The sequence below is a fragment of the Burkholderia aenigmatica genome (assembly GCF_902499175.1).
In the GTDB taxonomy this organism is placed as follows: domain Bacteria; phylum Pseudomonadota; class Gammaproteobacteria; order Burkholderiales; family Burkholderiaceae; genus Burkholderia; species Burkholderia aenigmatica.
Map to the genome: position 1 here is coordinate 1 of NZ_CABVQC010000074.1, position 44,866 is coordinate 44,866.

39 protein-coding genes, 3 tRNA genes and 1 pseudogene are annotated in these 44,866 nt (G+C 66.4%); 26 read left to right on the top strand and 17 right to left on the bottom strand.

The genetic code is table 11. The annotated features are described in order from the left end of the window. From BDO18943_RS35425 to earP, 4 genes and pseudogenes are all read right to left on the bottom strand, one after another. Positions 1-463 (bottom strand): annotated as a pseudogene (locus BDO18943_RS35425) (IS3 family transposase); the annotation flags it as partial. Between the two features lie 206 nt (positions 464-669). Next, complete coding sequence (locus tag BDO18943_RS35430) at positions 670-2,055, bottom strand: sigma-54-dependent transcriptional regulator (protein ID WP_043182004.1); 1,386 nt, start codon at positions 2,053-2,055, stop codon at positions 670-672. 269 nt (positions 2,056-2,324) lie between these two features. Further along, positions 2,325-2,882 (bottom strand): elongation factor P, encoded by a 558-nt coding sequence (gene efp / locus BDO18943_RS35435; RefSeq protein WP_011351421.1) that lies wholly within the window; start codon positions 2,880-2,882, stop codon positions 2,325-2,327. A 126-nt stretch (positions 2,883-3,008) separates the two neighbouring features. Continuing rightward, positions 3,009-4,202 carry an elongation factor P maturation arginine rhamnosyltransferase EarP gene (earP, locus tag BDO18943_RS35440; RefSeq protein WP_175025887.1) on the bottom strand — a complete coding sequence of 398 codons (1,194 nt, stop codon included), beginning with the start codon at positions 4,200-4,202 and terminating at the stop codon, positions 3,009-3,011. Positions 4,203-4,278: 76 nt separating this feature from the next. On the opposite strand from earP, the gene uvrC reads away from it, so the two are divergent. The 6 genes from uvrC to BDO18943_RS35470 all read left to right on the top strand — a co-directional run bounded on the left by uvrC (position 4,279) and on the right by BDO18943_RS35470 (position 9,094). Further along, entirely contained in the window at positions 4,279-6,312 is a 2,034-nt protein-coding gene (gene uvrC, locus BDO18943_RS35445) for an excinuclease ABC subunit UvrC (protein WP_175025888.1), read from the top strand. A gap of 90 nt (positions 6,313-6,402) precedes the next feature. Next, positions 6,403-6,990 (top strand): CDP-diacylglycerol--glycerol-3-phosphate 3-phosphatidyltransferase, encoded by a 588-nt coding sequence (gene pgsA / locus BDO18943_RS35450; protein WP_011351424.1) that lies wholly within the window; start codon positions 6,403-6,405, stop codon positions 6,988-6,990. Positions 6,991-7,135: 145 nt separating this feature from the next. After that, a tRNA-Gly gene (locus BDO18943_RS35455) sits at positions 7,136-7,211 on the top strand. A gap of 52 nt (positions 7,212-7,263) precedes the next feature. Continuing rightward, positions 7,264-7,339 (top strand) — tRNA-Gly (locus BDO18943_RS35460). A gap of 100 nt (positions 7,340-7,439) precedes the next feature. Continuing rightward, positions 7,440-7,513, top strand: a tRNA-Cys gene (locus BDO18943_RS35465). 330 nt (positions 7,514-7,843) lie between these two features. Continuing rightward, a complete protein-coding gene (locus BDO18943_RS35470; protein ID WP_175025889.1) occupies positions 7,844-9,094 on the top strand; it encodes a DUF1835 domain-containing protein in 1,251 nt (416 codons plus the stop codon). Between the two features lie 346 nt (positions 9,095-9,440). Here the strand turns inward: BDO18943_RS35470 and BDO18943_RS35475 are convergent, their stop codons facing one another. Both BDO18943_RS35475 and BDO18943_RS35480 read right to left on the bottom strand, forming a co-directional pair. Then, positions 9,441-9,989: a GNAT family N-acetyltransferase gene (locus tag BDO18943_RS35475; RefSeq protein ID WP_175025890.1), complete on the bottom strand. Its 549-nt coding sequence runs from the start codon at positions 9,987-9,989 to the stop codon at positions 9,441-9,443. A 58-nt stretch (positions 9,990-10,047) separates the two neighbouring features. Beyond that, positions 10,048-10,671 (bottom strand): helix-turn-helix domain-containing protein, encoded by a 624-nt coding sequence (locus tag BDO18943_RS35480; protein ID WP_175025891.1) that lies wholly within the window; start codon positions 10,669-10,671, stop codon positions 10,048-10,050. Positions 10,672-10,819: 148 nt separating this feature from the next. On the opposite strand from BDO18943_RS35480, the gene BDO18943_RS35485 reads away from it, so the two are divergent. Both BDO18943_RS35485 and map read left to right on the top strand, forming a co-directional pair. Continuing rightward, entirely contained in the window at positions 10,820-11,062 is a 243-nt protein-coding gene (locus BDO18943_RS35485) for a ParD-like family protein (protein WP_175025892.1), read from the top strand. After that, positions 11,062-11,868: a type I methionyl aminopeptidase gene (map, locus tag BDO18943_RS35490; RefSeq protein ID WP_175025893.1), complete on the top strand. Its 807-nt coding sequence runs from the start codon at positions 11,062-11,064 to the stop codon at positions 11,866-11,868. Before BDO18943_RS35485 ends, map begins: the two co-directional genes overlap by 1 nt. A gap of 153 nt (positions 11,869-12,021) precedes the next feature. Here map and BDO18943_RS35495 read toward each other — a convergent pair whose 3' ends face one another. Continuing rightward, positions 12,022-12,525: a GAF domain-containing protein gene (locus BDO18943_RS35495; RefSeq protein ID WP_175025894.1), complete on the bottom strand. Its 504-nt coding sequence runs from the start codon at positions 12,523-12,525 to the stop codon at positions 12,022-12,024. Between the two features lie 102 nt (positions 12,526-12,627). Beyond that, a complete protein-coding gene (locus BDO18943_RS35500; protein WP_175025895.1) occupies positions 12,628-13,545 on the bottom strand; it encodes a LysR family transcriptional regulator in 918 nt (305 codons plus the stop codon). 109 nt (positions 13,546-13,654) lie between these two features. Here BDO18943_RS35500 and BDO18943_RS35505 point away from each other — a divergent pair, with 109 nt between their 5' ends. Next, positions 13,655-14,527 (top strand): pirin family protein, encoded by an 873-nt coding sequence (locus BDO18943_RS35505; protein ID WP_043183104.1) that lies wholly within the window; start codon positions 13,655-13,657, stop codon positions 14,525-14,527. Between the two features lie 131 nt (positions 14,528-14,658). Further along, the gene (locus BDO18943_RS35510; RefSeq protein WP_175025896.1) at positions 14,659-15,150 is read left to right on the top strand and encodes a GNAT family N-acetyltransferase; all 492 of its coding nucleotides are present in this window, start codon (positions 14,659-14,661) and stop codon (positions 15,148-15,150) included. 22 nt (positions 15,151-15,172) lie between these two features. On the opposite strand, the gene BDO18943_RS35515 is transcribed toward BDO18943_RS35510, so the two are convergent. The 3 genes from BDO18943_RS35515 to BDO18943_RS35525 are packed head-to-tail and all read right to left on the bottom strand — an operon-like array spanning position 15,173 to position 17,147. Next, positions 15,173-16,042 carry a cytochrome c oxidase assembly protein gene (locus BDO18943_RS35515; RefSeq protein WP_175025897.1) on the bottom strand — a complete coding sequence of 290 codons (870 nt, stop codon included), beginning with the start codon at positions 16,040-16,042 and terminating at the stop codon, positions 15,173-15,175. A 10-nt stretch (positions 16,043-16,052) separates the two neighbouring features. Next, on the bottom strand, positions 16,053-16,499 hold the full coding sequence (locus BDO18943_RS35520; protein WP_011351435.1) for a copper chaperone PCu(A)C: 447 nt from the start codon (positions 16,497-16,499) through the stop codon (positions 16,053-16,055). A gap of 12 nt (positions 16,500-16,511) precedes the next feature. After that, complete coding sequence (locus BDO18943_RS35525) at positions 16,512-17,147, bottom strand: SCO family protein (protein ID WP_122944865.1); 636 nt, start codon at positions 17,145-17,147, stop codon at positions 16,512-16,514. A 595-nt stretch (positions 17,148-17,742) separates the two neighbouring features. Between BDO18943_RS35525 and otsB the strand changes: the two genes are divergently transcribed. After that, positions 17,743-18,495 (top strand): trehalose-phosphatase, encoded by a 753-nt coding sequence (gene otsB / locus BDO18943_RS35530; protein WP_175025898.1) that lies wholly within the window; start codon positions 17,743-17,745, stop codon positions 18,493-18,495. Next, positions 18,492-19,871, top strand: coding sequence for an alpha,alpha-trehalose-phosphate synthase (UDP-forming) (gene otsA / locus BDO18943_RS35535; RefSeq protein WP_175025899.1), 1,380 nt, complete (start codon positions 18,492-18,494; stop codon positions 19,869-19,871). The genes otsB and otsA overlap by 4 nt, the downstream gene beginning before the upstream one ends. A gap of 77 nt (positions 19,872-19,948) precedes the next feature. Here otsA and BDO18943_RS35540 read toward each other — a convergent pair whose 3' ends face one another. Then, on the bottom strand, positions 19,949-21,778 hold the full coding sequence (locus BDO18943_RS35540) for an ABC transporter ATP-binding protein (RefSeq protein WP_043182035.1): 1,830 nt from the start codon (positions 21,776-21,778) through the stop codon (positions 19,949-19,951). A gap of 563 nt (positions 21,779-22,341) precedes the next feature. Here BDO18943_RS35540 and BDO18943_RS35545 point away from each other — a divergent pair. The 3 genes from BDO18943_RS35545 to BDO18943_RS35555 all read left to right on the top strand — a co-directional run bounded on the left by BDO18943_RS35545 (position 22,342) and on the right by BDO18943_RS35555 (position 24,954). Beyond that, on the top strand, positions 22,342-23,406 hold the full coding sequence (locus BDO18943_RS35545; RefSeq protein WP_043182037.1) for a glycosyltransferase family 4 protein: 1,065 nt from the start codon (positions 22,342-22,344) through the stop codon (positions 23,404-23,406). A gap of 237 nt (positions 23,407-23,643) precedes the next feature. Then, entirely contained in the window at positions 23,644-24,450 is an 807-nt protein-coding gene (locus BDO18943_RS35550; RefSeq protein WP_043182039.1) for a hypothetical protein, read from the top strand. Positions 24,451-24,489: 39 nt separating this feature from the next. After that, positions 24,490-24,954 carry a DUF2214 family protein gene (locus BDO18943_RS35555; protein ID WP_122944870.1) on the top strand — a complete coding sequence of 155 codons (465 nt, stop codon included), beginning with the start codon at positions 24,490-24,492 and terminating at the stop codon, positions 24,952-24,954. A gap of 202 nt (positions 24,955-25,156) precedes the next feature. On the opposite strand, the gene gudD is transcribed toward BDO18943_RS35555, so the two are convergent. Next, positions 25,157-26,509 carry a glucarate dehydratase gene (gene gudD, locus BDO18943_RS35560; protein ID WP_175025900.1) on the bottom strand — a complete coding sequence of 451 codons (1,353 nt, stop codon included), beginning with the start codon at positions 26,507-26,509 and terminating at the stop codon, positions 25,157-25,159. A gap of 358 nt (positions 26,510-26,867) precedes the next feature. On the opposite strand from gudD, the gene BDO18943_RS35565 reads away from it, so the two are divergent. After that, positions 26,868-27,629: a FadR/GntR family transcriptional regulator gene (locus tag BDO18943_RS35565; RefSeq protein ID WP_175025901.1), complete on the top strand. Its 762-nt coding sequence runs from the start codon at positions 26,868-26,870 to the stop codon at positions 27,627-27,629. A gap of 138 nt (positions 27,630-27,767) precedes the next feature. Here the strand turns inward: BDO18943_RS35565 and BDO18943_RS35570 are convergent, their stop codons facing one another. From BDO18943_RS35570 to pdxY, 3 genes are all read right to left on the bottom strand, one after another. Further along, entirely contained in the window at positions 27,768-28,916 is a 1,149-nt protein-coding gene (locus BDO18943_RS35570) for a branched-chain amino acid ABC transporter substrate-binding protein (RefSeq protein WP_175025902.1), read from the bottom strand. Between the two features lie 378 nt (positions 28,917-29,294). Next, positions 29,295-31,439, bottom strand: coding sequence for a phosphocholine-specific phospholipase C (locus tag BDO18943_RS35575; protein WP_175025903.1), 2,145 nt, complete (start codon positions 31,437-31,439; stop codon positions 29,295-29,297). Between the two features lie 280 nt (positions 31,440-31,719). Continuing rightward, a complete protein-coding gene (gene pdxY, locus BDO18943_RS35580; RefSeq protein ID WP_042977705.1) occupies positions 31,720-32,580 on the bottom strand; it encodes a pyridoxal kinase PdxY in 861 nt (286 codons plus the stop codon). Positions 32,581-32,753: 173 nt separating this feature from the next. Here pdxY and BDO18943_RS35585 point away from each other — a divergent pair, with 173 nt between their 5' ends. Then, positions 32,754-33,815: an alpha/beta fold hydrolase gene (locus BDO18943_RS35585; RefSeq protein WP_175025904.1), complete on the top strand. Its 1,062-nt coding sequence runs from the start codon at positions 32,754-32,756 to the stop codon at positions 33,813-33,815. Positions 33,816-33,836: 21 nt separating this feature from the next. On the opposite strand, the gene BDO18943_RS35590 is transcribed toward BDO18943_RS35585, so the two are convergent. Then, positions 33,837-34,835: an LLM class flavin-dependent oxidoreductase gene (locus BDO18943_RS35590; protein ID WP_043182049.1), complete on the bottom strand. Its 999-nt coding sequence runs from the start codon at positions 34,833-34,835 to the stop codon at positions 33,837-33,839. A gap of 639 nt (positions 34,836-35,474) precedes the next feature. On the opposite strand from BDO18943_RS35590, the gene hpnI reads away from it, so the two are divergent. The 9 genes from hpnI (at position 35,475) to BDO18943_RS35635 (ending at position 44,360) form a co-directional block, all read left to right on the top strand. Next, positions 35,475-36,650: a bacteriohopanetetrol glucosamine biosynthesis glycosyltransferase HpnI gene (hpnI, locus tag BDO18943_RS35595; RefSeq protein WP_043182050.1), complete on the top strand. Its 1,176-nt coding sequence runs from the start codon at positions 35,475-35,477 to the stop codon at positions 36,648-36,650. A 158-nt stretch (positions 36,651-36,808) separates the two neighbouring features. Next, on the top strand, positions 36,809-38,230 hold the full coding sequence (hpnJ, locus tag BDO18943_RS35600) for a hopanoid biosynthesis associated radical SAM protein HpnJ (RefSeq protein WP_043182051.1): 1,422 nt from the start codon (positions 36,809-36,811) through the stop codon (positions 38,228-38,230). A 3-nt stretch (positions 38,231-38,233) separates the two neighbouring features. Then, on the top strand, positions 38,234-39,118 hold the full coding sequence (hpnK, locus tag BDO18943_RS35605) for a hopanoid biosynthesis-associated protein HpnK (RefSeq protein ID WP_175025905.1): 885 nt from the start codon (positions 38,234-38,236) through the stop codon (positions 39,116-39,118). After that, on the top strand, positions 39,115-40,158 hold the full coding sequence (locus BDO18943_RS35610; protein ID WP_175025906.1) for a lysylphosphatidylglycerol synthase domain-containing protein: 1,044 nt from the start codon (positions 39,115-39,117) through the stop codon (positions 40,156-40,158). Before hpnK ends, BDO18943_RS35610 begins: the two co-directional genes overlap by 4 nt. 87 nt (positions 40,159-40,245) lie before the next feature. Then, a complete protein-coding gene (locus BDO18943_RS35615) occupies positions 40,246-40,803 on the top strand; it encodes a lipoprotein (protein ID WP_043182057.1) in 558 nt (185 codons plus the stop codon). Between the two features lie 270 nt (positions 40,804-41,073). Next, positions 41,074-41,763, top strand: coding sequence for an ABC transporter permease (locus BDO18943_RS35620; RefSeq protein ID WP_043182060.1), 690 nt, complete (start codon positions 41,074-41,076; stop codon positions 41,761-41,763). Continuing rightward, complete coding sequence (locus tag BDO18943_RS35625; protein ID WP_043182061.1) at positions 41,760-42,473, top strand: ABC transporter permease; 714 nt, start codon at positions 41,760-41,762, stop codon at positions 42,471-42,473. The genes BDO18943_RS35620 and BDO18943_RS35625 overlap by 4 nt, the downstream gene beginning before the upstream one ends. 20 nt (positions 42,474-42,493) lie before the next feature. Beyond that, on the top strand, positions 42,494-43,294 hold the full coding sequence (locus tag BDO18943_RS35630; RefSeq protein ID WP_043182063.1) for an ABC transporter ATP-binding protein: 801 nt from the start codon (positions 42,494-42,496) through the stop codon (positions 43,292-43,294). Between the two features lie 22 nt (positions 43,295-43,316). Next, positions 43,317-44,360: a GlxA family transcriptional regulator gene (locus BDO18943_RS35635; protein ID WP_043182066.1), complete on the top strand. Its 1,044-nt coding sequence runs from the start codon at positions 43,317-43,319 to the stop codon at positions 44,358-44,360. Positions 44,361-44,866 lie beyond the last annotated feature (506 nt).

Consider the following 44,866-nt stretch of genomic DNA (forward strand, 5'->3'; position numbering starts at 1 on the left):
CTTCGACAACGCTTGTAATACGCTTGGCGGCTGATGCCCATGTAGCGGCAGGCTCGCTCGACGCTCAGCTTTTCGATCCGCTTTTGCGCGACGACCTGCCCGAAGGCTTTTTTACGGTGATCCCGTAGTCCTTGCGCATCACGTCGATCACCGCCTCGAACAGCGCGGCTTTCTCCTGCGCTTCTCGCAACTGCGTCTCCAACTCTTTGATGCGCTGCTCCGGTGTGAGTGGCTTTGAGTCTGGCTTTGGCATGGTGGAACCCGATCGCGCACGGCCGGATGGATCGGCCCAATCCTGCAAGCCGTGCTTACGTAACCATACCAGCACGGTCGAGCGCCCCTGGATGCCGTAGCGCTGCTGCGCCTCTCTGTACGTCAGTTCGCCTTTTTCGACCTGCGCCACCACCGACAGCTTAAAAGCCAGGCTGTAGTCCCGCTGCGTTCGTTTGATCCCTTGTTGCACTTGGCACCTCTTCGCTTCGGCGAAAAAGTGTCAACCTATTTCAGGACGGGTCACACCGAAACAAAAGGCCGCGCAATAGCGCGGCTTTTTTATGGATTACTGCCGGCGTGAACCAGGCAGCTTCGGGAATCAGGCCGGTCGGTGACGTGAATTAACACGCAACTAACGGTCTGCTCCTGTCAGCGCCTGTCTGCATCGCCGCCCGCTCAGTTCACCTTCATCCGCTGCAGCTTGTTGTACAGCGTCTTCGGGCTGATGCCGAGCAGCGTTGCCGCGCGGTGGCGCGTGCCGCCGACTGCGTCGAGCGTCGCGCGGATCAACAGATCCTCGACGTCGGACAGCGGCGTGCCGACCTTGATCTGTACGCTGCTGCCGTTCAGCGCGGCGCCGGCCGAGAAGCTCGGTTCGCCCGCGCGCAGCGTCTCGATGAAATCGCCCGATGCGTCGTACGCGAAGCGCACGCGTTCCTGCAGCTCGCGCACGTTGCCCGGCCATTCGTAAGACAGGCATTCGCGCACGAAGCCCGGCGCCGCGCGCTTGTCGGTCGTGCTGCGGCCGGTTGCGCGCGCTTCGCGGTTCAGTTCGTCGATCAGCGCGTCCGCGATCGCGAGCGCGTCGCCGTCGCGCTCGCGCAGCGGTGGCATCGTGATCGACGCCGCATCGAGGCGCAGCCACAGATCCTCGCGCAGCGTGCCGTTCGCGACTGCTTCGCGCGCCGGGCGGCGCGTGGTCGCGATCAGCCGGAAATCGCTCGTGATCGAGCTCGTGCCGCCGATCCGCATGAAGTTCTGCGAATCGAGCGCATGCAGCAGTGCTTCCTGCAGCACGAGCGGCAGCGCGGTGATTTCGTCGAGGAACAGCGTGCCGCCGCCGGCCTGTTCGAACAGGCCCGATTCGCGGCGCTCGGCGCCATCGAACGCGCCGCGCTCATGGCCGAACAGCACGCTGTCGAGCGATGCGCCGTGGCGGCCGGCCTGCGCGATGGTCCGGCAGTCGAACGACACGAACGGCCCCTTGCGGCGCCGGCTCAGGTCGTGCAGCGTGCGCGCGGCCAGCTTCTTGCCGGTACCGGCTTCGCCCGAGAACAGCACGGCTGTTTCGGTGCGCGCGTTGTGCTCGATCATGTCGTACACGTGCTGCATCGCGTCGCTGCGGCCGACCAGCGCGCCGAAGCGGCCGAGATGGCGCAGCGAGGCGCGCAACGACTGCACTTCGTCGATCAGTTCGTACGGGCGCGGGATCCGCGCGAGCAGGCTGCGCAGGCGCGGAATGTTGATCGGCTTCAGCAGGTAGTCCCAGATACCGTGACGCAGGCCCTCGATGGCGCTTTCGACCGTCGCATTGCCCGTCAGCACGATGACGGGCAGCGAGCCGTTCGGCTGTTGCTGCGGCAGGTGCTGGAGCAGGTCGAACCCGCTGCCGTCCGGCAGGTTCAGGTCGACGAGCACGACGTCGGGAATGGAGCGGCCGAGCGCCGTGCGCGCTTCGGCGAGCGACGTGGCCGTGTCGACCGAGAAGCCGTCCGCGGCGAGCAGCGCGGTGAGGCCGGACAGACTGTTGGGATCGTCTTCGACAATCAGGGCGTGTGGCATGGTGGACGCGAGTCGAGTCAAGAGAGGCGGGCTGTCGGCCAACGGGGCCGCAACCGCATGTCAGATTAAAAACTGATTTTATGCCCCGCTGAACGCGTAACGAGCATTATTTCTCCGGCGCTATAAAACAGTTACCGATGATACAAATTGAATATCTTTACCGGTGGATTTTGTGCTTTACATGAGCCTGACGCCCGCCCGGTTGTTGGCGCCGGACAAACAAAAAGCGCCCCGAAGGGCGCTTTGTTCGATGCGGGTATCGCTGGCGATTACGCGCGGCTGCGGTATTCGTTCGTACGCGTATCGATTTCGATCTTGTCGCCGGTATTGCAGAACAGCGGCACTTGCAGTTCGAAGCCCGTTGCGAGCTTGGCGTTCTTCAGCACCTTGCCCGACGACGTGTCGCCCTTGACTGCCGGTTCCGTGTAGGTGATCTCGCGAACGAGGACCGTCGGCAGTTCGACCGAGATGGCCTTCTCGTTGTAGAACACGACTTCGCAAGCCATGCCGTCTTCGAGGTAGTTCAGCGCTTCGCCCATCATTTCCGCTTCGACTTCGAACTGGTTGTAGTCGGCGTCCATGAACACGTACATCGGATCGGCGAAGTACGAGTACGTCACTTCCTTGCGGTCGAGCACGACGACGTCGAACTTGTCGTCAGCCTTGTAAACCGCTTCCTGGCCTGCGTTCGTCAGCAGGTTCTTCATCTTCATCTTGACGACGGCGGAGTTACGGCCCGACTTGTTGTATTCGGCCTTGGCGATGACCCATGCGTCGCTGCCGATCTGCACGACGTTGCCTACGCGGAGTTCCTGTGCGGTTTTCATAAAAAACTGTCCTGATCAAATCAAATAAATAGGTGCCTGAGCGTTGCGCAACGGCTGACGGTGCAAGCGTGCGTTCCGGTGGACGCCAAAAGCGAGCGCTTGCCTGGTCAGCCGTCGGATAACCGCTTATTTTAACTGAGATTTTGCATATTCCGCCAGCTTTCCAGCGAGATCGCCGACGGCCGCGAGCGCATCGGCCCAGCGGGCCGCGTTGGCGTCCAGTACGGCACGGTGCTGCCAGAAATCGGCCCAGTCGGGCGTGCCGACGCCGTTCCAGGCATGCCAGAACCGCTCGAGTGCCGCGCGCGGCGCGTCGGCGAGGTCGGCCGACAGGTGCGCCAGCGCGGCATCGAGCTTCGGCAGGTGCACGTCGTCGGCCTGCGGGTAGATGTGCCACACGAACGGCTTGCGTGCCCACTGCGCCCGGACGAACGAATCCTCGCCGCGCACGAAATTGATGTCGGCCACCCACAGCAACGGATCGTAGTCGGCCTGGGGGACGAACGCGAGCCCGTGAGCCGTGAGGTTACCGCTGTTCGCATGCGTGCCCGCGCCGAACGACTCGACCCCGAAAAAGCGCGCGACGGCAGGCGACACGCGGCCGGCCGGCACGAGTGCGACGACCGGCGACGGGCCGTCGCGCCACTGCGCGAGCAGCGCGTCGACGGCCGGATTCTCGTAGGCGAACAGGCTGACGACCGTGGTGCCGGGGGCCGGCAGCGGGCCGCCAGTCGCGCGCCGCCACCAGGCGTCTTGCGCCGCGGCGTCGGTTTCGAAGGCCGTGCGGCGCGTATCGAGATCGTGCTCCTTCAGGACGCCGCCGGTGCCGGCCGACAGGCCGGGGAAGAAAAACGTCTTCAGCAGCGGGTAGCGCGGATGCGGCGACGGCCGCAGATGGAAATCGGCGACCCAGTCCTCGGCGCTCAGGTATTCGAGGTTGATCCACACGGGGCGACGGGCGCGGCGCGCCATCGCCGCGAGATACGCGCCGGGCAGCTCGCACGCGAACGCTTCGATCACGACATCGGCGATCTCCAGCGCGTCGCCGACTTCCGCATGCCAGTGCTCGACCACGATCGCGTCGACCGTCTGCCGCCCCGCGTCGGGATCGACCCCGGGCAGCAGGCGCGCGAACGTGCGCAGGTCGTCGACGAACAGGCGAACCTGCCAGCCGTGCTCGTGCGCGAGCTGGCGCGCGACGCGCCAGCAGACGCCGATGTCGCCGAAATTGTCGACCACCGTACAGAAGAGGTCGCAGGCGATCGGTTCGCCCGACGGGAGCGGTGCGGCGGGCAGGGGGGCAGCGGTGGTGCGTGGCATCGAAGCGGGGCGGTGAATGCTCTAAACTGGCGATTCTAATAGACCCGTTCCGCGTTACAAGGCGCCCGGATCACGCATGACATCCCCTGAAGCTTCCGATACCCCGTTCGAACCGAAGAAGATCCTGGCGCAGTTGCCGCACATGCCCGGCGTCTATCGCTATTACGACACGGCGGGCGCCGTGCTCTATGTCGGCAAGGCACGCGATCTGAAGAAGCGCGTATCGAGTTATTTCACGAAGACGCAGCTGTCGCCGCGCATCGCGATGATGGTCACGCGCATCGCGCGCATCGAGACGACCGTCACGCGTTCGGAGGCCGAGGCGCTGCTGCTCGAGAACAATTTGATCAAGGCGCTCGCGCCGCGCTACAACATCCTGTTTCGCGACGACAAGTCGTATCCGTACCTGAAGCTCACCGCGCACCGATTTCCGCGGATGGCCTACTACCGCGGCTCGGTCGACAAGCAGAACCAGTATTTCGGGCCGTTCCCGAGCGCTTGGGCCGTGCGCGAGAGCATCCAGATCCTGCAGCGCGTGTTCCAGTTGCGTACCTGCGAGGATTCGGTCTTCAACAACCGCACGCGGCCGTGCCTGCTGCACCAGATCGGGCGCTGCACGGCGCCGTGCGTCGGCGCGATCTCCGACGAGGATTACGCGATCGACGTGTCGAACGCCGCGCGCTTCCTGCTCGGCCGGCAGTCCGAAGTGATGAAGGAGCTCGAGCAGAAGATGCACGTGTTCGCGGCCGAGCTGAAATTCGAGCAGGCGGCGGCCGTGCGCAACCAGATGAGCTCGCTCGCGACGGTGCTGCACCAGCAGGCGATCGAGGTCGGCAGCGACAGCGACGTCGACATCCTGGCCGTGGTCGCGCAGGGTGGGCGCGTGTGCGTGAACCTCGCGATGGTGCGTGGCGGCCGGCATCTCGGCGACAAGGCGTATTTCCCGACGCACGTCGAAAGCGCGCTGACACTCGCCGAGGGCGGTATCGGCGACGAGTCCGAGCTGGCGGAGGCGGCCGCCGCGGCCGTCGACGTATTGCCCGACCTGCCCGCGGAAGAACCCGGCCGCACGCGCGCCGACGCGGCGGCGTCGGTCGAGGCCGAGGTGCTCGACGCGTTCATCGCGCAGCACTATCTCGGCAATCGCGTGCCGCCGGTGCTCGTCGTGAGCCATGCGCCCGCGAGCCGCGACCTGCTCGAGTTGCTGTCCGAGCAGGCCGGCCACAAGGTGTCGCTGGTGCGGCAGCCGCAGGGGCAGCGGCGCGCGTGGCTGTCGATGGCCGAACAGAATGCGCAGATCGCGCTCATGCGGCTGCTGTCGGAGCAAGGCTCGCAGCAAGCGCGCACGCGTGCGCTCGCGGAGACGCTCAGCTACGAATGCGACGATCTCGCGACGCTGCGGATCGAATGCTTCGACATCAGTCATACGATGGGCGAGGCGACGCAGGCGTCGTGCGTGGTCTACCACCATCACAAGATGCAGTCGGGCGAGTACCGCCGCTACAACATCACCGGAATCACGCCGGGCGACGACTACGCGGCGATGCGGCAGGTGCTCACGCGCCGCTACGAGAAGATGGTCGAGCAGGCCGCGCAGGCGGCTGCCGCCGACGATGCGGCCGGGATCGACGGCGAGTCGACGCGTCAGGCCGAGGCGTCGAGCCTGCTGCCGAACATCGTGCTGATCGACGGCGGCAAGGGTCAGGTCGAAATCGCGCGCCAGGTGTTCACCGAGCTCGGCCTCGACACGTCGATGCTGGTCGGCGTCGCGAAAGGCGAGGGGCGCAAGGTCGGCCTCGAGACGCTCGTGTTCGCGGACGGCCGCACGCCGCTCGAACTCGGCAAGGAGAGCGCGGCGCTGATGCTCGTCGCACAGATCCGCGACGAGGCGCACCGCTTCGCGATCACCGGCATGCGCGCGAAACGCGCGAAGGCGCGCCAGACGTCGCGGCTCGAGGAGCTCGAGGGCGTCGGCGCGAAGCGCCGGCAGCGACTGCTCGCGCGGTTCGGCGGGTTGCGCGGCGTGGTTGCCGCGAGCGTCGAGGAGCTCGCGAGCGTCGAGGGCATCTCGCACGCGCTCGCCGAGCAGATCTACAAGCAGCTTCACTGACGCGGCCGTGCGGCCGGCCGCGTTGCCAGCGTTCTTGTGGCAGGCCGGTCGACACGGCACAATTGCGAATCCTTTACTGTCCCGCATGCCATGCCGTTCAATTTCCCGATTTTCCTGACGTGGGTACGGATCGTGCTGATTCCGCTCGTCGTCGGCGTGTTCTATCTGCCGGACACGGTGATGGGCGGCGCGCACCGCAATCTCGCGGCGGCGGCGATCTTCATACTCGCGGCGCTGACCGACTGGTTCGACGGCTATCTCGCCCGCAAGTGGAACCAGACGTCGTCGTTCGGCGCATTTCTCGATCCGGTGGCGGACAAGCTGATGGTGACGGCCGCGCTGCTGATCCTCGTGCAGATTTCGCGGGTCGACGCGGCGATCGCACTCGTGATCGTCGGCCGCGAGATCGCGATTTCGGCGCTGCGCGAGTGGATGGCACAGATCGGCGCGTCGAAGAGCGTCGCGGTGAACCAGCTCGGCAAGTTCAAGACCGCCTGCCAGATGGTCGCGATTCCGATGCTGCTGTTTTACGGGCCGCTGCCGCTTGGCGTCGCGACGATCGACACGCGCGTGTGGGGCGAATGGCTGATGTATCTCGCCGCGGTGCTGACGATCTGGTCGATGCTGTACTACATGAAGCTCGCATGGCCGCAAATTCGCGAGCGCGGGGGCGCGTGACCTGCACCGCGGATTCGGCGGAGCAGGTTTTTTGGAAAAAGGGCTGGAAAAGCTCTTGACACACGAATGTGCCTTCGACATAATCTCGCTTCTCCGCTGCACGACGAAGTAAGTGTGTGACGGGGAAGCAGTAGCGCAGCAATACGCGGGAGTAGCTCAGTTGGTAGAGCGCAACCTTGCCAAGGTTGAGGTCGCGAGTTCGAGACTCGTCTCCCGCTCCAGATTTTATCTGGCAGCGTGTTGTACGGCGAAGCGCTGCAGATGCAGGACAATGCGGGAGTAGCTCAGTTGGTAGAGCGCAACCTTGCCAAGGTTGAGGTCGCGAGTTCGAGACTCGTCTCCCGCTCCAAGTAATGGGGAAGCCACGCTTCCCTTTTTATTTGATGGACTGATGGTCCTCGAATAAAAAATCTGTCGCTTGCCTCACGGCATCCGGACAGTCCGCTTTTGGCGCGATAGCAAAGCGGTTATGCAGCGGCCTGCAAAGCCGTTTAGGCCGGTTCGACTCCGGCTCGCGCCTCCAGGTAGAACGAGATAAAGCCCCGCTTCGGCGGGGCTTTTCTTTTTTCTGCGTCACTTTCGTTCCACCCGGAAAGTCGCCGAGGCGGATCGCTTGCGCATGACGTTCGCCTTTTCTCCACGACGTAAAAATCAGTGATGTCCGGATGGACGCGGCGCGTGCAGTCGACTGGCCGCCGATGCGGTCAATTTTTTGGCGCGTGTGGTACAGTCGGCAGCGGCGTAACACCACGCCTCCATTCCGCGGAAAGGGTTCATACCCAGGTCGAGCATTTCACCGCATGTTCATGCGACTCCCAGCCGATAAGCGGATACGGCTGCCTCTGGAGATCGTATGCGTCAAGATCCTCGCGCCACGGCGCAAAACGGTCATATCGACCTCGTTCGGCAGCGCAAGCGTGCCAAGCAACTTCTCAAGCAACTCCAGGCGGGAACTCCAGTTGCCGGACCGGGCGAGAACCTGCGCCGTGCGGCGTCCCCCGTGCTTGCCGATGCCCAATGGCTGATCGCTCGCGAACTGGGATTTGCCAGCTGGCCGAAACTCAAGTCGCATGTGGACGCCGTCGAGTTCGCCGCACGGCATCCGGAATTTGCCGCCGATGACACGGCAGATACCCAACATTGGCGTTGTGGAAACGACATCGCGCATAGTCTGGACGTAGCCGGATTTCGTGGGGAATTCCACATGTTCGCCGATCCGTACTGCATGGGCCCGGTTCCCAGGCTGGAGCCGGAGGCGTTCATCGACACGCGTTGCGAATTCATCAGCCAGTGTTTCGACATCCCGCTGCCGGCGGTTCGACAGCGCGCGGCGACCGAGTATGGCGCGTTGTCGAAGCTGTCGCGGGCCAGGCATGCCGTACTGTGGTGCGAAGCGGATGCGTACGATCAGCTCTTCCTGATCGCCGTTCTTGCAAACATGACGCGACGGCCGGAATCGTTGGAACTGGTCGAGATCGACAGCGTGCCGGGCGTCGATCGTTTCGTCGGCCTGGGGCAACTGGCGCCGCAGGTGCTCGCATGGCTTTGGCCGCGTCGGCGTGAGCTGACCGACGACGCGTTCTCGCTTGCACGCGAGGCCTGGGACGCCTATCGCGATGCGACTCCGCTTGCTTGGGCGGCGCTTTGCAAGGAGGCGAGTCCCAGCCTTCCGCTGCTGGCCCCGGCACTGAGGCGCCAGTTGCAGGAGTTGCCGTCGGTGCGTGATGGCCTCGGTCTGACGGAAAGACTCGCGCTGGAGATCGTTCGCGACGGTGACGGACTTGCCTGGTCGCAGGTGTTTGCCGAGTTGAACCTGCGTCGCGATCCGCTGCCGTTCCTGGGTGACGCGATGTTCTACGCGATGATGCGCCCGTTGGTCGAAGGCGCCTGTCCGCTGATCAAGGTGCATGACGAACTGCCCGAGCGAGAAAAGTGCATCGTTGGCCTGACCCCGCTTGGCGAGCAGGTGCTGCAAGGAAAGGCATATTGGCAGGATCACTGCGACGTGCCGCGCTGGGTGGGCGGCACGCAAATACTGCCGCGTAGCACCCATTGGGCCTTGGATGACAACTTCACACCTGTGCTGCGCCATCGTTTTGACTGAGCAGGGGCAATCGACTGATCGCGGTTCGCGATAGCCATGTCCGACCGGTTGCAATCACCTCATCACGGATGCGGAAGTTTTTGTCCGGGTGAGCGCGAGTGGCGTTGATCGAGTTGCGTCGGTGCATATGTTCGGCGTCGCGAGCCATGAAGCGGTGTCGGCCTGCAAGGCCTTGTGCGGGTGGGCGCTTCCAACTCGCGCTCCCGAAAAAAAGCCCCGCTTCGGCGGGGCTTTTTCGTCTCACGCGTCGGCCCTGACACGGGCAGGTTCGGAAGGACGTGCAATTCTCCTGAATGCTTGTTCCGCCATGGGGTGGGCCGATGCCGGAAGCGCGCGACGATGCCGCTCAACCATCCACCGGCTGCGCCGGCGTTTCGAGCGTCAACTGATAGAACGCCGCGTCGAGCCACCGGCCGAACTTGAATCCCGCCTGCGTGACCGTGCCCGAGTGCACGAATCCCAGCTTCGTATGCAGTGCGACGCTCCCCGCATTGGTTGCATCGATGCAGCCGACCACCACGTGCACCTGCGCTTCGCGCGCGCGCCGGACCACTTCGCGCAGCAGCACCTCGCCAAGCCCGCGACCGCGCTGGTCGCGATGAACGTACACGCTGTGTTCGACCGTGTATTTGAAGGCGGGAAACGCGCGGAACGTGCCCCAGCTTGCGAAGCCAAGCAGCGTGCCCGACGCGTCGACCGCGCCGATGACCGGGAAGCCGCCCGCACGCTTCGCCGCGAACCACGCGACCATTGCTTCCGGCGGACGCGGCTTGTAGTCGTACAGCGCGGTCGAGGTCGCGATCGCGTCGTTCAGGATCTCGAGGATGGCCAGCGCATGCTCGGCCTCGCTGCAATCGATCAGGCGCACGTCGTCGCGCTGTTTCGGGGAATTCATAGAGGCTCCTGTGGGCAGTAATGGAGTCGCGCGCACGGCGGCTGCGACGACGCGTTCATCAGGGATTCCGCACGCCGGCGGCGGCAGTCGCATCGCAGATCACGACGACATAGCGCGCGGCCTGCGACGACGGATTGCTGAAAATCAGCGGCTGGTCGAGCCGCATGGCCAGACAGTCGCCTTCGTGGAGTTCGTGAAGCGCGTCGCCGAACGTGACGTCGACGCGGCCGCTGACGACCCATACCTGCTGATGCAGCGCGCTTTCGCGCCCGCCGCTGTCGTACGCGACGCGCGCACCGGGCGGGAAGTCCACCTCGACGAGCTGGATCGGTGACGGCCAGCCGGCCGGGGAGAGGTTGCGTCGCACATAGCCGGACGCCGGATCCCGCCATTCGGCCTGTTGCGCACGGCGTACCAGCGGTTGCGCGGGCGTGTCGTGCTGATCGCCGCCGAACAGCCCGGCCAGCGACACGCCGAGCCCGGCCGCGAGCTTGTCGAGCACGACAGCCGTCGGGCTGGCCGATGCGCGTTCGATGAGCGAGATCATCGAACGGCTGACGCCGGAGCGCGCGGCCAGCGCATCGAGCGTGTAGCCTCGCACGGTGCGCAGGTCGCGCACGCGCCGGGCGATTCGTTCGTTGATGCCGGTATCGTCGGCAACGGTGGCGGCTGATTCTTTCATGATGGATTTATTTTCCAGCAAACTGGAATTTGCTGTCAACGGGGTGGATGGTTGCCGGCCGACGTCTCGACGGAGTCCGAATGGCTTGCCCGGCAGTCGGGCTAGGCGTAATATACGATTCGACTACGTTTCGTTTAATTGGGGATATATGGGTATCATCAAGATTTCCGAGCACATGCACGAGCGGCTGCGCTCGACCAGCACGGCGCTGAGCCGCTCGATCAACGCGCAAGCCGAGCACTGGCTTCGCGTCGGGATGCTCTCGGAACTCAATCCGGCGCTGTCTTATGGCGACATCTGCCGGATGCTGATCGAGGCCGAGGCCGAGGCGCGGGGCGGCGAGGCGGGGCCGGCGGAACCGGTCGAGCACGGCATCGAGCAGGTGGCGTAATGGCGAAGCGAGAAATCCCGATCCGCGGCGCCGCGGAAATCGCCAAGTCGCGCGAAGCCGCGAAGCTCGCGTCGCAGGTGCTGGAGATGCTTACCGAGCATGTGAAGCCGGGCGTCACGACCGACGATCTCGACGTGCTGTGCCGAAACTACATCGTCGACGTGCTCGGCGCGATCCCGGCCAACATCGGCTATCACGGCTATCCGAAAACTGTGTGCGCGTCGGTCAACCACGTCGTGTGCCACGGCATCCCGTCGTCGCGGCCGCTGCGCGACGGCGACATCGTGAACCTCGACATCGCGGTGATCAAGGACGGCTGGTTCGGCGATACGAGCCGCATGTATTTCGTCGGCGAACCGAACGAGCTCGCGCGGCGGCTCGTTGCGACGACCTATGAGGCGATGCACGCGGGCATTCGCGCGGTGCGTCCGGGCGCAACGCTTGGCGACGTCGGCTACGCGATCCAGCAGGTCGCGCATCGCGAAGGATTCAGCGTGGTTCGCGAGTATTGCGGGCACGGCATCGGCGATGTCTATCACGACGAACCGCAGGTGCTTCACTACGGCCGCCCGGGCACTGGCGTACCGCTCCGGCCGGGGATGATCTTCACGATCGAGCCGATGCTCAACGCGGGCAAGCGCGACACGCGCATGCTGGCGGACGGCTGGACGGTCGTCACGAAGGACCACTCGCTGTCGGCGCAATGGGAGCACATGGTCGTCGTGACGGAAACGGGCTTCGAGGTGCTGACCGAGGACGCGAAGCCGCAGGCGTTCCCGGCGCTGTCCGGCACGCACGCCGCCTGACGCCGGCCGGGCGCCGCGCAGCGCGGTGCAGCGGCTCAGCGAAACGGGCCCCTTTGCGGGGCCCGTTTCGTTTTCGTTCGAGGTCGCGCGGCGCGATTCACGCGCGAACGCGGCGACCGGCTGCTCGGTGGAGGGGGGCGGCCTGGCCGCCGCTCAACCGCGCGCCTTTTGCCATGCGGATTCGACGAACACGCGGCACAGTGCTTCCATCCCCTGGCGGTCTTCATCGTCGAAGCGCGCGGCGACCGGGCTGTCGACGTCCCACACACCGATCAGCGTGCCGTCGCCGGCCACCAGTGGCACGACGATTTCCGATTCCGATGCGGCGTCGCATGCGATATGGCCGGGGAAGTCATGCACGTCGCGCACGACCTGCGTTTCGCGCGTCTGCGCGGCCGTGCCGCACACACCCTTGCCGAGTGCGATCCGCACGCAGGCGGGCTTGCCCTGGAATGGCCCGACCACGAGTTCCGTTCCGTCGAAGAAGTAGAAGCCGGCCCAGTTGAGACGGTCGAGCGAGTGGTAAACGAGTGCGGCGAAGTTGGCCGCATTCGCGGTCAGGTCGCGTTCGGACTCGACGAGCGCGCGCGCCTGCTCGACGAGCGTCGCGTATTGATCTGCCTTGGAGGCGTGGGTGTCGTTGGACAGCGTGAACATGGCGGGAAGGCGGTCAGGGTTGTGGAATGCGCGATGCGCGTACCGCAGTCTACGGCACGCGCGTCCGGTTTGCAGCGCCTGGTCACGCGTGACGCGGCGCGCTCAATCGGGTTCGAGTTCGGCAAACCGTTCCGCCAGAAAGTCGAGCAGCGCGCGCACCGCGGGCAGCAACCCCCGGCGCGACGCGAACACCGCATGGACGATCTCGCGGCGTGGCGCCCAGTCAGGCAGCATGGTCGTCAGCTCGCCGCGCGCGACCTCATCGCGCACCATCATCGTCGGCAATTGCACGATGCCGACGCCCGCGACGGCCGCCGCGCGCAACGCGAGCATGCCGCCCGTCACGAAGCGCGGCTGGTGATGGATTTCCGCGTGAGCGCCGTCCGGCCCGCGCAGCCGCCACACGTGCGCGGACTGCGGGATGCCGTGATCGAGGCTGGGCAGCCGTGCGAGATCGGCGGGAACGGCCGGTGCACCATGCTCACGCAGCAGCGCGGGGCTCGCGACGAGGCACTGGCCGCGCTCGGCCAGCACGCGCAGCGCGAGATCGCTGTCTTCGAGCGGCGGCGGGCGTACGCGGATCGCGACGTCGATCCCTTCGCCGACCACGTCGACGCGCCGGTTGGTCGCTTCCAGATGAATTTCGACGCGCGGGCACGCGATCATGAACGCGGCGATCATCGTGCCGACCAGCGAATCGAGCAGCACGACCGGGCAACTGACGCGCACGATGCCGCGCGGCTCCTCATGCAGCAGCGCGATCGCCTCGTCGGCCGCATCGGCCTCGACGAGCATCGCGCGGCAATGTGCGTAGTAGGTCTGGCCGACGTCAGTGACCGTGAAGCGGCGCGTCGAGCGCTGGATCAGCCGCATCCCGAGCCGCGCCTCGAGCAGCCCGATGCGGCGGCTCAGCTTCGATTTCGGCATGTCCAGCGCCCGCCCGGCCGGTGCGAAGCCGCCGTGTTCGACGACCTGCACGAAGTAATAGAGATCGTTCAGATCCCGCGCTTTATCGTTCATGAAATGGAACGCTGAGTGCGATTTTGGCAGTCTACCGGATCGATCGTTCCACCACTATATTTCTACCCAGGATGCGAAACACGTGTTTCGCCGCAATTCGGAGAAGGCAATGAAGAAGATCCAGGGTGTGTACAGTGCGCCGCGCGGCCATTGGGTCGGCGACGGTTTCCCGGTGCGTTCGATGTTCAGCTACCAGTCTCACGGCGCGCACCTGAGCCCGTTCCTGCTGCTCGATTACGCCGGCCCGGCCACGTTCGAGCCGGGTTCGCCCTCGACGCCGCGCGGTGTCGGCCAGCACCCGCACCGCGGGTTCGAGACCGTGACGATCGTCTATGACGGCGAGGTCGCGCATCGCGACTCGACCGGCGCCGGCGGCGTGATCGGCCCGGGCGACGTGCAGTGGATGACGGCCGCGAGCGGGATCCTGCACGAGGAATTCCACTCGGAAGGGTTCACGAAGAGCGGCGGCCCGCTCGAAATGGTGCAGCTGTGGGTGAACCTGCCCGCCGCGGACAAGATGGGGGCGCCCGGCTACCAGACGCTGCTGAACGCCGACATCCCCGTGGTCGAGCTGCCGGACGGCGCGGGGCATGCGCGGATCATCGCGGGTGAACTCGACGGGCGGCGCGGCCCGGCCCGCACGCATACGCCGATCGACGTGTGGGACGTGCGGCTCGTGGGCGGCGGCCATGCGCGGTTCCCGGTCGCCGAAGGGCGCACGCTCGCGGTGGTCGTGCTGAGCGGTACCTTGCAGGTGAACGGCGAGACGGTTGCCCGCGAAGCGCAGTTCGTGCAACTCGGCCGCGACGGTAGCGACGTCGAGATCGAAGCGAACGGCGACGCGAAGCTGCTGATCCTGAGCGGCGAACCGATCGACGAACCCGTCGTCGGTTACGGGCCGTTCGTGATGAACTCGCAAGCGGAGATCCGCACCGCGATCGAGGATTTCAACAGCGGCCGTTTCGGCCAGATGCCGGCATGACGGACAGGCCCCGCGCAATGCGGGGCCTTTTTTTCGCGCGCGGGTAGTCGGTCGCGCGGTGAGTGCGCTTCGAGTCATAATCGACGATTGCCGCGCGCCGGCCGGCGCGCCCGAATCAAAAAGAACCGACCATGAACGCATCTGCATCCGCTGCATCCCCAAGCGCCGCCGATCTCGACTGGCGCTGGAAATCCTTCGACGCACTGACGGCGCGCGAAGTCTATTCGATCCTCGAAGCACGCAGCGCGGTGTTCGTCGTCGAGCAGAACTGCGTGTATCGCGACATCGACGACGCGGACCAGGCCGCATGGCACCTGGCCGCCTTCGATCCGGCCGGTCGCCTGGCCGGCTATCTGCGTGTGCTGCTGCCCGATGCGCAGAACACCGACGTACGCATCGGTCGCGTGCTGACGACCGCCGCCTTTCGCGGCGCGGGCCTCGGCAACGGGCTGCTGGCGTGCGCGCTCGAACATATCCGCGCGCAGTGGCCGGATACGCCGGTGAGCCTGCATGCGCAGGCCCACTTGCAGCGTTTTTACGGGGCATTCGGCTTCACGCCGAGTTCGGACGTGCACGACGAGGACGGCATCCCGCACGTGTGGATGAGCAGCGCGCGCGCGTAATGCGCGATGCGCCGCGCAGCTGTCAGCGCGCGGCGTGTGCGACCGACGGCCGGTCCGTGCGCTGCGCGGCCCGTTCGCCGATCAGGCGGCCGCGGGCGGACAGCCGCAGCCAGTGCCGCAGCGCGATCAGCGCGCCGATCACGCTCATCATCGAGCCGGGAATCCACAGCAGCAGGCCGCCGATCTGCTGATCGCGCAGCGGGCTCAGCCACGTGAACGCGCGGCCGCAGATCGAATAGATTGGATACAGCTCGTGCGGCGTGAAAAAGATCAGCGCACCGAGCGCGATCTGCGGCGGGATCGCCGCGACGACGATCAGGATCCGGCGGCCCGGCGACAGCCGTGCGGGCGGCGCGGGACGCGGATCGACGACGAGCCACCAGAACAGCAGCCCGTCGATCACCATGCTCCAGTTCATCACGCGATAGAGACGCCAGTCGAGCATCGCGATGAAGTGGATCGGCGACAGCAGCCAGAAATAGATCAACCCGACGAACAGCACGACCGCGACGACGGGATGGAACACCACGTCGAGCGTCGCACGGACGGGCGCCCACGCGAGCGCGGGGCGCACGAAACGCTGCCGCCAGCGAAACGGGATGCCCGCGCGAATCGCCGCGCCCGGATAGGACAGCGCGATGAAGAACGGCCCGAGGTGGTGCAGCACGAGGTGCTGCGCGCGGTGCAGGAAGAACTCGTGCTCGAAGAAATAGTCGAGCCGCGTATGCAGCGCGATGTAGAGCGCCGTCAGCCCGAACCAGAACGAGAACTGCCGCAGCGGCGACACCTTCGCCTTCTTCACGCCGCGCGCGAACAGCACGGCAGCGGTCAGCACCGCGATCACCACGGTGGGCGACGGTTCCCACGGATCGAGCCAGTACAGGACGTTCATCGCGCGCGCATCACTTTGCCTGGGCCGGCGACTTCACGGCGAACGGCGCATCGACCGTTTCGCCGTCGGAGAATTTCAGGCGCAGGTGCACGGTGTCGCCCGGCTTGATCGCGTGCTTCGGCTCCTCCAGCATGAAGTGGTAGCCGCCCGGTGCGATGTCGACCTTGCCGCGCGCGGGGATCGTCAGCTTGTCGACCATTTCCATCTTCTGCGTCGAGCCGTTCGAGACGGTCTGGTGCAGCATCGCCATGCCGTAGTCGGGGCTGTCGACGTCGACGAGATCGACGGGCTTGTCGCTCGTGTTCACGAGCGTCACGTAGCCGCCGGCGGGCAGCTTGTTCGGCAGCCAGCGTACCCATGCGTTCTGCGCGGTGATCGCGCCGGCGGCATACGCGTGGGCGCCTGCGCACAGCGCGGCGAGGAGGGCGAGCGTCTTGAGTGTCGTTTTCGTTTTCATGTCTGGAGGAATTCAGGTCGTGGAGGCGGTGTCGATGATCCGGCGCACATCGGCGGCGATGGCGTCGGGCGAGTCGCGGTCGGTCGCAAGCAGGCGCGCGCGGCCGCTCGCGTCGAAGATGTAGACGGCCGAGCTGTGCGTGACTTCGTAGCCGCCTGACGGATCGCGTTTTTCCATCTGATACGCGACGCGATAGCGCTTCGCGAGCGATTCGATCTGGCGGTCGGTGCCGGTCAGGCCGCGCGCATGCGCGGCGTCGAACGCGGCGACATACGATTGCATTGCCTGCGGCGTGTCGCGAGCAGGGTCGACCGATACGAACAGGATGCGCACGTCGTTTGCCTGCGGGCCGAGCTTCGCCAGCACTTCCATCAGCCGCGCCATCGTTTCGGGGCAGACATCGGGGCAGTGCGTATAGCCGAAGTAGACGAGCGCGACCTGGCCGTGGAACGCATCGGCGTCGACGGGATGGCCGTCGCCGCCCGTCAGCGTGAACGACAGGTCGGGCAGGTGGCCGGTGACGTTGGTCAGGTTCCAGCGCGGCTCGTCGTGCGTGCACGCGGCGAGTGCCACGGCGGCGGCGAGGGCCGCGGCCGTGCGGATGAAGCGGGAGAAGCGCCGGTGCGGCGCAGTGCGGGCAGACGACATCTTAGGGACTGTTTCCATATGGAACGCGCATGCGTTGCCACGAGAACGGCCGCTCGCCGCGTTGCGCTCCTCGCGAATACGTCAGTATTCGCAGCGTCGCGCGCCTCGCGAGCGGCCGTTCTCGTGGCAACCCCAAATTTAAAAAAATCATGTCACGGGAATGCCCGAAATCGCCCGTATGGCGGCGTCGCTCGTCGCTTGTCCCCCAAGGGGACTTCCTTCGGGGCGTTTGGCAAGGCGCAAACGGCGCTCCTCGCTCCTTGCCCTCCGAGCGATTTCGGGCATTCGCATGTGCGTTCCATTTGGAAACAGTCCCTAAGGCTCGATCGGACGAAATGGTGGCCGGCCGGCGCGGCGCCATGCGTCGCGCGGCAGGCGGTTGCGACTGTAGCGCAATTCGCGCGCCCGCGTCCTTTCGAAACCCGTAAGCTGCAGGCGAGCGGGGCAATATGTCGCAGTTGACGCGGGCGGCGGCGCGAGGCCGGCGATGCACCGGTTTCGCCCATCTCGATGCGCAGGCGCGGTAAGATGCGCACAATTCCATTCGCGCAGTGGCGGCCCGCGTTTGCCGGCCGGCCCTCAGACTATCGAATCGATGCAATCCGTTCCGGCTTCCCTGTCCCTGACCGATACCGCGTTCTTCTTCGACTTCGACGGCACGCTCGTCGAACTGGCGCCGACGCCCGACAGCATTCATGTTCCGCCGTCGCTGCTGACGATGCTCGACGAGCTGCGGCGTCGCTCGCACGGTGCGGTCGCGATCGTGTCCGGGCGCGGCATCGACAACCTCGACACGTTCCTGAAGATGCCCGGCCTGCCGATCGCCGGCCTGCACGGTGCGGAGCGCCGCGATGCGAACGGCGACACGCAGCGCATCGGCTTCAACGACGAACGCCTGCTGCGCATCGAGCGCGAGCTGGCGGCCGTCGTCGACCGTCATCCGGGCATGCTGCTCGAAATCAAGGGCGCGGCCGTCGCGCTGCACTACCGCAACGCGCCCGAGCGCGAGGCGGCCGCGCGCGCGGCCACCGAGCGCCTCGTCGCCGACTATGCCGATGCGTATGTCCTGCAGCCCGGCAAGATGGTGTTCGAGATCAAGCCGAAGGGCGTCGACAAGGGGCGCGCGCTCGCCGCGTTCCTCGACGAGCCGCCGTTCGCGGGCCGCTTGCCGCTGTTCGCGGGCGACGACCTGACCGACGAGAAGGGCTTCGCGGTGGTCAATGCGCGCGGCGGCCTGTCGATCAAGGTCGGCGCGGGCGAGACGTCCGCCCGCACGCGGCTCGATTCGGTCGACGCGCTGCATGAGCAGATCGCGCGCTGGCTCGGTGCGGGGCAGCCGGACGCATGAGTCGCCTCATCATCGTTTCAAACCGCGTCGCGCCGATTTCGGAAGGCGAACCGGCGGCGGGCGGTCTCGCGATCGGTGTCTACGATGCGCTGAAGGAGACAGGCGGCATGTGGTTCGGCTGGAGCGGCGAAGTCGTCGCTGCCGGCGCGCCGCAGATTCATGTCGAGGAACACGGGCCGGTCACGTTTGCGACCATCGGCCTGTCGCGGCGCGATTACGACCAGTATTACCGCGGCTTCTCGAACGCGACGCTGTGGCCCGCGTTTCACTACCGCACCGACCTGATCCAGTACGACCGTCACGAGTTCGAGGGCTATAGCCGCGTGAACGTGTGGCTCGCCCAGCAGCTCGTGCCGCTGCTGCAGGACGACGACGTGATCTGGGTGCACGACTATCACCTGATCCCGTTCGCGCGCGCCCTGCGCGCGGCCGGCGTGAAGAACCGCATCGGCTTCTTCCTGCACATCCCGTTTCCCGCCGCGCAGGTGCTCGTCAACGTGCCGCCGCACCGGGAGCTCGTCGAGTCGCTGTGCGCGTTCGACCTGCTCGGCTTCCAGACCGCCCCCGACCTGCGCGCGTTCTGCGACTACGTCGAATCCGAAGCCGACGGCGTGATCGAGCGCGACGGTCGCCTGGCGACGGTGCGCGCATTCGGCCGGACGCTGCGCGCGGCCGCCTATCCGATCGGCGTGCATCCGGACGAGATCGCGTCGCTCGCGAAGGCCGGCGAGCACGGCAAGGCGGTGCGCACGCTCGCGGCGTCGCTGCGCGGTCGCAAGCTGATCATGAGCGTCGACCGGCTCGATTACTCGAAGGGGCTCGTCGAGCGCTTCCGCGCGTTCGAGAAGCTGCTCGAGCACGAGCCGTCGCATCGCAATCGCGTGTCATTCCTGCAGATCGCGCCGTCGACCCGCGCGGAACTGCGCGCGTACCAGGACATCCGCCTGCAGCTCGAAGGGGAGTCGGGGCGCATCAACGGGCGCTTCGCCGAGCTCGACTGGGCACCGATCCTCTATATCCATCGCCAGTACGACCGCCAGCTGCTCGCGGCGCTGTACCGGCTCGCGCGGGTCGGCTACGTGACGCCGCTGCGCGACGGGATGAACCTCGTCGCGAAGGAGTATGTATCCGCACAGGATCCGGACGATCCGGGCGTGCTCGTGCTGTCGCGCTTCGCGGGCGCCGCGCGCGAGCTGACGGGGGCGCTGATCGTCAATCCGATCGATATCGACGGGATGGCCGATGCGTTGTCACAGGCGCTGACGATGCCGCTCGCCGAGCGGCGCGCGCGTTATACGGACATGATCGCGCAGCTTCGCGAGAACAACGTGTCGGTGTGGCGCGACAACTTCCTGCGCGATCTGCAGCACGTGTAACCGGCGGGTCCCCGTGCAATGAAAAAAGCCGCAGTGCGCGAAGCACTGCGGCTTTTTTGTCGGCCATGGCCGGTGCGTCAGGCCACGCGTTCGCCGGGCGGCGTGCTGCCGTCGGGGGCGTGATGGCGGCCGTGCTGTTTCGCGAGCAGGTCGCGGTACAGGCCCGGGCGGTTGCGCAGCACGTCGGGCGGGCCGTCGTCGATCACCTTGCCGTTGTTCATCACGATGATCCGGTCGAAGTTGCGCAGCGTCGACAGGCGGTGCGCGATCGCGATCACCGTGCGGCCGACCATCAGGCGGTCGAGCGCGCTCTGGATCGCTTCCTCGGAGGCGCTGTCGAGCGCGGACGTCGCTTCGTCGAGCAGCAGGATCGGGGCGTTCTTCAGGATCGCGCGCGCGATCGCGATGCGCTGGCGCTGGCCGCCCGACAGCTTGACGCCGCGGTCGCCGACGATCGTGTCATAGCCTTCCGGCATCGCTTCGATGAATTCCGCACAGCGCGCGTCGCGCGCGGCCGCGAGCACTTCGTCGCGGGTCGCCTCGGGGCGGCCGTACGCGATGTTGTCGTAGATCGTCCGGTGGAGCAGCGAGATGTCCTGCGGCACGAGCGCGATCGCGTGGCGCAGGCTGTCCTGCGTGATCGTCTTCACGTCCTGGCCGTCGACCTGCACGACGCCGTCCTGCGTGTCGTAGAAGCGCTGCAGCAGCGCGAGCACGGTCGACTTGCCGGCGCCCGACTTGCCGATCAGGCCGACGCGCTGGCCCGGCTCGATATGGAGGTCGAAGTGGTCGAGGATCGCGCGGCGGTGCGGATACGCGAACGTCACGCGTTCGAAGTCGACGCGGCCGCCCTTGGCCGACAGCGGCTGCGCATCGGAGCGGTCCGGCATCCCGTGCGGCTCGAGCAGCGTCTTGACGGCTTCCGACAGGCGCGCGACGTGCTGCGTGACGTCGACCAGCGCGACCGCGAGATCGCGCGTGCCGTGCAGGATCGTGAAGCCGAGCGAGCTGACGAGCACGATGTCGCCCGACGTCGCGCGGCCCTGGTCCCACAGCCACAGCGCCCAGCCGAGCAGGCCGGCGGACAGCATCGCGGTGATCACCGCGTGCAGCAGGCGCAGCTTTTCGAGATAGAGCAGGCTCTGCTGGCGCGCATCCATCTCGGCCTTGACCGTTGCGCCGAAGCGTTTCTGTTCGCGCAGCGTCATCCCGAACGCACGCACGAGGCCCATGTTGCCGATCACGTCGACGAGCTCGCCGTCGACCGCCGCGGCCTTCGCCGCGAACGCATGGTGGCGGGCCGAGCCGCGCCCGGCGAGCTTGAACAGGATGACGGAAAGCACGGCCGAACAGCCGAGCAGGCCGGCGGCCATCAGCGGATTGACGACGATGATCATCAGGATCGCGCCCATCACCGCGATGCACGGCGGCAGCACGTTCCACGCCATCGTGTTCTCCGACGTGTAGACCGCGTTCGACGTGGCCGTGATGCGGCTCGCGAGCGTACCCGGCTGCTTTTCGGAGTAGTAGGTCGGCGAATGGCCGATCAGGTACTGGAACAGGTCGCGCCGCAGGTCGCCGGTAACCGCGACGAACGTATGCGCGGCGACCCAGCCGCCGACGCGCCACAGCAGGTTGTCGGCCGCGATCAGCCCGACAAGCAGCGCGAATGCACTCCACAGCGGGCCGGGGTGATGACGCCCGGTTGCCAGCACGTCGATCAGGTGCTTGATCGCGTACTGCGAGCCGAGCGCGCAGCCGACGGCGGCCAGCACGCTGCAGAGCACGATGAGGTGGGCGACGGGATGAAGGCGAATGTAGCGGAACAGGAACGCGATCGGCCGGTGCGCGTAGCTCGACAGCTTCGCGTTGTGGGCGTTGCGCTGGGCAGGGGTGAGAGATTCCAAAATATGCGTGCGGTGATTCGGTGAGTGAGCGTGGCGGCTGGATCGCAGGCCGGCGTTCGCCCGGACTGAATAATCCGGCATTGTAAACAAGGCCGCGTGTCGCGCTGCGCGAATCTTGCCTTGGCCAGGGGCTCGCGATCGATTTTGAGATAAAATCCGGCATCCCGTCCTGCCTCATGTGCCGGAATCACGCTGCCGGCAGTCACGGGGGCAAGGAGCGCCAAAAGGGCCTTCCACTCTAGAACGGACACCCAAGTCCGCGGGTTGCAAAGTGTTGCACCTTTGTAACAAAGTAAAGTGTTTGAAATGTTGTGCGCCGTATCAGGATTAACCCTAGATAATCGGCTCCGGGTTCGATTCCAGGTTTTTTACGAACCCCTGTCAACGGGTCTTCGTTTCAAACGTTCTATGCCTGTCGCGTCGCCGACGCTCCTTGAGCAGCGCGGGTTCGACGCCCCCGGCAGGCTGATTCGTCCGATCTTCGGACGAAATGCATCCAGCCCGGACCGCCGGCAGGTTGCCGACCCATACCTGGTTTTTAGCCGATTTTTTAGGAGTTACGCATGCGAATCGCCCAAATCGCTCCGTTGCACGAAGCGGTGCCCCCGAAACTGTACGGTGGTACCGAGCGAGTGGTGTCCTACCTCACCGAAGCACTCGTCGAGATGGGGCATGACGTCACGCTGTTCGCGAGCGGCGATTCGCAAACTTCCGCGAAGCTCGAAGCGTGCTGGCCGCAGGCGCTGCGCCTCGACCCGACGATCCGCGACGTGATGGCCCCGCACATGCTGCTCCTCGAGCAGGTGCGCCGCCGTGCGGAAGAGTTCGATGTCCTGCACTGCCACATCGACTATTACCCGTTCTCGCTGTTCTCGCGCCAGCCGGTCCCGCATCTGACGACGATGCACGGCCGTCTCGACCTGCCGGAACTGCAGCCGATCTTCAACGCGTTCAGCGACGTGCCGGTCGTGTCGATCTCCGACAACCAGCGCATCCCGCTGCAGCAGGCGAACTGGCTGTCGACCGTCTATCACGGCCTGCCGGAAAACCTGCTGACGCCGATCCCGAACGTGAAGCCGAGCTATCTCGCGTTCCTGGGCCGCATCTCGCCGGAGAAGCGCGTCGACACGGCGATCCGCATCGCCGAGCAGGCTGGCCTGCCGATCAAGATCGCCGCGAAGCTCGACAAGGCTGACCGCGCGTACTACGAAGAGAAGATCAAGCCGCTGTTCGCGCTGCCGCACGTCGAGTACATCGGCGAAATCAGCGAGTCCGAAAAGACCGAATTCCTGGGCAACGCGCATGCGCTGCTGTTCCCGATCGACTGGCCGGAGCCCTTCGGCCTGGTGATGATCGAGGCGATGGCCTGCGGTACGCCGGTGATCGCGTTCAAGCGCGGCTCGGTGCCGGAAGTGATCGACAACGGCGTGTCGGGCTTCGTCGTCGAAGACGAACTGTCGGCCGTCGCGGCACTCAAGCGCCTCGATACGCTGCCGCGCGAGAAGGTTCGCGCTGCGTTCGAAGCCCGCTTCTCGTCGAAGGTGATGGCGCAGAACTACGTGAAGGGCTACGAGGAACTGCTGCGCCAGAAGCGCCGCACGGTGCTGCGCGAAGTCAACGCAGGCTGATTGCGGGCCGCCGCCGCGCTGCGGCGCGCGGCTTGCCATCGACGCCCCGTCCGGGTTCCCGGCGGGGCGTTGTCACATCCGCGGCGCGGATCTGTTGTATTCTCGCCGCGCCCGACGCCGCGAACGGCCCCCGAAGCAGCCCGGCATGCCATCCGTCCGTCTGTCCAGACGGTAATGTCCCTATAATGGCCGTGCCGTGAAATCCGGCCCCGCACGAATATCCAGAGGAGAGCAGTCTTGGCGAGAACGAAATCCACGCGCGCAGCGCCGGCCCCCGGCGCCGGTGTGATCTTCGCGTTGCGTGCGATCGGTCTCGTGCTGCTCGCGCGCTGGCTGTTCTCGATGTCCCAGATGGGCTATCGCTCGTCGCTGTCGGCGATGGTGTCGTCGCCCTGGGCGTTCGTCTACCTCCTGCTGATCTTCCTGCTGCTCGCGCTGCCGGGCGCCGTCGCGCGCGCCGAACGGCCGTTTCATCCGCTGCCGCAGTGGCTGCGCCAGGCGCTGCGCGTGTTCGCGCTGATCGGTTTCCTGTTTGCCGTCTGGTCGATCGGCATGTTCGTCTGGATGGACGGCTGGCGCCTCGCGCTGCATGCGGTGACGGCAACCAACGGCTGGCTCGTCGCCGCACCGGCGCTTTATGCGGCGATCGTCTGGATCTGCCGCCCGCGGCCGCTGTGGCGGACCAACGTGGCCGCCCGCCGCTTCGCGGTCGGCCGTTATGCGATTTCGCTCGACGTGCTGACGCGTACCACGATCGTCTGGATGGAAAGCCGCAAGGTCGGCCAGTACGATGCGCGCGAACTGACGGTGCGCTGGCCCGGCCGGGCGGCGCCTCCCGCAGGCGAGGGTGCAACGGACGGGCAACCGGCCGTCGTGCCGCCGCGCCGCGGCAGCCTGTTCAATCGACCGAAGGTCGAACTGCTGTGGGATTCGCCGGCGGCCGTCGGCCATAACCGGCAGATCGTCATGCGCGCGCCGCTTGCGACCGAAGGCGACCGCGTCGCGGTGCTCGCGCTCGACGCCGCGCTCAAGCAGATCGTCTGACAAGTCCCGCGCACGGCGTGCGGGCGACAAGGAGGCGTGATGATCGTCCGTTGGTTGCTGGCAGCCGTTCACCTGAGTGCGTTCGGCGTCGCGTTTGCCGCGATCGCGGGGCGCAACCGCGCGTTGCGCCGGCTCATCGCGTCGGCGCAGGCGGCCGACTTGCCCGGTGTATTCAAGGCCGATGCTGCGTGGGGACTGTCGGCGCTGGTGTTGATCGTGACGGGCCTGATGCGCGCGTTCGGCGGTTTCGAGAAAGGCACTGCGTACTACCTGCACGAACCACTCTTTCACCTGAAGATGACCGCGCTCGTGCTGATCCTGCTGCTCGAGGTCGTGCCGATGCTCGGGTTGATCCGGTGGCGCGTCGCCGCGCGGCAGCAGCAGATGCCCGATCTCGGCCGTGCGCGCACCTATGTGCGGATCGGCCATTGGCAGGCGGTGCTCGTGATCGTCATCGTGTTCGCCGCGTCGGGGATGGCGCGGGGGATTGGGGCGGCCGGCTAGGCCTGGCCGGGTAGGTGCGGCCAGGCAGGTATGGCCTGGGCGAAGCCGACCAGGCCCGCCATCGCTACTGCCACCCTCATCCGGATCCCGTTCGACGCGCGCAGCGTCTTCCTCCAGACACTTACCAGCCCGGCCGCAGGCCGCATCGCTTCTCTCGCTTCCGACTCGACCGGGCGATCCTGCCGCCCGGTCCGCCCCGCGCTCAGCGCGCGAGGCAGGGGCGCTTGTTGTTGAAGGTCCACCCCGGAATCAGGTATTGCATCGCTGCCGCGTCGTCGCGGGCACCGAGCCCGTGCTGCTGGTACAGCTCGTGCGCGACCGCGACGGCATCCATGTCGATTTCGATGCCGAGCCCCGGCCGCTTCGGCACGTCCACCATCCCGTTCTCGATTTTCAGCGGTTCGCGCGTCAGCCGCTCGCCGTCCTGCCAGATCCAGTGCGTGTCGATCGCGGTGACCTGACCCGGCGCGGCGGCCGCGACATGCGTGAACATCGCGAGCGACACGTCGAAGTGGTTGTTCGAATGCGAGCCCCAGGTGAGGCCCCAGTCGCGGCACATCTGCGCGACACGCACCGAACCCTGCATCGTCCAGAAGTGCGGATCGGCGAGCGGGATGTCGACCGCCTGCAACTGCACCGCGTGACCCATCTGCCGCCAGTCGGTCGCAATCATGTTGGTGGCCGTCGGCAGCCCCGTCGCACGGCGGAATTCGGCCATCACCTCGCGGCCCGAATAGCCGTTCTCCGCGCCGCATGGATCTTCCGCGTACGCGAGCACGTGATGCTGATCGCGGCACAGCCGCACGGCCTCGTCGAGCGACCACGCGCCGTTCGGATCGAGCGTCACGCGCGCGTCGGGGAAGCGCTCGGCGAGCGCCGTCACCGCCTCGATCTCGCTCGCGCCTTCGAATACGCCGCCCTTCAGCTTGAAGTCGTTGAAGCCGTAGCGCGCATGCGCGGCCTCGGCGAGCCGCACGACCGCCTCGGGCGTCAGCGCGGCTTCGTCGCGCACGCGCGTCCAGTCGTCGGTCGCGCCGCGGCCGTCGCGATAGGGGAGCGCGGTCTTCGTGCGGTCGCCGATGTAGAACAGATAGCCGAGCATTTCGACGCGCTCGCGCTGCTGGCCTTCGCCGAGCAGCGCGGCGACCGGCACGCCGAGATGCTGGCCGAGCAGGTCGAGCAGCGCCGCTTCGAGCGCGGTGACCGCGTGGATCGTCGTGCGCAGGTCGAAGGTCTGCAGCCCGCGGCCGCTCGCGTCGCGGTCGGCGAACGTGCGCCGCACGTCGTTGAGCACCGCGTGGTAATTGCCGACCGGCTGGCCGACGACGAGCGCACGCGCATCGTCGAGCGTGCGGCGGATGCTTTCGCCGCCGGGTACTTCGCCGACGCCGGTCCGGCCCGCGCTGTCCTTCAGGATCACGAGGTTGCGAGTGAAGAACGGGCCATGTGCACCGCTCAGGTTGAGCAGCATGCTGTCGCGGCCGGCGACCGGAATCGCTTGCAGGTCGACGATGCGCGGCGTGTCGTGGGAGGGCGAGGCAGTGACGGCGTTCATGGGCGGCGATGGCAAAAGGGTGGGCAATGCCGTGCGGCAAAAGCTTTGCCGCGCGCGGCGGGAGGTGCGATCATTCGACAACCGACGTGCGTGGCGTGCAAGGCCCGCAAGTCGACGCAACCCGGAACGGGGTGGGAGCGACAACCGAGCCAGTGCAGCGCAGAACGCGAACGCTGGCCGATCGTAAAGCATGGGACCGGGTGGCGCTGGAATGCGCGCTTGAGTCGACAGGAGATCCGTGCTTCGATCATCAGTCGTCGGATGACTTGTGACGCAGTATAATGAATCATCGGCTTTCGCTCAAACCCCGCGTAAACCCTCGGCTCACATTACGATCATTCAAAAAGGAACCGGCCTCATGTCCGTGCCTACGCTTCCCGCCGCGCCGCGCCGTCGCGCACGCAGCCTCGCACAAGATGTCGTCGACGCGCTGACCGCGCAGATCGAAAACGGCACGCTGCGTCCTGGCGACAAGCTGCCGACCGAAACCGAAGTCATGGCGGCGCAGGGCGTGAGCCGCACGGTCGTGCGCGAGGCAATCTCGCGGATGCAGGCAAGCGGCCTCGTCGAGACGCGCCACGGCATCGGCAGCTTCGTGCTGGAGCCGTCGCGCCGCCAGACGCTCGGCATCGACCCGGCGACGATCACGACGCTGCGCGACGTGCTCGCGGTGCTGGAGCTGCGCATCAGCCTCGAGAGCGAATGCGCGAGCCTCGCCGCGCAGCGCGCCAACGATACCGACCTCGCCGCGCTGCGGCGCGCGCTCGACGCGATCGCGACGGGGGCGGGCGGTGGCCGCGACACGGCGCAGCTCGATTTCCAGTTCCACCTGCAGATCGCGCAATCCACCGGCAACCGCTATTTCGTCGACATCATGACGCAGCTCGGCACGTCGATCATCCCGCGCACGCGCGTGAATTCGGCCCGCTTTGCCGGCGACGATCTCGAACGGTATGTCGGCCGGCTGAACCACGAGCACGAGGATATCTACGAGGCCATCGCGCGCCACGACCCGGAGGCGGCCCGCGCCGCGATGCGCACGCACCTCACCAACAGCCGCGAGCGGCTGCGCCGCGCGCACGAGGCGGCCGAAGCCGAGCGCGACCCGCAGGCCAGCTGACGCGCCGGGCAGTGCGGCTCGCGTTGCCGCCGGCCCGGTCGAATTGCGTCAACATCAGTTGTCATACGAGATCGGATCTCGCTTCATCGATTGCCGGAGCCGGCCGGCGTTTCCGCCGCCGGCCGCCGGCACCGCCGATCAGCCTCCCTTCGTCGTGATCGTCTTCCACGCGCCGCTCTTCACCTGGTACAGCGTCGACATCCCGCTCTTCAGCGAGCCGTCGCTCGCGAACGAGATGCGGCCGGTGACGCCTTCGAAGTCGACCTTCTTCAGCGCCGGGCGATAGACCTTCGGGTCGGTCGAGCCGGCCGCCTGCATCGCCTTGATCGCCGCCCAGGCCGCGTCGTAGCCGAACTGCGCGTACGACAGCACGTCGACGCCGAAGCGCTTCTTGAAGCGTTGTTCGAAATCCTTCCCTTGCGGCAGCTCGTCGAGCGGCCGGCCGTATTCCCACGCCATCGCGCCTTCGGCGGCCGGGCCCGCGATCTTGATGAACTCGTTGTCCTTCACGCCGCCGCCGCCGACGAACTGCGCATTCAGCCCGAGCTGGCGCATCTGCTTGATGAAGTTCGCTGCGAGCGAATCGAGGCCGCCGAAGAAGATCAGATCGGGGTTCTTGCCCTTCAGGCTCGTGATCTGCGCGCGGAAGTCGACCGCCTGGTTGCTGGTGAACTCGCGGCCGATGATGTTCCCGCCGGCGGCCTTCACCGCCTTCTCGAACTCGTCGGCCTCGCCCTGGCCGAACGCGGTGCGGTCGTCGATGATCGCGATGCGCTTCGCCTTCGTCACGTCGACCGCGTACTTGCCCGCGTTGCCGGCGTTCTGGCCATCGGTCGCGATCACCATGAACATGTTCGCGAGCCCGCGCGCGGTGAGCGTCGGGTTGGTCGCGGCCGGATCGATCACCGGGATGCCGGCCTTGTCGTAGACGACCGAGGCCGGAATCGTCGTCCCCGAGTTGAAGTGGCCGACCACGACCGATACGTTCTGGTCGACGAGCGCCTGCGCGGCCTGCACGCCGATGCGCGGGTCGGCCTGGTCGTCCTGCACGACGAGGCTGAAGTGCGCGGGCTTGCCGGCGATCTGCACCTTCTGTGCGGCGGCATCGTCGAGCGCGAGCTGCACGCCGTTCTGCAGATCCTTGCCGTAGCCGGCGTTCACGCCCGTGAGCGGCGCGGCGAAACCGACCTTCACGTCGGTCGTATCGGCGGCCTGGGCGGCCTGTTGCGAGAGGAGGACAAGCGCGGATGCAATCGACACCGACAGCAGGGAATGACGGAATTTCATGTTGTTCCTCTTGTTCGACACCTGCGAGTGAGTACCGCACGCGCCCGGGCGGGCCGAACGTGTGCGACGGGCGGGCGGTTCAACCGCTTCTCGGAATCGGGCGGGGAGGTCGGCATCGTGATCCTCGGAAGCATCTCCCGTCAGGCTCCGCGAAGAGCCCCGATCGCCTCGATATATAGGTCGCCGATATGCCCGGGTCTTGGCAATTTGCCGCGCATTCGGTGCGGATTTGCGCATAGCTTCCGCGCGTGCCGGGGCAGCCGGTATCGGGAGTTTCCCGTCGCGAACGGAGCGGGCGGAGAGGAGGGGGAGCGGAGGAAGGGCGAGGGGCACGGAGGCGGCGCGGCCCGCCGGGGCCGCGCCGCGCACGGGACGCCGTCAGTCGGACAGTGCGTCCGATGCGGCTTCGGCATCGTCGTGCGATGCGTGCGTGCGGATCAGCGGATCGCTGGCGCTCGGGCGGCCCGTCTCGACGTGGCCCGCGAAGCGGCGCAGGAAGCCGAGCAGCCGGCCGTCGCTGACGGTCAGGTCGTACCAGCCGTGGCTGCCGCGCAGATCCCAGTAGTCGTCGATCTGCTGGCCCGGCGCGAGGTCGAACGTGCGCGCGTGGCCGTGGCCATACGCGTTCGTGACCTTGAGCCGCACGGCCTTGTGGCCGCGGTTCATCAGGCGCAGCGTGATGTTGCCGTTCGCGACGTCATAGCCGTAGATCACCTCGGGGTTCACGCTCGCGTTGCCGATGCCGGTCGCGAACGGGCCGCGGAAGTGGCAGTAGAAGCCGTTCGGGCCATACACGTCGAGGTCGTACAGGCCGAGCGACGCGGCGGCGCTCCAGGTGTCGGCGACGCGCTTGCCGGCTTCGACCGTGTACGCCCACGGGCCGTCGAGTCGGTTGCGCGACTGGACCTGGAACGCGGCGCCCGCCTGGCCGGTGTTCGCGAAGGTCAGCCGGAACGGGCCGTTGGGCGCGTCGATGCGGCCATGCACGAACAGCTCGTACGGCAGCGCGCGCGCCGGCCGCAGCCCGGCCTCCTGCTTCGGCAGCTTCTGCAGTACCGGCGGCACGGGGATGTAGTCGGGATGGCGCAGGCGGTCGGGCGGCGCGTAGCCGCTCGTGTCCGGCAGCGTCGGCCAGCCGGCGTCGGCCGTCGCGAAATCGAACGCGGCGGTCAGGTCGCCGCACACCGTGCGGCGCCACGGCGACACGTTGCCGGCCTTGACCGGATACTGCGCGCCGAAACGTGCCTCGATGAATTGCAGCAGCGACGTGTGATCGAAGGTCTGCGAGCAGACCCAGCCGCCCTTCGTCCACGGCGACACGACCAGCATCGGCACGCGCGGCCCGAGTCCGTACGGGCCGGCCATGTGCGATGCGTCGCCGGGGAACACCTCGTTGGTCGTCGCGACCGTCGACAGCCCGTTGTCGCGCGACTGCGGCGCGAACGGCGGCGGCACGTGGTCGAAGAAGCCGTCGTTCTCGTCGTAGGTGATGAACAGCGCGGTCTTGCTCCACACGTCCGGATTCGACACGAGCGCCTTCAGTACCTGCTCGATGTACCACGCGCCGTAGTTCGCGGGCCAGTTCGGATGCTCGGAATACGCTTCCGGCGCGCAGATCCACGACACCTGCGGCAGCGTGCCGTTCTTCACGTCCTGCTGCAGGATGTCGAACAGCGTGCCGCTGGCGCTGATGTTGGTGCCGGTGCGCGCCTTGTCGTACAGCGGCGTGCCGGGCAGCGCGCTGCGGTACTGGTTGAAGTAGAGCAGCGAGTTGTCGCCGTAGTTGCCGATGTACGGGTTCTGCGTCCAGCCCCACGAGCCGTTCGCGTCGAGCCCGGTGCCGACGTCCTGGTAGATCTTCCACGACACGCCGGCCTGTTCGAGCACTTCCGGATAGGTCGTCCAGGCGTAGCCCTTTTCCTCGTTGCCGAGCACCGGGCCGCCGCCCGTGCCGTCGTTGCCGACGTAGCCCGTCCACATGTAGTAGCGGTTCGGATCGGTCGAGCTCGGGATTGCGCAGTGGTACGCGTCGCAGATCGTGAACGCATCGGCGAGCTGGTAGTGGAACGGGATGTCGTCGCGCTTCAGGTACGCCATCGTCGTGGTGCCCTTGTTCGGCACCCACTGGTCGTAGCGGCCTTTGTTCCACGCGGCGTGCATGTCCTGCCAGCCGTGCGGCAGGTCCTGCAGGAACTGCAGGCCGAGCTTGTCCGCGCCCGGATGGAACGGCAGCAGTTCGGCCGGGCCGACCGGCTGGTGGAACACCGACTTGCCGTTCGCGAGGCGCAGCGGGCGCGGGTCACCGAAGCCGCGGACACCGCGCATCGTGCCGAAGTAGTGGTCGAACGAGCGGTTCTCCTGCATCAGGATCACGATGTGTTCGATATCGCGGAGGGTGCCGGTGCGGCGGTTCGCGGGAATCGCAAGCGCATCGCGAATCACGGGCGGAAACAGGTTCAGCGCGGCGGCGCCGGCGGTGCCGGCAGCGACGCGCAGGAAGTCACGACGGTTCGATCGAGTCATGGTCGTTATCGTGCGGTAAAGGAGGGAGCCGATTGGCGGGACCTGCTGGAACGGCGCGCCCGGGTCGCAGGATGCGGCTGCGCCGGGTTGTGCCGCCGCGAGCATAGCGAGGAATCGGTGTCATTCATGTGAAGTCCGAAAACGTTTGCATCCGCACGGAAACGATATCGAAGCAGCGTCGGCGCGCCAGTTGCCAGCGGTCGTGGCGAGGCAGGGGCAGGGCGGGAAAGCGGCGCGACGCGGGACGCGCGCCGGTGAAGCGGAGGGCGATGCCGGCGCGTCAGGCGTCCGTCACCCACGCGCCGAACCATTCGCTCGGGCGCGCGATTTCGTCCTGCGCGGCGACGAGTTCGAGCTCGTAGCGGCGCGCATCGTAGGTGGCCTTCACGACCGCGTGCACGGCGGCGAGCGTGTGCTCGAACGCGGCGCGCACGGAGTCGCCGCGCAGCCGGCAGGCAACGAAGATCGCGCTGGTCAGGTCGCCGACACCGACCGGATGGCGCGGAAACGCGTACAGCGGGCGCTGGCCGATCCACGCTTCGGTTTCGGTGACGGCGAGCATGTTGAAACGGTCGGCCGGGCTGTTGCGGTCGTGCAGGTGCTTGACGAGGATGATCTGCGGGCCGCGGCGGATCAGCGCGCGGCAGGCTTCGACGGCTTCGGCGACGGTCTCGATGCGCCGCCCGGCGAGCTTCTGCAGTTCGGTGTGGTTCGGCGACATGCCGTCCGCGAGCGCCGGCATCTCCTGGACCATGAATTCCTCGACACCGGGCTCGGGCCGGATGCCGCCCGTCTGGCCCATCGCCGGATCGCAGAAGTACCACGCGTTCGGGTTCATCGCCTTCACCGAGCGGACGATCTCGACGGCCGCCCGCGCCTGCGGCGGCGAGCCGAGGAAGCCGGACAGCACGGCGTCGCAGCGCTTGAGCGCGCCGATCGCGGCGATGCCGTCGACGAGCTGCTCCATCTTGGCGGCATCGATCGCGCTGCCGGCCCAGTGGCCGTACTGCATGTGATTCGACAACTGGACGGTATTGAGCGGCCAGACGTTGACGCCGAGGCGCTGCATCGGGAACACGGCCGCACTGTTGCCGGCATGGCCGTAGATGACGTGCGACTGAATGCTGAGGACGTTTTTCATGGGAATCGCCTGCACGCGTTTCAGGGTCACGTCACACGATACCCGAGTTCGTCGCGCGCGCGGAAGTCGCACAGCCCCGGAGTGTTGCGCGCCGTCGTCAGCACGACCGCGTAGAATCGCGGGGCGCGAGGCGGCCCGGCTGCCCGCGTGCGTCTCCAATCACCGTGATCGCCATGCTTTCGATTCGCAAGATGTTGTTTGCCGCGCGCGCCACCGCGCTCGGTGCTGGCGTCGCCGCCGCGTGTGCCATGCCTGCGGCGGCGATGGCCGTATCGCCCGCCGGCAACGACGGGCCCGTGTACGGCCCGCGCCTGGAAGGGTTCACTTATCCGGCGCCCGTGCATCTGTACACGTTCGTGTCGCAGCGCGACACCCTCGAGATGGCCTACCTCGACGTCCAGCCGGCGCACCCGAACGGCCGCACCGTCGTGCTGCTGCACGGGAAGAACTTCTGCGCGGCGACCTGGGAGGACACGATCGGCGTGCTGAGCCACGCGGGCTATCGCGTGATCGCGCCGGACCAGATCGGCTTCTGCAAGTCGTCGAAGCCCGATCGCTACCAGTACAGCTTCCAGCAGCTGGCGCACAACACGCACGCGCTGCTCGAATCGTTGGGCGTGAAGTCGGCGACGATCGTCGGCCACTCGACGGGCGGGATGCTCGCGATGCGCTACGCGCTGATGTATCCGAAGGCGACCGACCAGCTCGTGCTCGTGAACCCGATCGGCCTCGAGGACTGGAAGGCGCTCGGCGTGCCGCCGCTGTCGGTCGACTACTGGTATGCGCGCGAGCAGAAGACCACGGCCGACGGTATCCGCCGCTACGAGCAGGGCACGTACTACGCGGGCAAGTGGTCGCCGTCGTACGAGCGCTGGGTGCAGATGCTGGCCGGGATGTACCGTGGCGCCGGTCGCGACGCGGTCGCATGGAACTCCGCGCTGATCTACGACATGATTTTCACGCAGCCGGTGGTCTACGAACTCGGCGCGATCCGCGTGCCGACGCTGCTGATGATCGGCGACAAGGACACGACCGCGATCGGCAAGGACGTCGCGCCGCCCGACGTGCATGCGAAGCTCGGCCACTATCCGGAACTCGCGAAACGCACGCAGGCCGCGATCCCCGGCGCGCAGCTCGTCGAATTCCCGGCGCTCGGGCACGCGCCGCAGATCCAGGACCCGGACGCGTTCCACAAGGCGCTGCTCGACGGGCTGGAGGCCGTGCACCCGCAGTGATGCGGGGCCGGCCGCGGGCCGTCAGCGCGTGTCGCTCGCGAGCTCGTCGCGGATCTGCGCGGTCAGTTCGAACGAGCGCAGCCGTGCGGCGTGATCGTAGATCTGGGCGGTGACGATCAGCTCGTCGGCGCCTGTCTGCGCGATGCGGTCGCGCAGCTTGTCGCGCACCGTGTCGCGCGAGCCCACTGCCGCGAACGACAGCGAATGCGCGACGGTCGCGAGCTCGAGCTCATTCGCCTCGAGCACGTCGACCGGCGGCGGCAGCTTGCCCGGCGTGCCGCGCCGCAGGTTGATGAACTGCTGCTGCAGCGACGTGAACAGGCGCCGCGCCTCGTCGTCGGTATCGGCGACAAACACGTTGACGCCGACCATCGCATGCGGCTTCGGCCACGCGGCCGACGGCCGGTACTGCGCGCGATAGATCTCGAGTGCGCGCATCAGGTAATCCGGCGCGAAGTGCGACGCGAACGCGAACGGCAGCCCGAGCATCGCGGCGAGCTGGGCGCTGAACAGGCTCGAGCCGAGCAGCCACACGGGCACGTCGAGCCCTGCACCGGGCACCGCGCGCACGCGCTGGCCGGGCACCGGCTCCGCGAAGTAGCGCTGCAGCTCGGCGACATCATCCGGAAACGAGTCGGCGCTGCCGATCAGGTCGCGGCGCAGTGCGCGCGACGTGGTCTGGTCGGTGCCGGGCGCGCGGCCGAGGCCGAGATCGATGCGCCCCGGATACAGCGACGCAAGCGTACCGAACTGCTCGGCGATCACGAGCGGCGCGTGGTTCGGCAGCATGATGCCGCCCGACCCGACCCGGATCGTCTGCGTGGCGCCCGCGACATGGCCGATGACGACGGCGGTCGCCGCGCTCGCGATGCCGGGCATGTTGTGATGCTCGGCGAGCCAGTAGCGCTGGTAACCCCAGCGTTCCGCATGCTGCGCGAGATCAACGGTGTTGCGGAAAGCCTGGGAGGCGTCGGCGCCGGCCGGAATGGGGGCGAGATCGAGTACGGAAAACGGAGTCATCGGTTGGCCTTCGAACGGGGGAGCAGGGTGATGCGCTTACGCAACAAATGCCAAGGATTTTGCCAAAGGGTTCCGGAACGTGCTGGGGGCGGCCCGATACCCATGCGCCTTTCAGGGATGCAGGGTCGAATTCGGCCATCGTTGCAAAAATCAATCTAATCGCTGATTAATTACCAATCTTTACGGCGATTGGATGTGAATCCGCATCGACGTACAAATTTGCACGAAATGTTTGATTTTCAAGACTGCAATACGCTTGCAAACCGCTTACGCTAACGTGAACGCGGGTGCGCCGAAATGGTTCGTCGTCTGCACAGCTTTGCCAGAATTGCACCAGTGCGTTTCTCGTAGTGCCGAGCGCGGGGTGCCGCAGGCTGCTAAAATCCGGCGCCTGCCCATGTTGTGCCGAAGGTAGCCATACGAGTCTTCCCGCATCCCGTCCGGGCGTCGTGCGGAGATGCACCACGCGAAGCCGGGCATGGCCAGACCTGAAGGATGGGTCGAGCCTCCCTCATATACAGACGCTGCTGGAACAAGGAGTCGGGTCGTGCCCGCGTTCGTCGTTGTCGGAATACCGAATCACGTGCAATCACGCTCACGCGTTCTCCATGGCGTTCAGGTCGCCGGGAGGCGTCGCGCATGACGGCAACCGTAACGATGCTCGACTGGCTCCTGATCGTGTTTACGCTGGCCGCGGCCGGGTATGCGCTCGTTGCCGCGTTCGCGCCGCGGCCGCGCACGCCGCACACGGCCGTGCGCGACGGCTTCGAGCCGATCAGCGTGCTCAAGCCGCTGTGCGGTGCGGAGCCGCACCTGTACGAAAACCTCGCGACGTTCTGCGAGCAGCGCCATCCGCGTTATGAAGTGCTGTTCGGCGTCGCGTCGGCGGTCGATCCGGCCATCGCCGTGGTCGAACGGCTGCGTGCCGATTATCCCGAGTGCGACATCACGCTCGTGGTCGACGCGCGCGTGCACGGCAAGAACCTGAAGGTCAGCAACCTGATCAACCTCGCCGAACGCGCGAAGTACGGCCGCATCGTGATCGCGGACAGCGACATCGCGGTGAAGCCCGACTATCTGGAGCGCGTGACGGCGCCGCTCGCCGATGTGTCGGTCGGTGTCGTCACGTGCCTGTATCATGCGCGCAGCGTCGGCGGGTTCTGGACGCGGATCGGCGCGCAGTTCGTCGACGCATGGTTCGCGCCGTCGGTCCGGATCACGCACCTCGGCCGCTCGAGCCGCTTCGGCTTCGGCGCGACGCTCGCGCTGACGCGCGACACGCTCGACCGGATCGGCGGCTTTCCCGCGCTGAAGGACGAGCTGGCCGACGATTTCTGGCTGGCCGAGCTGCCGCGCCGCCTCGGGCGGCGCACCGTGCTGTCGGAAGTCGAGGTCGCGACCGACGTGATCGAGCCGTCGTTCGGGCCGCTGTGGCACCGCGAGACACGCTGGCTGCGCACGATCCGGTCGCTGAACCCGGCCGGTTTCGCGTTCCTGTTCATTACGTTCACCGTGCCGTGGCTCGCGATCGGCGCGGCGCTCGCGCTGCGCCTTGACGGAACCTTCGCCGGTTCGCTGGCAGGCGCGGCGGTCGTGGTGGGCGCGTTCGGGCGGCTCGTGCTGCACGCACGCGGCGAGGATGGCTGGCGCGCATTCTGGCGCGACCTGCCGCTCGTCGCGGTGCGCGACACGCTGCTCGCGCTCGAGTGGCTCGCGGCCGTGTTCGGCACGCACGTCGTGTGGCGCGGCGCGAGGATGACGGTTGTCGGCGGCGAACGCGCGACGGCGGCAGTGGAAGGCGTGGACGGCCGCTAGGGCCGTTCCGATCGAATCCGGCCCAAGGGCCGAGACGCGTTGCGCGGCGAGGCCGCGCGGCGCGACATGACAAAGAGGCGGGCGCCGGCAGGGCGGCCCGCGGTTTTTTTGACTGAATCGTTGTGACGAATCGAACTATGCAGGCTACCGGAGCACTCATGAAAACGCTGTTCTTGCAGGCCCCTTCGTATGACGGCTTCGACGGCGGAGCCGGCTCGCGCTATCAGGCGAAGCGCGAAATCCGTTCCTTCTGGTATCCGACGTGGCTCGCGCAGCCGGCCGCGCTCGTGCCGGGCAGCCGCGTCGTCGACGCGCCGGCCGACGGCCTGTCGGTCGAGGAAACGCTGAAGATCGCCAACGACTACGACCTCGTGATCATCCACACGAGCACGCCGTCGTTCCCGACCGACGCGATGTTCGCGCAGGATCTGAAGAAGATGAAGCCGTCGCTGCTGGTCGGCATGGTCGGCGCGAAGGTGATGGTCGATCCGCACAACTCGCTCACGGCGAGCGAGGCAATCGACTTCGTGTGCCGCGAGGAATTCGACTACACCTGCAAGGAAATCGCCGAAGGCAAGCCGTTCCCGCAGATCAAGGGCTTGAGCTGGCGCGCGAAGGACGGCTCGATCGAGCACAACGAAGCGCGTCCGATCCTCGAGAACATGGACGAACTGCCGTTCGTCGCGCCCGTCTACAAGCGCGACCTGAAGATCGACAACTACTTCATCGGCTACCTGAACTATCCGTACGTATCGATCTACACGGGCCGCGGCTGCAAGTCGCGCTGTACGTTCTGCCTGTGGCCGCAGACGGTCAGCGGCCATCGCTATCGCACCCGCTCGGTCGAGAACGTGCTCGCGGAAGCGAAGTGGATCCGCGACAACATGCCGGAAGTGAAGGAACTGATGTTCGACGACGACACCTTCACCGACGACCTGCCGCGCGCGGAAGCCATCGCCATCGGCCTGGGCAAGCTCGGCATGACGTGGTCGTGCAACGCGAAGGCGAACGTGCCGTACAAGTCGCTGAAGGTCATGAAGGAAAACGGCCTGCGCCTGCTGCTGGTCGGCTTCGAATCCGGCGACGACCAGATCCTCGTGAACATCAAGAAGGGCGTGCGCACCGATTTCGCGCGCCGCTTCAGCGCGGACTGCAAGAAGCTCGGCATCAAGATCCACGGTACCTTCATCCTCGGCCTGCCGGGCGAGACGCAGGAAACCATCAAGAAGACGATCGAGTACGCGAAGGAAATCAATCCGCACACGATCCAGGTGTCGCTCGCCGCGCCGTATCCGGGCACGACGCTCTACAAGCAGGCCGTCGAGAACGGCTGGATGGAAGAGAACAAGACCATCAACCTGGTCAGCAAGGAAGGCGTGCAGCTCGCTGCGATCGGCTATGCGCACCTGTCGCGCGACGAGATCTATCACCATCTCGAGCAGTTCTATCGCCAGTTCTACTTCCGTCCGTCGAAGATTTGGGAAATCGTCCGCGAGATGCTGACGAGCTGGGACATGATGAAGCGCCGTCTGCGCGAAGGTGTCGAGTTCTTCCGCTTCCTGCGCGCACACGAGGCCTGATTCGTGACGACGCAGCGGGCGGCGCGGGCGCTGATCTTCACCGCGGACGACTTCGGGCTGCACCCGCGCGTCAACGCGGCGGTCGAGCGCGCGCACCGCGACGGCGTGCTGAACGCCGCCAGCCTGATGGTCGGAGCGCCCGCGGCGCAGGATGCGATCGAACGCGCGCGGCGGCTACCGTCGCTCGCGGTCGGCCTGCATCTGGTGCTCGCGGACGGGCCGGCCACGCTGCCCGCGCGTGAGATTCCCGCGCTCGTCGGCCCCGACGGGCGGTTCGGCGACGCGATGGCGAAGGACGGCTGTCGCTTCTTCTTCCTGCCGCACGTGCGTGCCCAACTGCGCCGCGAGATTCGCGCGCAGTTCGACGCGTTCGCGGCGAGCGGCCTGCCGCTCGATCACGTGAACGCGCACAAGCATTTCCACCTGCATCCGACCGTGCTGTCGATGATCATCGAGATCGGCCGCGACTACGGGCTGCGCGCGGTGCGGCTGCCTTACGAGACGAGCGCGCCCGCGCTGCTCAAGCCGTGGATTGCGCTCGTGCGCGCACGGCTCGACCGCGCGGGGCTCGCACACAACGACTACGTGGTCGGGATCGAGCATACGGGCGCGATGGACGAGGCCGTGCTGCTCGACGCGCTGGCCAAGCTGCCGCCGGGCGTTGGCGAGATCTACTGCCATCCGGCCGAGGCCGGCGACGGCCCGATCACGCCGACGATGTCCGGCTACCGTCCGGTGGACGAACTCGATGCGCTGCTGTCGCCGCGCGTCGCGGCCGCGCTGAAGGCGGCGGGCGTCGCGACCGGCGGCTTTGCCGACGTGTTCGGCCAGCCCGCGGCACGGCGCGGCGCGCCGGCGTCGCGCGCACCGGGGGCGCAGCCGTCATGACCAAGTGGATCAAATGGCTCGGCTGGCCGCTCGGCATTGGCATCCTGCTGGCGCTGGGGCTGCATGAAGGCATCGGCGACGTGTCGCAGATGCTCGCGCGCGCCGGTTATGCGCTGCTGTGGCTGGTGCCGTTCCATGCGCTGCCGCTGCTGCTCGACGCCTACGCGTGGCACCTGCTGCTCGACAAGCGCTCGTCGCTGCCGTTCCTGTGGTGGATCGCAACCGTGCGCGAAGCGGTGAACCGGCTGTTGCCCGTGGTCGGGATCGGCGGCGAGCTGGTCGGGATCCGGCTCGCGCGCTGGCAGGTGCCGGACGCGAGCCGCGTGACGGCGTCGGTGATCGTCGAGGTGCTCGTGACGATCGTCGTCCAGTATGCGTTCGCCGCGCTCGGCCTCGTGCTGCTGCTCGCGACGACGGACAACATGGGCGGCGGCACGATCGGGCTCGTGCTGCTGCTCACGCTGCCGCTGCCGGTACTCGGCGTCGTGCTGATGCGCCGCGGCGGGATTTTCCATGCAATCGAGCGTTTCGCGGGCCGCCTGCTCGGCGATTCGCACCGGCTGCTGCAGGGCGTCGACGGCAAGCGGCTCGATGCCGACATCGATGGGCTGATGTCGCGTACGGGCCTGTTGTTCAGCGCATTCTTCTGGCAGCTGGCCGGCTACACGCTCGGCGCGCTCGAGATCTACTGGGCGCTCGCGCTGCTCGGCCATCCGGTGTCGATCGGCGGCGCGATCGCGATCGAGGCGATGACGCAGGCCGTGCGCCATGCGGCGTTCATGGTGCCGGGCGGCCTCGGCGTGCAGGAGGCGACCGTCGTGCTGCTCGCGCAGATGTTCGGCGTCGATCGCGAGACGGCGCTGTCGCTCGCGCTGGTCAAGCGTGGCCGCGAGGTGCTGTTCGGTTGCCTGGCGCTCGGTTCGTGGCAGCTTGCCGAGCTCGTGCGCACGCGGCGCCGCATCGGTGTGCCGCCGGCCGTGCCGCGTGCGCCGCACGCGACGAGCCGCGTGGCCGAAACTGAAACCGAAACGATGCATTGAACATGAGACGGGCTGCGGGCCCGTCTCGCGCTTTTGGCGTCGCGCGGGTATCCTTGCCGCGTGTTTTCTCGACGCGTATTTCTTCCGATGAATTTCCGTTTCCGGCTGCTTCCCGTGACGATGCTGGCCGCCGCGCTGGCGCTGACCGGCTGCGACGACAAGCAAGGCAACCTCGACGTGCAACGTATCAGGGACTTCTTCAACGCGATCAAGCCCGCGCCGCTGCTGCTGAAGGGGCTGAAGGTCGGCGAATCGACCGAAGCCGACGTGCGCGGCACGATGGGCAAGCCCGAGACCGAGCGTGACTTCACCGACGGCTCGAAGCGCCTCGAATACCCGCGCGGCCCGATGGGCAACCAGACGTGGTTCGTCGACCTCGATGCGAACGGCCGCTACACGGGCGCGACGCAGGTGCTGACCGCCGAGAATTTCGCGAAGGTGCGCCCGGGGATGAACGAGGACGAGGTGCGGCGCCTGCTCGGCAAGCCCGGCGACATCGCGCAGTATCCGCTCAAGCCCGAGACGGTCTGGAGCTGGCGCTGGCTCGAGGACGGCGTCAACACCGACGCATTCTTCAACGTGCATTTCGGCCCGGACGGGCTTGTCTATACGACTTCGCGCTCCGACATCCTGAAGGGACGGTAAGCGCAGCCGCCTTCGGCGCTATATCGAAAAAGCGACCGGAAAATTGCAAAAAGTCCGCTTCCCTGCCCGTTATCCGGTTGTCAGGGAGCGGCTTTTTTCCTTTTGAAACAGGGGTGTAGGCCTTGGTTGCAAATGGTGGGGCGGATTGTTGCGACGCAGCAATCCCATGCAAGGTGATTTGAGACAATCAATTTCGCTTGCGACTATCCGCGTCAGCCCGGCGCGGGACAGGCATACGCGTCGGCATCCATTCCAACTCTGGAGACGCGCGTGTTCCTTTACGGCTTTGGTCCTGTCCTCTGGGCCGGCACCGTGCAGACCATCGAGCTGTCGGTGCTGTCGCTCGCCACTGCGGTGGCGCTGGGGCTGATCGGCGCGGTGGCGAAGCTGTCGCATAACCGGGTGCTGCGAGCGATCGCGACCGGTTATACGACGCTGATCCGCTCGGTGCCCGATCTTGTCCTGATGCTGCTGTTGTTCTACAGCATCCAGATCTGGCTGAACCAGTTCACCGACTTCGTCGGCTGGGACCAGATCGACATCGACCCGTTCGTGGCCGGCGTGCTGACGCTCGGCTTCATCTATGGCGCGTACTTCACCGAGACGTTCCGCGGGGCGTTCCTGTCGGTGCCGCGCGGCCAGCTCGAAGCCGGTGCGGCTTACGGGATGAGCGGCGCGCGCGTGTTCGCCCGGATCATGTTTCCGCAGATGATGCGCTTCGCGCTGCCGGGCATCGGCAACAACTGGCAGGTGCTCGTGAAGGCCACCGCGCTGGTGTCGATCATCGGGCTTGCGGACGTCGTGAAGGCCGCGCAGGACGCCGGCAAGAGCACGTTCAACATGTTCTTCTTCATCCTCGTCGCGGCGCTGATCTATCTCGCGATCACGACCGTTTCCAACCTCGTGCTGATCCAGCTCGAGAAGCGTTATTCCATGGGCGTGCGGCACGCAGAACTATGATCGAGATCCTCCAGGAATTCGGCCAGGCGTTCCTTTACTGGGACGGTCAGCGCCTCTCCGGCCTCGCGGTAACGCTGTGGCTGCTCGTCGCGTCGATCTCGCTTGGCTTCGTGTGCGCGGTGCCGCTTGCGGTCGCGCGCGTGTCGAGGAACAAGTGGGTGTCGACGCCGGTGCGGTTCTACACGTACGTGTTCCGCGGCACGCCGCTCTACGTGCAGTTGCTGCTGCTGTACACCGGCATGTACAGCCTCGAGTTCGTGCGTTCGCACTCGCTGCTCGACGCGTTCTTCCGCAGCGGCTTCAACTGCGCGATCCTCGCGTTCGCGCTGAACACCTGCGCGTACACGACCGAGATCTTCGCGGGAGCGATCCGCGCGATTCCGCACGGCGAGGTCGAGGCTGCGCGGGCCTACGGGATGTCGCCGTTCACGATGTACCGCCGCGTGATCCTGCCGTCGGCGCTGCGCCGCGCGCTGCCGCTGTACAGCAACGAGGTGATCCTGATGCTGCACGCGACCACCGTCGCGTTCACGGCGACCGTGCCGGACATCTTGAAGGTTGCACGCGACGCGAATTCCGCGACCTACATGGCGTTCCAGTCGTTCGGAATCGCCGCGCTGATCTATCTTGCGGTATCGTTCGCACTCGTCGCGGCGTTTCGCCGCGCGGAGCGCCACTGGCTTGCGTATCTCGCGGCCGCCCGTCATTGAATCACTTCGAGGAGAGCCAGTTGGCCGAGATCACTCAAACGAGCGCTGCCGCTTCCACCAAGCTTGCCGCGGTCGACATTCACAAGCGCTACGGCGACAACGAAGTGCTCAAGGGCGTATCGCTGAACGCGAAGGCCGGTGACGTCATCAGCATCATCGGCGCGAGCGGCTCGGGCAAGAGCACGTTCCTGCGCTGCATCAATTTTCTCGAGCGGCCCAATGCGGGGCAGATCGTCGTCGACGGCGAGGCCGTACGCACGAAGGCCGACCGCGCCGGTGCGCTCGAAGTCGCCGATCACAAGCAGCTGCAGCGCATCCGCACGAAGCTCGCGATGGTGTTCCAGCACTTCAACCTGTGGGCGCACATGAACGTGCTCGAGAACGTGATGGAAGCCCCCGTGCACGTGCTCGGCATTTCGAAGAAGGAAGCCGAGGAGCGGGCGCGCGAGTATCTGGAGAAGGTCGGCTTGCCGCCGCGCGTCGAGAAGCAGTATCCGTCGCACCTGTCGGGCGGCCAGCAGCAGCGCGTGGCGATTGCGCGTGCGCTGGCGATGCATCCGGACGTGATGCTGTTCGACGAGCCGACGTCCGCGCTCGACCCGGAGCTGGTGGGCGAAGTGCTGAAGGTGATGCAGAAGCTGGCCGAGGAAGGCCGCACGATGATCGTCGTCACGCACGAGATGGGTTTCGCACGCAACGTATCGAACCACGTGATGTTCCTGCATCAGGGGCGGACCGAGGAAGAGGGCGATCCGAAGGAAGTGCTGGTGCGCCCGCAGAGCGAGCGGCTCAAGCAGTTCCTGTCGGGCAGTCTCAAGTAACGCGACAGGGCAGGTTTCAACCGTGGTACCGGTGTCTCGTCCCGCAGGCGCCACCCGCACGACGCAGGTGGCGATCGTTGCATTGCCGCCCGTGTCGATGTCGGGCGTGGGTCCGATCGTCGATGCGCTGAACCTTGCGAACGAGATCGACGGGCGGCTGCTGTATCGGTGGCAGGTGTGTTCGTGGGACGGGCGGCCGGTGCCGCTCGCCGGCGGCGCGCAGTGGCATGCCGATGCGGCGTTCAACGATGCGATCGCGTGCGACTGGGTCATCGTCGTGTCGGAGCGGTTTCAGCAGTTTGCCGACTATCGGTTGTTTCTCGCGAGTCTCGCGAGGGTGGGGCAGCGGACACCTATCGTCACTGGCATTCACCACGGCGTGTGGTGGCTCGCGATGGCCGGGCAGCTTTCCGGGTATCGCGTGAGCGTGAACTGGGAGACGTATCAGCAGTTCGCCGAACAGTTCGAGCGCTCGATCGTCACGCAGCAGATCTTCGAGATCGATCGGGATCGGGCCACCTGTGCCGGTGGGCAGGCTACGGTTGATTTCATGCTGGCCATGATTGGCCGGGAACATGGGCCCGATCTCGCTGAGAGGATCGCCGATGCGCTTGGGGCCGGGACTTTGCGCAGTGGCGAGGAACGGCAGCGGATTCCTTTTGTTACCGCGCCCGGTGAGCGACACCCTCAGTTGAACGATGCTTTGCTTTTGATGGAAGCCAATGTCGAAGATCCTTTGACGACCGATGAGATCGCCGAGCTGGTTGGCGTTTCACGCCGGCAACTGGAGCGGCTCTTTCGGCAGTATCTCGGGGCGATGCCCTCCAAGTATTACCTCAATCTTCGGTTGCTCAAGGCTCGGACTCAACTGCAGCGGACTAGCAAGTCGGTTGTGCAGGTTAGCCTCGCCTGTGGGTTTTCTTCTGCTGCGCATTTTTCTAATGCGTACCGCGAACGGTTTGGCGTGACGCCGCGGGAAGATCGGAGAGCCTGGCTCGAGAAGCAGACCGGCGGTGGCGGGGAGCCGCGTGGAGGCGCGCTGGTTGAGCGCGGTGGGAAGGATTGATTTCGTTTTTGGTGGTTCGCTTTTGTTTTTCGTGAAGCACCTGTGATCGTGTCGGTCTATTAGCGTCGCCCCTGCGCGGGGCGGCGGTTACTTTTCTTTGTCTTGCCAAAGAAAAGTAACCAAAAGAAAGGCGCTCGGACAACGCATGACTTCCCGGTGCCGTAGTGCTCGGAGTGGATCGCATCTAAGTGTCCGCGCCAGTCACGAACGCGGAGTGGTTCGAGCAATGGTTCTGACACCGCTCACCACCCAACAGAGCGGTATACCGCCCGCTAGCTCCATCCTCGCTACGCTCGGCTGAAAGGTACCTCACGTCGCATTGTATGCGCTCGCATGCTTCCGCCAGCGCACCAGGCGCTCTCTTTACTCACACCATTCGTACCTATCGGACTGCTTGCCATCAGAGAGTGCTTGATAACGTCGTGACTGCGTGACTGCGTGACTGCGTGACTGCGTGACTGCGTGACTGCGTGACTGCGTGACTGCGTGACTGCGTGACTGCGTGA

Coding starts and splice junctions, on each gene's coding strand:
- BDO18943_RS35430 (WP_043182004.1), bottom strand. CDS start 2,055: ATGCCACACGCCCTGATTGTCGAAGACGATCCCAACAGTCTGTCCGGC.
- efp (WP_011351421.1), bottom strand. CDS start 2,882: ATGAAAACCGCACAGGAACTCCGCGTAGGCAACGTCGTGCAGATCGGC.
- earP (WP_175025887.1), bottom strand. CDS start 4,202: ATGCCACGCACCACCGCTGCCCCCCTGCCCGCCGCACCGCTCCCGTCG.
- uvrC (WP_175025888.1), top strand. CDS start 4,279: ATGACATCCCCTGAAGCTTCCGATACCCCGTTCGAACCGAAGAAGATC.
- pgsA (WP_011351424.1), top strand. CDS start 6,403: ATGCCGTTCAATTTCCCGATTTTCCTGACGTGGGTACGGATCGTGCTG.
- BDO18943_RS35470 (WP_175025889.1), top strand. CDS start 7,844: ATGCGTCAAGATCCTCGCGCCACGGCGCAAAACGGTCATATCGACCTC.
- BDO18943_RS35475 (WP_175025890.1), bottom strand. CDS start 9,989: ATGAATTCCCCGAAACAGCGCGACGACGTGCGCCTGATCGATTGCAGC.
- BDO18943_RS35480 (WP_175025891.1), bottom strand. CDS start 10,671: ATGAAAGAATCAGCCGCCACCGTTGCCGACGATACCGGCATCAACGAA.
- BDO18943_RS35485 (WP_175025892.1), top strand. CDS start 10,820: ATGGGTATCATCAAGATTTCCGAGCACATGCACGAGCGGCTGCGCTCG.
- map (WP_175025893.1), top strand. CDS start 11,062: ATGGCGAAGCGAGAAATCCCGATCCGCGGCGCCGCGGAAATCGCCAAG.
- BDO18943_RS35495 (WP_175025894.1), bottom strand. CDS start 12,525: ATGTTCACGCTGTCCAACGACACCCACGCCTCCAAGGCAGATCAATAC.
- BDO18943_RS35500 (WP_175025895.1), bottom strand. CDS start 13,545: ATGAACGATAAAGCGCGGGATCTGAACGATCTCTATTACTTCGTGCAG.
- BDO18943_RS35505 (WP_043183104.1), top strand. CDS start 13,655: ATGAAGAAGATCCAGGGTGTGTACAGTGCGCCGCGCGGCCATTGGGTC.
- BDO18943_RS35510 (WP_175025896.1), top strand. CDS start 14,659: ATGAACGCATCTGCATCCGCTGCATCCCCAAGCGCCGCCGATCTCGAC.
- BDO18943_RS35515 (WP_175025897.1), bottom strand. CDS start 16,042: ATGAACGTCCTGTACTGGCTCGATCCGTGGGAACCGTCGCCCACCGTG.
- BDO18943_RS35520 (WP_011351435.1), bottom strand. CDS start 16,499: ATGAAAACGAAAACGACACTCAAGACGCTCGCCCTCCTCGCCGCGCTG.
- BDO18943_RS35525 (WP_122944865.1), bottom strand. CDS start 17,147: ATGTCGTCTGCCCGCACTGCGCCGCACCGGCGCTTCTCCCGCTTCATC.
- otsB (WP_175025898.1), top strand. CDS start 17,743: ATGCAATCCGTTCCGGCTTCCCTGTCCCTGACCGATACCGCGTTCTTC.
- otsA (WP_175025899.1), top strand. CDS start 18,492: ATGAGTCGCCTCATCATCGTTTCAAACCGCGTCGCGCCGATTTCGGAA.
- BDO18943_RS35545 (WP_043182037.1), top strand. CDS start 22,342: ATGCGAATCGCCCAAATCGCTCCGTTGCACGAAGCGGTGCCCCCGAAA.
- BDO18943_RS35555 (WP_122944870.1), top strand. CDS start 24,490: ATGATCGTCCGTTGGTTGCTGGCAGCCGTTCACCTGAGTGCGTTCGGC.
- gudD (WP_175025900.1), bottom strand. CDS start 26,509: ATGAACGCCGTCACTGCCTCGCCCTCCCACGACACGCCGCGCATCGTC.
- BDO18943_RS35565 (WP_175025901.1), top strand. CDS start 26,868: ATGTCCGTGCCTACGCTTCCCGCCGCGCCGCGCCGTCGCGCACGCAGC.
- BDO18943_RS35570 (WP_175025902.1), bottom strand. CDS start 28,916: ATGAAATTCCGTCATTCCCTGCTGTCGGTGTCGATTGCATCCGCGCTT.
- BDO18943_RS35575 (WP_175025903.1), bottom strand. CDS start 31,439: ATGACTCGATCGAACCGTCGTGACTTCCTGCGCGTCGCTGCCGGCACC.
- pdxY (WP_042977705.1), bottom strand. CDS start 32,580: ATGAAAAACGTCCTCAGCATTCAGTCGCACGTCATCTACGGCCATGCC.
- BDO18943_RS35585 (WP_175025904.1), top strand. CDS start 32,754: ATGCTTTCGATTCGCAAGATGTTGTTTGCCGCGCGCGCCACCGCGCTC.
- BDO18943_RS35590 (WP_043182049.1), bottom strand. CDS start 34,835: ATGACTCCGTTTTCCGTACTCGATCTCGCCCCCATTCCGGCCGGCGCC.
- hpnI (WP_043182050.1), top strand. CDS start 35,475: ATGACGGCAACCGTAACGATGCTCGACTGGCTCCTGATCGTGTTTACG.
- hpnJ (WP_043182051.1), top strand. CDS start 36,809: ATGAAAACGCTGTTCTTGCAGGCCCCTTCGTATGACGGCTTCGACGGC.
- BDO18943_RS35610 (WP_175025906.1), top strand. CDS start 39,115: ATGACCAAGTGGATCAAATGGCTCGGCTGGCCGCTCGGCATTGGCATC.
- BDO18943_RS35615 (WP_043182057.1), top strand. CDS start 40,246: ATGAATTTCCGTTTCCGGCTGCTTCCCGTGACGATGCTGGCCGCCGCG.
- BDO18943_RS35625 (WP_043182061.1), top strand. CDS start 41,760: ATGATCGAGATCCTCCAGGAATTCGGCCAGGCGTTCCTTTACTGGGAC.